This window comes from Oceanospirillum beijerinckii DSM 7166, from assembly GCF_000422425.1.
GTDB classification, from domain to species: domain Bacteria; phylum Pseudomonadota; class Gammaproteobacteria; order Pseudomonadales; family Halomonadaceae; genus Oceanospirillum; species Oceanospirillum beijerinckii.
This window is the reverse complement of sequence record NZ_AULT01000032.1, coordinates 1-57671: the sequence shown is the minus strand read 5'-3', so window position 1 is coordinate 57671 and position 57671 is coordinate 1. Positions and strand designations below refer to the sequence as shown.

Annotated in this window: 46 protein-coding genes and 1 pseudogene (1 of these 47 running past the window's edge); 26 read left to right on the top strand and 21 right to left on the bottom strand. The window is 45.5% G+C overall.

Going from position 1 to position 57671, the window contains the following annotated elements:
• Positions 1-382, bottom strand: partial view of a JHBP domain-containing protein gene (locus tag H579_RS0110740; protein WP_028300684.1) — the 5' end (the start) only. It extends 1046 nt beyond the left edge of the window; only the first 382 of its 1428 coding nucleotides appear in the window; the start codon lies at positions 380-382; its stop codon lies beyond the left edge, outside the window.
• Positions 383-629: 247 nt separating this feature from the next.
• Between H579_RS0110740 and H579_RS0110735 the strand changes: the two genes are divergently transcribed.
• A complete protein-coding gene (locus H579_RS0110735; RefSeq protein WP_028300683.1) occupies positions 630-974 on the top strand; it encodes an FKBP-type peptidyl-prolyl cis-trans isomerase in 345 nt (114 codons plus the stop codon).
• Between the two features lie 171 nt (positions 975-1145).
• Here the strand turns inward: H579_RS0110735 and H579_RS0110730 are convergent, their stop codons facing one another.
• Both H579_RS0110730 and H579_RS25255 read right to left on the bottom strand, forming a co-directional pair.
• Positions 1146-4223, bottom strand: a complete 3078-nt coding sequence (locus H579_RS0110730) for an efflux RND transporter permease subunit (RefSeq protein WP_028300682.1) — start codon at positions 4221-4223, stop codon at positions 1146-1148.
• Complete coding sequence (locus H579_RS25255) at positions 4220-5521, bottom strand: efflux RND transporter periplasmic adaptor subunit (protein ID WP_051227534.1); 1302 nt, start codon at positions 5519-5521, stop codon at positions 4220-4222. Before H579_RS25255 ends, H579_RS0110730 begins: the two co-directional genes overlap by 4 nt.
• 101 nt (positions 5522-5622) lie before the next feature.
• Here H579_RS25255 and H579_RS0110720 point away from each other — a divergent pair, with 101 nt between their 5' ends.
• Positions 5623-6231 carry a TetR/AcrR family transcriptional regulator gene (locus H579_RS0110720; protein ID WP_028300681.1) on the top strand — a complete coding sequence of 203 codons (609 nt, stop codon included), beginning with the start codon at positions 5623-5625 and terminating at the stop codon, positions 6229-6231.
• 110 nt (positions 6232-6341) lie between these two features.
• Positions 6342-6824 carry an MEKHLA domain-containing protein gene (locus H579_RS0110715; protein ID WP_028300680.1) on the top strand — a complete coding sequence of 161 codons (483 nt, stop codon included), beginning with the start codon at positions 6342-6344 and terminating at the stop codon, positions 6822-6824.
• A 110-nt stretch (positions 6825-6934) separates the two neighbouring features.
• Here H579_RS0110715 and H579_RS0110710 read toward each other — a convergent pair whose 3' ends face one another.
• Together H579_RS0110710 and H579_RS25250 are read right to left on the bottom strand one after the other, a co-directional pair.
• A complete protein-coding gene (locus H579_RS0110710) occupies positions 6935-8347 on the bottom strand; it encodes an aldehyde dehydrogenase family protein (RefSeq protein ID WP_028300679.1) in 1413 nt (470 codons plus the stop codon).
• Positions 8348-8916: 569 nt separating this feature from the next.
• On the bottom strand, positions 8917-10152 hold the full coding sequence (locus H579_RS25250; RefSeq protein WP_051227533.1) for an ATP-grasp domain-containing protein: 1236 nt from the start codon (positions 10150-10152) through the stop codon (positions 8917-8919).
• Between the two features lie 618 nt (positions 10153-10770).
• Between H579_RS25250 and H579_RS0110700 the strand changes: the two genes are divergently transcribed.
• The 10 genes from H579_RS0110700 (at position 10771) to H579_RS0110655 (ending at position 25183) form a co-directional block, all read left to right on the top strand.
• Entirely contained in the window at positions 10771-11250 is a 480-nt protein-coding gene (locus H579_RS0110700) for a hypothetical protein (protein WP_157834602.1), read from the top strand.
• Between the two features lie 444 nt (positions 11251-11694).
• Positions 11695-14796, top strand: a complete 3102-nt coding sequence (locus tag H579_RS0110695) for a helix-turn-helix domain-containing protein (protein WP_028300677.1) — start codon at positions 11695-11697, stop codon at positions 14794-14796.
• Positions 14797-15322: 526 nt separating this feature from the next.
• Positions 15323-16561, top strand: coding sequence for a DUF917 domain-containing protein (locus H579_RS0110690; RefSeq protein ID WP_028300676.1), 1239 nt, complete (start codon positions 15323-15325; stop codon positions 16559-16561).
• Positions 16561-17271: an aspartate/glutamate racemase family protein gene (locus tag H579_RS0110685; RefSeq protein ID WP_028300675.1), complete on the top strand. Its 711-nt coding sequence runs from the start codon at positions 16561-16563 to the stop codon at positions 17269-17271. The genes H579_RS0110690 and H579_RS0110685 overlap by 1 nt, the downstream gene beginning before the upstream one ends.
• A gap of 229 nt (positions 17272-17500) precedes the next feature.
• Positions 17501-18409, top strand: coding sequence for an arylamine N-acetyltransferase family protein (locus H579_RS0110680; RefSeq protein WP_084624070.1), 909 nt, complete (start codon positions 17501-17503; stop codon positions 18407-18409).
• A gap of 83 nt (positions 18410-18492) precedes the next feature.
• Positions 18493-19488 (top strand): DMT family transporter, encoded by a 996-nt coding sequence (locus H579_RS25245; RefSeq protein ID WP_084624073.1) that lies wholly within the window; start codon positions 18493-18495, stop codon positions 19486-19488.
• On the top strand, positions 19463-20098 hold the full coding sequence (locus H579_RS0110670; protein WP_028300673.1) for a Crp/Fnr family transcriptional regulator: 636 nt from the start codon (positions 19463-19465) through the stop codon (positions 20096-20098). The genes H579_RS25245 and H579_RS0110670 overlap by 26 nt, the downstream gene beginning before the upstream one ends.
• Positions 20099-20246: 148 nt before the next feature.
• Positions 20247-21182, top strand: coding sequence for a class I SAM-dependent methyltransferase (locus tag H579_RS0110665; RefSeq protein ID WP_028300672.1), 936 nt, complete (start codon positions 20247-20249; stop codon positions 21180-21182).
• Positions 21183-21482: 300 nt separating this feature from the next.
• Entirely contained in the window at positions 21483-23426 is a 1944-nt protein-coding gene (locus H579_RS0110660; protein WP_028300671.1) for an ATP-dependent nuclease, read from the top strand.
• Positions 23426-25183 (top strand): UvrD-helicase domain-containing protein, encoded by a 1758-nt coding sequence (locus H579_RS0110655; RefSeq protein ID WP_028300670.1) that lies wholly within the window; start codon positions 23426-23428, stop codon positions 25181-25183. Before H579_RS0110660 ends, H579_RS0110655 begins: the two co-directional genes overlap by 1 nt.
• 135 nt (positions 25184-25318) lie before the next feature.
• On the opposite strand, the gene H579_RS0110650 is transcribed toward H579_RS0110655, so the two are convergent.
• The 3 genes from H579_RS0110650 to H579_RS0110640 form a co-directional block, all read right to left on the bottom strand.
• Positions 25319-26761 carry an SLC13 family permease gene (locus H579_RS0110650; RefSeq protein ID WP_028300669.1) on the bottom strand — a complete coding sequence of 481 codons (1443 nt, stop codon included), beginning with the start codon at positions 26759-26761 and terminating at the stop codon, positions 25319-25321.
• 364 nt (positions 26762-27125) lie between these two features.
• Positions 27126-28586, bottom strand: a complete 1461-nt coding sequence (locus H579_RS0110645) for a sigma-54-dependent transcriptional regulator (RefSeq protein WP_281167046.1) — start codon at positions 28584-28586, stop codon at positions 27126-27128.
• Positions 28586-30322, bottom strand: coding sequence for an ATP-binding protein (locus H579_RS0110640; protein WP_028300667.1), 1737 nt, complete (start codon positions 30320-30322; stop codon positions 28586-28588). Before H579_RS0110640 ends, H579_RS0110645 begins: the two co-directional genes overlap by 1 nt.
• Positions 30323-30461: 139 nt before the next feature.
• Here H579_RS0110640 and H579_RS0110635 point away from each other — a divergent pair, with 139 nt between their 5' ends.
• Together H579_RS0110635 and H579_RS0110630 are read left to right on the top strand one after the other, a co-directional pair.
• Positions 30462-30887, top strand: a complete 426-nt coding sequence (locus H579_RS0110635; RefSeq protein ID WP_028300666.1) for an HIT family protein — start codon at positions 30462-30464, stop codon at positions 30885-30887.
• Positions 30888-31089: 202 nt separating this feature from the next.
• A complete protein-coding gene (locus tag H579_RS0110630) occupies positions 31090-31986 on the top strand; it encodes a Dyp-type peroxidase (protein WP_028300665.1) in 897 nt (298 codons plus the stop codon).
• Between the two features lie 143 nt (positions 31987-32129).
• Here the strand turns inward: H579_RS0110630 and H579_RS0110625 are convergent, their stop codons facing one another.
• Together H579_RS0110625 and H579_RS0110620 are read right to left on the bottom strand one after the other, a co-directional pair.
• Positions 32130-32588, bottom strand: coding sequence for a YccF domain-containing protein (locus H579_RS0110625; RefSeq protein ID WP_028300664.1), 459 nt, complete (start codon positions 32586-32588; stop codon positions 32130-32132).
• Between the two features lie 274 nt (positions 32589-32862).
• Positions 32863-34287 (bottom strand): aldehyde dehydrogenase family protein, encoded by a 1425-nt coding sequence (locus H579_RS0110620; protein WP_028300663.1) that lies wholly within the window; start codon positions 34285-34287, stop codon positions 32863-32865.
• An 829-nt stretch (positions 34288-35116) separates the two neighbouring features.
• Between H579_RS0110620 and H579_RS0110610 the strand changes: the two genes are divergently transcribed.
• Positions 35117-35593, top strand: a complete 477-nt coding sequence (locus H579_RS0110610; RefSeq protein ID WP_028300662.1) for a peroxiredoxin — start codon at positions 35117-35119, stop codon at positions 35591-35593.
• 300 nt (positions 35594-35893) lie between these two features.
• Here H579_RS0110610 and H579_RS0110605 read toward each other — a convergent pair whose 3' ends face one another.
• Together H579_RS0110605 and H579_RS0110600 are read right to left on the bottom strand one after the other, a co-directional pair.
• Complete coding sequence (locus H579_RS0110605) at positions 35894-36673, bottom strand: metallophosphoesterase (RefSeq protein WP_028300661.1); 780 nt, start codon at positions 36671-36673, stop codon at positions 35894-35896.
• Positions 36674-37156: 483 nt separating this feature from the next.
• Positions 37157-38059 (bottom strand): EamA family transporter, encoded by a 903-nt coding sequence (locus tag H579_RS0110600; protein WP_028300660.1) that lies wholly within the window; start codon positions 38057-38059, stop codon positions 37157-37159.
• Positions 38060-38248: 189 nt separating this feature from the next.
• Here H579_RS0110600 and H579_RS0110595 point away from each other — a divergent pair, with 189 nt between their 5' ends.
• Entirely contained in the window at positions 38249-39670 is a 1422-nt protein-coding gene (locus H579_RS0110595; protein ID WP_028300659.1) for an aminotransferase-like domain-containing protein, read from the top strand.
• 112 nt (positions 39671-39782) lie between these two features.
• Here the strand turns inward: H579_RS0110595 and H579_RS0110590 are convergent, their stop codons facing one another.
• Positions 39783-42287, bottom strand: a complete 2505-nt coding sequence (locus tag H579_RS0110590) for a DNA polymerase II (RefSeq protein ID WP_036566057.1) — start codon at positions 42285-42287, stop codon at positions 39783-39785.
• A 580-nt stretch (positions 42288-42867) separates the two neighbouring features.
• Between H579_RS0110590 and H579_RS0110585 the strand changes: the two genes are divergently transcribed.
• From H579_RS0110585 to H579_RS0110565, 5 genes are all read left to right on the top strand, one after another.
• The gene (locus H579_RS0110585; RefSeq protein WP_028300657.1) at positions 42868-45153 is read left to right on the top strand and encodes a dehydrogenase E1 component subunit alpha/beta; all 2286 of its coding nucleotides are present in this window, start codon (positions 42868-42870) and stop codon (positions 45151-45153) included.
• Positions 45154-45662: 509 nt separating this feature from the next.
• Positions 45663-46451: an energy-coupling factor ABC transporter ATP-binding protein gene (locus H579_RS0110580; RefSeq protein WP_245583251.1), complete on the top strand. Its 789-nt coding sequence runs from the start codon at positions 45663-45665 to the stop codon at positions 46449-46451.
• Positions 46426-47040: an energy-coupling factor transporter transmembrane component T family protein gene (locus H579_RS0110575; protein WP_028300655.1), complete on the top strand. Its 615-nt coding sequence runs from the start codon at positions 46426-46428 to the stop codon at positions 47038-47040. Before H579_RS0110580 ends, H579_RS0110575 begins: the two co-directional genes overlap by 26 nt.
• Positions 47040-47597, top strand: coding sequence for a biotin transporter BioY (locus tag H579_RS0110570; RefSeq protein WP_028300654.1), 558 nt, complete (start codon positions 47040-47042; stop codon positions 47595-47597). Before H579_RS0110575 ends, H579_RS0110570 begins: the two co-directional genes overlap by 1 nt.
• Before the next feature lie 79 nt (positions 47598-47676).
• Positions 47677-48150, top strand: coding sequence for a peptide-methionine (S)-S-oxide reductase (locus H579_RS0110565; protein ID WP_028300653.1), 474 nt, complete (start codon positions 47677-47679; stop codon positions 48148-48150).
• 47 nt (positions 48151-48197) lie between these two features.
• Here H579_RS0110565 and H579_RS25240 read toward each other — a convergent pair whose 3' ends face one another.
• From H579_RS25240 to H579_RS29435, 4 genes are all read right to left on the bottom strand, one after another.
• Entirely contained in the window at positions 48198-49250 is a 1053-nt protein-coding gene (locus tag H579_RS25240) for an alpha/beta hydrolase family protein (protein ID WP_157834601.1), read from the bottom strand.
• A 393-nt stretch (positions 49251-49643) separates the two neighbouring features.
• On the bottom strand, positions 49644-50051 hold the full coding sequence (locus H579_RS0110555) for a GFA family protein (protein WP_028300652.1): 408 nt from the start codon (positions 50049-50051) through the stop codon (positions 49644-49646).
• Between the two features lie 329 nt (positions 50052-50380).
• Positions 50381-50686 carry a GNAT family N-acetyltransferase gene (locus H579_RS30090; protein ID WP_425411342.1) on the bottom strand — a complete coding sequence of 102 codons (306 nt, stop codon included), beginning with the start codon at positions 50684-50686 and terminating at the stop codon, positions 50381-50383.
• Positions 50687-50706: 20 nt separating this feature from the next.
• Positions 50707-50925 (bottom strand): hypothetical protein, encoded by a 219-nt coding sequence (locus tag H579_RS29435; RefSeq protein ID WP_211224703.1) that lies wholly within the window; start codon positions 50923-50925, stop codon positions 50707-50709.
• Between the two features lie 186 nt (positions 50926-51111).
• On the opposite strand from H579_RS29435, the gene H579_RS0110545 reads away from it, so the two are divergent.
• Both H579_RS0110545 and H579_RS27855 read left to right on the top strand, forming a co-directional pair.
• Positions 51112-51768 carry a class I SAM-dependent methyltransferase gene (locus H579_RS0110545; RefSeq protein WP_028300651.1) on the top strand — a complete coding sequence of 219 codons (657 nt, stop codon included), beginning with the start codon at positions 51112-51114 and terminating at the stop codon, positions 51766-51768.
• Positions 51769-52240: 472 nt separating this feature from the next.
• Complete coding sequence (locus H579_RS27855; protein ID WP_051227530.1) at positions 52241-53083, top strand: c-type cytochrome; 843 nt, start codon at positions 52241-52243, stop codon at positions 53081-53083.
• Between the two features lie 357 nt (positions 53084-53440).
• Here the strand turns inward: H579_RS27855 and H579_RS0110535 are convergent, their stop codons facing one another.
• Positions 53441-53710 carry a Txe/YoeB family addiction module toxin gene (locus tag H579_RS0110535; protein ID WP_028300650.1) on the bottom strand — a complete coding sequence of 90 codons (270 nt, stop codon included), beginning with the start codon at positions 53708-53710 and terminating at the stop codon, positions 53441-53443.
• Positions 53703-53957 carry a type II toxin-antitoxin system Phd/YefM family antitoxin gene (locus H579_RS0110530; protein ID WP_028300649.1) on the bottom strand — a complete coding sequence of 85 codons (255 nt, stop codon included), beginning with the start codon at positions 53955-53957 and terminating at the stop codon, positions 53703-53705. Before H579_RS0110530 ends, H579_RS0110535 begins: the two co-directional genes overlap by 8 nt.
• A 795-nt stretch (positions 53958-54752) precedes the next feature.
• On the opposite strand from H579_RS0110530, the gene H579_RS0110525 reads away from it, so the two are divergent.
• The gene (locus tag H579_RS0110525) at positions 54753-55037 is read left to right on the top strand and encodes a maturase (RefSeq protein WP_028300648.1); all 285 of its coding nucleotides are present in this window, start codon (positions 54753-54755) and stop codon (positions 55035-55037) included.
• Between the two features lie 185 nt (positions 55038-55222).
• On the opposite strand, the gene istB is transcribed toward H579_RS0110525, so the two are convergent.
• Positions 55223-56026 carry an IS21-like element helper ATPase IstB gene (istB, locus tag H579_RS0110520; RefSeq protein WP_028300647.1) on the bottom strand — a complete coding sequence of 268 codons (804 nt, stop codon included), beginning with the start codon at positions 56024-56026 and terminating at the stop codon, positions 55223-55225.
• A complete protein-coding gene (gene istA / locus H579_RS0110515; protein ID WP_028300646.1) occupies positions 56023-57204 on the bottom strand; it encodes an IS21 family transposase in 1182 nt (393 codons plus the stop codon). Before istA ends, istB begins: the two co-directional genes overlap by 4 nt.
• Before the next feature lie 92 nt (positions 57205-57296).
• Between istA and H579_RS25225 the strand changes: the two are divergent.
• Positions 57297-57671 (top strand): annotated as a pseudogene (locus tag H579_RS25225) (IS5/IS1182 family transposase); the annotation flags it as partial.

Sequence of the window (57671 nt, the reverse complement as noted above, 5' to 3'; positions counted from 1 at the left end):
TAAATGAGCCATCCGAGTTTAAATTATGTCTTAGCAGCAGTAACTTGTAGTCGCCTTTCAGATGAAAGTCTTCGCTGGCTAACTGAATTTTAGAAAAGTGTAAGTCAATAACAACGCTGCGCTTAGCCAGATCCAGATGAACACTGGATTCTGGTTTTAGGGTCGCCAGTCCGAATAGCGTGGGCTGACCAATCTTGACTGACATATTCACTTTTTTCAGTGATACCTGCTCACTGATTTCAGTATCAGCAGTGTAAGGGTCCAGCGATGGAATACTGACTGCGCCCTTTTGGTAACCATGGCGGATTACATCCGATAAAATCTCAAGGTTTTCAGTGAAAAAATCATGTAGAGAGGTTGAAGAAGCTGATGTTAAAGTCATGCAGTCAATTCCTTTATAGCAAATAACCCTATTTCCAGCACAATGCAGATAAGGAGTACAAATAATTACCCAAATCATCAGCAAAAACTGAACGACTTACTATTACAGATAATTACACCACAAAATTTGAAGACTCGGCTTTCCCCGTTAACGAAGATCAATGGCAACCTTTTCTTTACGGCTTAACTACCGTAAGCTGCGACCTTTTCTACACAGATCCTTAAAGTTATCAAAGAGTAATACGGATATGTCAGACGCTGAAGTAGTTATTGAAGATATTGTGGTGGGTGAAGGCACGGAAGTAAAAAAAGGCGGTGCATTAATCACAGCGCATTACCGTGGCTTTCTGGAAGATGGTACTGAATTTGACTCTTCTTACAAAAAAGATAAGCCCTTTCAAACAGTATTAAGCCAACGCAAAGTGATTCAAGGTTGGGTGAAAGGCCTGCTGGGTATGAAAGTCGGCGGCAAACGCAAACTGCTTGTTCCTTCCGAACTGGGGTACGGCGAACGCCAGGTTGGAGAGATGATTCCCCCAAATTCCAACCTGATCTTTGAGATTGAGCTACTGGAAGTCATGAACCGCGAGTAAGTTATGAACCGCAAGCAGTTGCTTTAGCCAGGCTGAATACCACGCTAAGCATGGCCGATACTCTCCAGAACAATCACACCTTCAGGAGCAATCTGGCCTCCAGGAGCGATCAGGAAAGTATCGGCGCTTTATATAAAGCCTTTTGACATAGACCATTATCGTTTCAATCTGCTAAGCCGTCGCCATGGTTAACTCAAAAGCTCTTCGACGGCTCATCAAACGAAATGCTGCCGGGACAAAATAAAACGATAGGACTGTAGTCAAAACAGTGCCTCCCGCAATCGCCACAGCAAAGGGTGGCCAGAACCCACCGCCTGCCAAAATCAAAGGTAGGAAGCCGCCCACGGTAGTAATAGTCGTCGAACTGATATGACGACCACAGCTCATTACAGCATGAACAATCGCTTCCCGATCTCCCTCAATCGCTTTTGCGTCGGCTTTTAACTCTGCCAAAATTACAATTGCGGCATTAATGGCCAAGCCCATTAAGCCTAACAAGCCAATAATCACAGTGAAACCAAATGGGTAGCTAAAGGTGTAAACGCTTAATAAACCCAAACCCACGGACTGAAATGCTGCCAGAAAGATCAGAATACTCATGCGGAAGGAGTTAAACGACAGCACCACCACTGTAACCAGTAATGTTGCTATCACACCAATGCTGGCCATCAGGTTACCGACGGCATCATTGCGTTTAGCTGATTCTCCGCCAATCTCCATACGATAACCCGCAGGAATAGTAAAACCGGCCTGCTCCAGTCGGTGTTGATACTGAGCAAGTGCTGTAGCAGGTAGCACACCGGAGCGCAGATAGCCTTCAATAACGTTTACCCTCTCGCCATTACGGCGAGGAATCGCTCCCCGGCTGGGTCTCAACTCAGCATTAGCCAGTGCTGAGAGCGGGATATTACCCTCTACACCGGGAACTGTCAGGCTCAGGTTTGTCAGATCAGAGAGATCCTGGCGCTGCTCATTGCCCACGCGAACTCGCACTGGAATCGATTCTGTCGTCTGTAAAACAGAACCTTGAGTAACCCCCTGCAAGCTGTGTTGTAACTGAGTAGCGATCCCGGTCAGGCTTAAACCACTGATACGCCCCATATCTTCATTGATATCCAACCACACCTTGGGTGTGCCCGGCTGTAAGGTTGCTCGGGTATGAATCACATCCGGTGTACCAACCAGAACCTGTCTGGCCTGATCACCTAGTGTTTTCAAGGTGTCCAGATTTGGACCGTACAGGCGTAACTCAACAGGTGCATTAAACGGTGGCCCCTGCTCTAACGTTCTTACCAAAATCTGCGCCTCAGGGAAGGCATCATCCAACTGCTGTTGCAATTCAGGAATCATACGATTAGCAGCCTGGAAATCGGCAGCTGTCACCATCGCTTGAGCATAATTCTGTGCACCACGCTGATTCGGTACAAGATTGTAGTAGAAGGAAGGCGCATTACTACCTACAAACCAACGTACCTGCTTAATCCCCGTTTCATCTGCCAGTATCTGATCCAGACGCTGAGTCATACGATAAGTTTGACTGATGCTGGTTTGTGCAGGCATATAAAGCTCAATCTGAAACATATCCCGGTCGGACGGTGGAAAAAACTGCTCTGTCAGCTGTTTTGCGGCCATAAAACCAGATAATGGCAGCAAAAAGACGATCAGAATCGCGATCTTGGGGTATCTTAAAGTCAGATGCAGTGAGCGTTTAAATAATCGACTCAACCAGTTCAGCTTCACCCCTTGCTGATACCAATGCCCCTGATCAGCTGTATTGCGTAAAAAACGCCCGGATACGGCCGCAACCAAGGTATGAGAGATAATATAAGAGCCCATCAGAGAAAAGATAACACTTAACGCAATACCACCCACAAACTCACCCGCAGGTCCCGGCATCAGCACTATTGGCATAAAGGCCAGAATAGTCGTTAAGGTTGAACCTAAGAGCGGTAGCCACAAGTGATGTAAAGAATTCATCACCGCATCTAAGGCTTTCTCACCCAGTTGACGTCGCTGCTGAATCGAGTCTGCCATCACAATGGCGTTATCCACCATAATGCCCAATGCGACCACTAAACCCGTCACCGACATCTGGTGAATAGGTAAGCCATAATATTTCATACAACTTAGGGTAAATAGTACGGTTAAAGGCAGTGATACCGCCACAACCAGCGCTGAACGCCAACCCAGGGTAAAAAAGAGTACACAAGCGATCAGACCAAAACCCACCAGAACGTTATCCATCAATTCGCCTAAACGAGTCGAGGTGTAAGACTCCTGATCAAATAGGATTTCGGCACTGATATTGGTGGGTAGGCGGCTTTCAAACTGCGCCAGAGCTTGTTTAACATCTGCCGTCCAATGATCGATTCGGCGCTCAGGCAGCATGCGGGCTGCGACAACAACGGCACTTTGGCCATCAACGATAGCCATCTCCGAGGCGGGCCATTTCAGCTCCTGACGCACTTCAGCCAGATCCTCAATACGCAATAAGAAGCCATTGCTATCGCTTAGCAGCGGTATACGACGTATGCGATCTACGGAATCCAGCGCTCCGGTCAGCTCGACTTGCAGCTGATTCTGTTCATTCACCAACTGACCAGCACTGACTTTGGCATCAGCCTGACCAATACTACGAGCAATCATCGCCGGAGATAGCTGTAATCGCCCTGCCAGATCCGGGTCCAGCTGGACGAGAATCTCCTCTTCCGGCTCACCAAATAGCTCGACAAAATCGGTTCCTGACACAATGCGCAGCTGATTTTGCAGATCCGCACCATAACGCCCCAGCACTGCGGCATCCAGCGCCCCCGGTCCCTGCCACTTAAGTGCGATTAAAGTGGTAAAAGCATAACCGTGATCATCATCCAGCGAAGGTGACGAGGTGCCCGCAGGTAACTCGGGGGCGACATCATTAATGAGATCTCTTACCCGGGACCAGACTGGAGTAACCTCAGTAATGGAGTCCTTTAATTCCAGACGAACTACCGAAATACTAGGACGAGAGCTTGAGGTCAGCAGCTTAATCTCTGCCAGTTTACGCAGTTTATTCTCAATTTTTTCACTGACTAAAGCTTCAACCCGCTCAGCACTGGCACCGGGAAAATAAGTCACGACACTGGCGACCCGGTTAGTAATGCGAGGGTCTTCTGCTCTGGGTAAGGTGGTTAATGCCCCTAAGCCCGAAACCAGTAACACCACAATAACCAACGCCAACATACGACCATTAGCAACAAAACTGCGCATCATGATTTCACCTCAGCCATATGTTGTTCAGCAGAGATCATCTTCAAAGGTTTAGTAGGGTCTGTTTTGTCACTGGTAAGGGCCTGCGCCTGTAAACGCACCTTCTGCCCAGGCACTAAACGCTGTAAACCCGCCGTTAATACACGTTCCCCATCAGCCAAAGCACCAGAAACATAGGCCATCTCCTGTGTGGCATGTAGTACAGTGATATTACGACTTTGCAGGGTATAAAGTTTCAGCCCATCAACACTTGATTCGGTTTCCGGTTGCAGAGTATAGGGGTTCCACATCCCCCGAACCCCATCAGTCAGGGCAGTAAGAGGTAACCAAAAACCCTGTGCCTGATGATGTTCAGCAACGGTTAGATACGCCATCTGACCATTAACCAGACGGGTACTTTCAGGTAAAGAAAAACGTAACGCGACAGTGCGGGTAACAGGGTGGACCTCTGCACCGGCAGCTAAAAGAGTTGTCGGATATGTCAGACCATCAATTTCAAGCACTAATCCATCTTTTTTGCCTGTTTCCTTTCCAAGCTTCGGGCCTCCCGCCTGCTGCTGGAGAATGGTATCCAATAAACGTACCGGCACACCAATTTTGACTTCACTATTGCCAGACTGCAGTAACTGAAACACCGGTACTCCGGCATTGACTACCGACCCGGAATCCTGGAGGCGCTGGCTGATACGGGCAGAAAATGGCGCATATAAATTCGCTTTCTCAATACGGATCTGGTTAGCATCCAGTGCAGCCTTAACTCTTAAGCGACTGGCTAACAGCACTTTCTGGCGGGCCTCCAGCTCATCAATACTCTGGGTGGAAGTAAAGCCACTCTGCTTTAATTGGGTCAAACGCTTAAGGTTGTTACGGGTGAGGTTTAGCTCCGCTTCTATTTCACTAAACTGAGCCTTCAACTCTTCCCGCTCCATTTGCAACAGCTCCGTATCCTGAGCGGCCAGCAAATCACCCTGCTGCACCTGATCACCCTCATCAAAATAAAGGCTTGCAACTTTACCGGACTGTTCAAAGCCAATGGCCGCATTCTGTTTCACCTGGACGCTACCAGAGAAGCGGCGTTCAACATGATAACCTTGCTGTAAAATGACCGGCTCACTTTTTGCCAGGTGATAATAGCTTTGGTCATGATACTGAATCTGCCCTGTCATACCTTCAGTTTCACTACTCTCATCGGCATTACCTGGAGTACAGGCGGTCAAACCGAGCTGCAATAGTAAAACAACGGAGAACGCCAATGCAGTGTGGGACCTTGGCCACAGGCTGTTAACATTTAGGGTCTTCATGGTATGGTTCCTGAGAAACAGTGTTAAAGTGGACTAGCCGGTCTAGTCTAGAATTATAAAACTAGACTGTCCAGTTTGATTTAATCAAAATTGAGGTTGTGATGAGTAAAACCAGATCCAAAAGCGAAGAAAAACGTCTACAGATTCTAAGTGCCGCAAAAGATCTGTTTTGCGCACAAGGCTTCACGGCGATCTCTATGGATATGATTGCTAAGGAGGCAGGTGTCTCTAAGCAAACTGTATATAGTCACTTTGGTAATAAAGATGAGCTTTTCACAGCCGCTATTGAGCAGAAATGCGTCAGTTTAAAGTTTAGTGAGATCCAACTGCGTGAAGATATTTCGGCCCGTGAAGTGATTACTCTGATCTCACGCAGTTTTTCTCAGATGATTTTGTCAGAAGACGCGATGCAGGTGCATAGAGCCAGCGTCAGTGAAGCTTATACCAATCCAACAGTTGCCCGGTTATTTTATGCCACAGGGCCTATGCAAGTGATTGAACAAGTGGCCAAAATTTTGCGAAGTTTAGATGAAAGCGGAAAACTGAAGGTTGAAGAGCCTCGCATGGCATCAGTACAGCTACTGAAAATGTTACAGGGTGAAGCCCGCATGGAAGCAGAATACAATATAGAAGCACGTCAAAGTGAAGCAGAAATTAATGCCTACATTCAAAACTGTATCGATATGTTCTTAAGAGCTTATGCACCGTAGAATTAGACAGCAATAGCTACTCTGGGTATTTTTAAACCATAAACCTTTTTACCGCCTGCATGGCAAACGAATTGGGCTTAACCTCTGCCATAAGGAATCGGAGACCAAAAATGAGTCTGATACCAGAAGCATTAACAACCCCTTTTTATCAGAGACACGGTCAGCTACTTTGTTATAGCTTCCAGAAACTGCTGGGGCGCCCCTTGCTCAATGATCATGATCTTTCGGAAAGTGATCCGGAACTGATACAGAAGTTATATAATGCACCGTTTGCACTGCTTTCCCATGGACTGGAAGCTGATCCCATCTTTAATTTTGGCAATCAAAGGGCTCTTGAGCTGTTTGAGTTCAGCTGGCTGGGTTTTATTCAATTGCCCTCACGACATTCTGCGGAACCTATTAACCGAGAGGAACGAGCGGCGTTGCTGAAGAAAGTAACGGACCAGGGCTATATTGATGATTATTCCGGTATACGGATTTCGTCAACCGGCCAACGCTTTATAATTGAGCAGGCCATCGTGTGGAATATTATTGATGAACTGGGCCAGTTTCATGGCCAGGCCGCAATGTTTGAGCACATTAGGCCGCTATAAGAGGCCATTTCCCAAAATTTATTCTCTCCAGCAATAAAAAAACCACCTCATATGAGGTGGTTAAGCAGAGCGACATAACTTCAACTCTAAAGGCAAATAGACTCAAAAACCTACTTATTGATATTGATGGTTTGCGGTACGGTATACTCCATCAAGCCCGCCTGTCCAAACTCGACACCAAAACCAGACATTTTACAACCACCAAATGGGGCATGAGGGAGTACTTCCGCATGACCATTAATCCAGGCAGTACCGCACTCCAGACGTTGAGCAATCTGCTGCGCTTTTTCGATATCCGAAGACCACACAGAGCCACCCAGCCCGACGGAGCAATTATTGGCACGGGCTATGACATCATCAATATCGGTATAGCGGATCACTGGCAAAACCGGACCAAATTGCTCTTCATCCACCAAACGAGTACCATCAGTGATATTAGCCACAATAGTGGGTGGATAGAAATAACCTTTACCCTCCAAAGGAGCGCCACCACACAGAATATCAGCACCCTGTTCTTTGGCATCCTCAACCAAAGCATTCACCAGATCGAACTGCATACGATTCTGGATAGGGCCGAAGGTCACACCCTCTTCCAAGCCATTTCCAACGTTCTGTGCCTCAGCGATAGCTACCAACTTCTCACACATCTGATCGTAGAGACTATCATGCACATACAGACGTTTCAGCGCCGCACAGGTTTGCCCCATATTCAGGAATGCCGTTTGAAAGATACCTTCAGCAATCGCATCAACATCCGCATCCGGGAGAATAATACCGGCGTCATTACCACCCAGTTCCAGGGTCAGACGTTTCAGGTTTGATGACGCATTTTGCATAATTTTCTGCCCGGTCGGCGTTGAACCGGTAAAGATAATTTTGTTAATGCCCTGATGTTCACTCATGGCATTACCAATCTCACCATCACCGGTGACTGCGTTAACCACGCCCGCAGGCAGCACTTCATTCATCAGTTCAATCAGGCGCAGAGTGTTTAGTGGTGTCAAACCGGACGGTTTACAGACAACCGTATTGCCGGCTCTTAATGCCGGGGCAATATGCCAGATAGCGATCATCAGCGGCCAGTTCCAAGGGGTGATAGAACCCACAACCCCCAGAGGCTTATGCTGTACTTCAATACGCTTGTTTTCGCTGTCTTCGATCACGTCTACAGGAATATCCAGACTGGCGGTGTATCGGGTCCAGGCAACCGCACCACCCACCTCAGCCTGAGCCAGAAACATAGGCTTGCCCTGCTCTTTTACAACGATTTCAGCCAGCTCGGCTGCATTCTCTTCAATCTTATCGGCAATCTGAATCAGCAGTTTCTTACGCTCGTCATCTGTACTGTACTGCCAGGTTTTAAATGCTTTCCGGGCTGCACCGACCGCTTCATTCAACTGGCTGACCGAAGCATTGCGACAAGTTGCCACTACTCCCTCATTGGCCGGATTTAATACATTGAACTCTTCCTGAGTACCTTGAACCTTTTGACCGTTAATCAGCATTGAGAAGTCTGTATACATTGTTATTTTCCTTAGCCGGATCTCAGGGGTAAAGCCCCGCAAATATTCCCAAACAACAATCGTTCTTTGATGAAGCTTTAAGTCCGCCACCTGAAAATGAGGAAGTCTCTCGCCATAAAGCTTTTGCTTGGGAGTTTGAATACATTTTCGACCACCTACTTAGATAACCCAAGCCTGCAATTCACACTGATTAAAGAATAACAATCACATAAGCTTTGACAGGTAGTAAAACGTTAGTCGAATAAAACCAACTGGTAGTGGTACCAGATACTACAGAGCATAAAGGCAGGATGTAAATCAGATACTCATCATATGTAGGACATTGTGCTCAAAAGTAACGAGATGTAACCCACTCAATTGCTGAGTGTCTTTAGGCCTAAGGACAGATAAAATCGCGATAAATATGTTATTTCTTTATTCCAGGTTGCCGGCACCTCTTGTGCCTACGTCCATATCCAACCTGAATGAAGCTTAGATGAGGTACCGGCATCCGACCTCCTCACTCTATCTCCAGACTCAATTCTTTATTCACTTATACAATACTAAATATACTGACAGATCATATCTTATTACTCACACACCACCGCCTTATAGTGACTCAACCTATCGTAATCCCTATGTAGGGCAGCTATATCTTCATTATAGAAATGCAGAATACCAGCGGTATCAACAACACTATTGGCACTTACCTTATCACCTACCTTCACTTTCCAATCGATACTATATCGGCTTTCCAGATTAGGCTCTATCAGACTTGATATAGTTCCTGACTCAACGGGTAACATGGCATAGACATTGGTGCCTTTATTTTCTCCTTGCTTAAATTTAAAGTTTTTATTAATCAAAGACTCCACATGTACTTGCATGAAGTTCACACCAGTATTCGACATATGAATGGGAATAATCATACCCCCTGGAACCCGGCAGGCGATCTCCAGAAAAGTCACCTCCTGAGTTTCCGGATTGATAAACATCTCATGATGGCTACAACCATTTTTTAATCCCAGGGTCTTAATCACCTTACGGTTCATCTCTGTCATTCTGGCTTTCAACTTGGGATCTTCAACATAACGGGCGGCCAAAGGAGTCCCCTTGACAAACTGGAAGTTTGTGCAATTCAGCTCTAAGACACCTTCAAAAACGATCTCACCATCTACGACTATCGAATCAACCTGCCCCATAGGGTATGGAATAAATTCATCCGCTTCATATTCAAAGACACTATCCTGAACCTCCTGAGCCCATTGATAGAAGTCACTGACCTCGCGGATGATTTCAACACCAAAACTACCTGCAGAGTCCACCGGCTTCACAATAAAGGGAGAACCCAGATTATGCACCAGCTCATTAAAGTAGGTAACGCGACAGCGCGACAAGCGTTTTTTGTCTATGCTCTGATACTCAGGCATTTTTATTCCTGAAGGTTTTAGAGCTTGCTTCATTAAGAGTTTATTTCTGAAACGATTTACAATGTTAGGGCGGTCACCCTTCTGCAGATCCAGTACTTCACGCAGCTTAGCAGCCAGTAACAGATTAGATTCTTCCTGGCATACAATAGTAATATTACCACGTGATGCAATCGACTCCTCACTGCAGATAGCTAAAGCTTCAGAGAAATTCAAAATGGGCCTGACATCATGATTTGAAGAAGATAAGCGTTCAACCCGATCGAATTCACTGAGAAAATCTTTCGAAAGATCAATATCCTTATCTGTTAGCAATACTGCTCTTAGAGCATACTTTTCTCTTAGAGATTTAAAATCGATATGTTGACAGTAACTTGCGCTTAAAAAAATAATAGTCATAAATGCCTCCAAAAAAATTAAATACAAATAAATCAATAAAAAACAAACTCTCTTACATATCCCCCCATAAAGCAGATAAAATAAAACACTATAAAAACGCGCTTACCAGATCAGCCGGAATCAGTTTTATTTTTTGTATAGATCAGATAAAAGGAGGCTAGAAATCCGTTAGCCATACAAAAAAAATTGAATTAAAAGAAGAATCAGTTAAGGGTCTTTTTGATTTTTTTAAAATAAATAGTTGAAGATAAAGTGATTCAAATAGTGAAGTCAGTATCAGTCGCCAAGCCCTCTGCAGCTACACTAGGCCCTTGAAGAGCACTTTTGATATTGAAATCCGCAAATGATCCGTAACTGATACTGCATAAACGGATCAAAACCGATAAGGTGGCTTTTATGAGATTGTAAGTAGCCAAATATGGCAGATTTTTAGCGTGCAGCCGGGCAATATAGGATGCGTTCTCTGGCGTAAAAGAGAGTAAGTCTTCTGGTTTCGGCCACCTTATTTTATTAATTAGCCTGGATACTTAGCCTCATCAAAATAAGAAAGCATCCCTGGTCGTTCGGCCCACCTAAAAAGAGCGGCATTAATAACAGGGCACAATGGAGGAAGCACAGATGACCATTCAAGTAACAAACTTTGAAACCACCTGCTCAAGTTTTGTTTGCGAGGGTGAAATACTTATCAACTCTGGTGCCAGACACACATTACACAGAAGACAGTCTGTCACTTTTAACAATCTGCCACCGCACCCTATTGCTATCGTCGGCCACAATAATACGGGCTGTTCCACTCACGTCGTATTAAATGGTTATGATTTATCATCGCATGAAACTCAAAGTGTCAATCTTGCGGAAACCAAGACATTTAGTGTTGGCTGCGCATATATCATTAATCCGACTAAAATGCAGATCAATGAGATGACTTTATCTCTTCCTGAAAGCGCTCCTGAACATGCTTCAATTGATATTCAAATTGTCAGCCTCTGTATACCTGATAATAAAAACCATACGGGCACTGTTTTTCTGGATGGTAACCCAATTAGTTTCCACAGCTGCTCAAATGAGCCTATGTTTAGACAACTGTTCAGCTTTTAACCAGCCATACCTGTAACCAATCCTCTCACGAGCGACAGAAGATGTCACGTTATAGGAAATAGAGGTCTACTTCCCCTGTTAATCGCTGAATATTCCGCCCCTGTTTTTCCTAGATCAATAAGATTCTTCAGTCTGAAAACTACATCTCTTCCCCTCTAAACTAAAGGCGGAAAATCACTCCTGCCACAATTTTATTATGCAACAGTGACCTTCAGCACTGGATGTGTTAATTTCTGCCTTGAGAATTAAGGATTTTGCTATCGTTAACACATTTCAAAAGCAAGGTTCCTTCTTATTTGATTGTATGATTAGAAGTTTTCCGCGCGAAAAGTGCTATAAGTCAGTGCCAGGGCCTGGTTAATATAGCCTAGTAGCGGAGCGCCTAAAATCCTTTGTTTTTGGATAGTAAACCCCCCAGGTTTAAAGTGCATTTATGGAGTAGATATGGACTCTAAACTGCTGCTTGACGGTGAAAAACTCAAGCAATTACGGCAAATTCAAGGGCTTAGTCAAGAAGGTTTAGTATACGCCTGCGAGTTACGCCGCCTGACTGTATCTATTGCCACAGTAAAACGGGCAGAAGCAGGAAAAAGAGTTAGCCTTCGTACAGCAAGAAATCTGGCCGCCTTTTTTGATATTGATATCAGTGAAGTTACTCTGGTAGAAGACGACGAAAAAAATCAGTCACAAGATGACGCATTAAATTTGTATGGCACTTCTTTAGCTGCTCACTCTATATTACCTATTCTATGGCTACGTTTTGATTCTTGGGATATTACGGAAGAACTGACACAAGATGTTATAAAGCTATTACAACGTAGTGGTAGCTTATGGCGGGAAGCTCTTGGCAACACTATTTTAGCCACATTTGGCCATCAAACTATCAATAATAAAGGGCACTTACATGCCCAGCTGGTAGCCCTGGAAATCCAGCAGTTCTTACTTGACCGGGAACTCCCTGTTCATTTTTATGCAGCATTGCAACTAGGCCCCGTACAGCAAGGCTTGGAAGAAGCCATCATTGATCCACCTGTTTTACAATGGTTTGCCCAACACTCAACTTACATTCCCTGTGACTCTATTATTGTATCTACTGATCTCTATAAAATCAGTGATACACATTTTAATTATCGCACCAGCCATGAATCGGAACACCACCTCTGGTTATTGCATAGTGAAAAGCACTTACAACAAACTCTGCCTCTTATTGGAAGAAGTACAGAACTGCTCCAGCTCAGCGGCCTACTGGATGGCGTTAAGCGTCGTAATTGCCCTGCGATTACTCATATACATGGTCAGGCAGGTATTGGCAAAAGCAGGCTTATCAATGCTATTCATGAACAAGCGTATCTCCAGGAAATTCTTGTTGCGGATATTGATCTGGAGGCCGGATGGAATGATCCCTTACACCAATTAACAGCAGGCTTATGCCAAAACCTTTTTGCGCAGGCAAAAAAGCGCTGGCCTGAGAAAAAAATACTCGGTCTGCTGTTTAATCAGGAAGTACCCGCCAACCAACAAGTGTTTTTTGTCCAGCTGCTGGACCTCAGTACTCAGGTTATTAATAGCAAAGAGCATTGGCAAAATGCCCAACCAGTCAACGAAGATGAAGTGCTGGCCGCAATGGCAAAGATGTTTACTATATTCCTGAGCTGGCAGGTGCATAGCCTATTGATCACTGTAGATAATCTGCATTTAGCGAATTACAAAGGTTGTCAGCTATTAGGCAAATTGCTGACATTCTGTAAACATCTGCCAATAAGCTGTATTATTACCAGCCGGACTGAATATCAGAATCAGATAACATTAGAACCCTTTATTAACGACTACTGTCATTTCTCAACAGTGCCATTAGGCCCTCTATCAGAGGCAGAAGTCGAGCGCTTGTGTAATGAGTTCAATCATCTTCCAAAAGATTATATACGACGCTGCATTCAATGGTCTGGTGGTATCCCATTATATTTGATTCAACTGTTGACTTCTCAGCCTGAGAATAGTGAAGAAATACCCTCTTCCCTACAGCTATTGGTTGAACAAAAGTTATTACAGCTGAATGAGAAAGATCGCCGTGTTCTTGAGCTACTCTGTATTTGTGAAGCCCCACTCCCTTTAAGTGTTGTAAAGGACCTCTTAAAGCAGAAAAGCTACTCGCCAGAAGGCCTGGTCTCAGCCCAACTGGTAAAAATTGATATTCACTTAAGTATCAGCCTATGCCATAAGCTTGTTCAACATATTGTAAGGGAGCGACTCTCTAACGAAGTTAAACGTAAATATCACCAAGCTGTTGCCGATTATTTGGAAAAAAGACTGGATAAGATGCCTCAGCTCGATGTCTATAGCCTGGCTCACCACTTTGAACAAGCAGGGCATCTATTAAAAGGCGCCAAGTATCATTCCCAGGCTGCCACCAATCTGTTACAAAAAGGCCTTTATCATGAGTCTGAACGCATACTAAATAAAGCTCTTCAATTGGCCAGATCCTGTTCTGAGAAAGATATCAGCGATATAGAAATCGATATCCAACTGGCATTATCCAGTATCTACAAAGTAAAATATGGTTGGGTTTCACCTCTTCTAAAAAGCTCTTATTTGCGTATAGAAGAGCTATGCAAACAGAAAGAAGCAGACAAACGTTTGGCAATGGCGCTGTTTGGTTTATGGACCATAGAAATATCCACGCTAAACATGGTTGCAGCAGAAGAGTTAGCCAACCGCTGCTTAGACGTATCCATGATGCTAAATGATGACCAGGGTTGTATCCACGCCTACACTGCCTTGGCTAATACACTGTTTTGGCGTGGAAAACATAAGCAAGCGGAGTCCGCTGCAAACCATGCGCTGCGTCTTTATAAACCTGAGTACACCAAAGTATCTATTCAATTAATGGGGCAAGATCCCAGGGCATTAGCAGGCTGCTTTGCAATCTGGTCGGCCTCTATTTTGGGACATAAAGAAGAAGCAGAGCAATACCGTAACGACCTTATGCGTGAGATGCGCAATCTTAAGCATGATTTCAGCTTATCTATCGCTTTGCAAGGCAGCGCCTGGTTAGATTACCACCATAATAAACCAGCTCAGTCATTGGCAGCGGCACAGGAATTGGAAGCTCTATCCATAAGTATGAATTTCCCATTTTACAGAGGTGTTGCGGCACTATTTTCGGGTTGGGCAAAACACAAACTCAATAAAAACCCTCAAGCAGCCAGTATTGTTGACCGGGGATATCGACAATGGCTTGCAAGCAGTGGGGATAAAATTGCTTACTCGCTATATAGTACTATTCTTGCCGAAATTTACTTGGAAACAAACAAGATTAAGGAAGCTATAGAGGTGCTGCATAAGGGCATTACCTTCGGCATTGAACATGGTGAAGAGTGTTATGTTCCGGAGATGTTCCGCCTATTAGCTCTCTGTTCCGAATCCACAGAAGCCCACCAATACCTTCAGGAAGGTCTTTTATATTGCCAGGAAAGCCCACTGTTTGCAGCGCGTATTCGCAAAGCAATGGGAGAAGAAGAAAGTTTTAATCAGTTTTTTATGGAGTAAAGCGCATTTTTACTTACACAAAAATTATTTCCACACTACGTTCCTACCGTCTATCCAGAAAGATAGGGGTATTCGTGTTGAAGTATTTATGAATCTGAAATATGTTGTTCAGCAATATACATAAGCTTAAGCAAGAATATTTCAACGCTATGCTATCTGTAATAGATAGCAGAAAACCAAAAGCTTTCCTGAAAAAAGAACGTAGTTATTACAAGAAGCCTTTATTTAGCACTTAAGAGCTTGTTTTATGTATCACTGGAGTCCTATCTCTGTGAAAAGCACATCGTGCTAACCAGATCTCTAATGCCTCCCCATATATTCACAGTTACTGATCATCAAGACATTCTCCTAATTTCACTTACGAGTGTATAAATCACCCTCCGGATCAAAAAGGGATCACAGTGAAATAATCTTATTACAGAGAAAAGTATCAAAAATTTTATACACTAAGTGATCCGTTAATGATGCTAATTTCTTTTTTTTAATTTCATATACTAGCGGCAGAAGTTAGAAAGGAGAAAACCTGATGGACTCAAATCAATCACATACATTTACCTTCCAGGATTTAGACGATATTGCAGTCGGAGCACACTTTTATGCGTGCGGCGGCGGCGGTGCTTTAGTGAACGGTCAACGCTTAGTGGCTGATACAAAGAAGGTTCTTGAGAAAAGAGGCCTTGATCATATTCAATATCTGGAACCAGACCAGATTCCTGACCACGGCTGGTTCCCTGTTATGGGTGCCATGGGCGCGCCACAAAAGTTTTTACAATATGGCTATGGAGAATCACCTGTAAGTGCCTTCCTTAGCCACGAACGCTTAATTAAGGTGCGCTTGGGTAATCCCGGTTTCACCTTCTGCTCTTTAATGGCTGCAGAAACGGGGACCATTGCTCACGGCATGGCTTTGCTTGTCGCGGCAAACCTGGAACTTCCCGTTATTAACGGTGATGGAGCAGGCCGCGCAGTACCTTGCATCCCTATGCTGAGCTTTGCCAATCAAGAGGCTGAGTTTAATCTGCAAATATCCCCTTGCGTATTAGCCTCAGAGACTTCAATTGACGCTGGGGGAGCAAAAATGAATCTCGACTGCAACGATACTTCTGCAGTCGATGCCCTTGCCCGAAGTATCATCTCTGCAAATGCAGGATTCCACGGACGAGCTTCTCTTTCCTGTTACGCTATGAAAGGGTTACAAGCCAAACAGGAAGGTGTATTTATTCATCACACCATGACCAGAGCCCGTGACCTGGGACGCTCACTGCGCCTTTCTGATAACCCTCTGTCTGTTATTGATGCCTTACCAACAGCTAAATTGTTGTGTCAGGGTTATATCAGTCGTGTCAGTTCAACAACACGCGGGGGCTTCGACTGGCTGGAAGTCTATATTGAAAATGATGACCAGGAAGAGTTTGTTGTTGTTGTTAAAAACGAGAATATGCTGGTTTGGTCCAATAAATCCGATAGCCCTATCGCGATGGCACCTGATTTGATCAGTTATATCCAACCCGATGGTACGGTGCTGTCCAACACTGAGATTCAGAACCACTTTATGAACAGTTCAGAGCGTCTGCCTATCTGCCTTTATTCACTCCTGGCTGACCGGGCGATGTACCACCCGTGGTTCCATAAGCAGTATGCCAGCGTTTTTAAACATTACGGTTATTACGGTAGCTATCGCCCCCCCGTGAGTGCTGAAGAGCGCAATTTGGAAAAGCAAAGTTGTGATACACCTAAATTATCTATTGCTGGAATCGATGCATAATGAAATTAAAAATTATTCTCCCTGTTAATACAACTGAATATAACCGCCTGATTGAGAACTCAGTACAGCCTGTTCTGACTTCAGAAATCAGTATTGATATTGAAGCTATAAGCCAAGGATCCCCATTTATTCAATCCCGGCTTGATCTGACGATGAATGCGCCACATGTCGTTGAGCTAGCCAGAAAAGCGGAGAAAGAGGGCTTTGATGGTATTTTTGTCACTGATATGGATATGTGTGGCGTAGAAGCAGCCCGTCAGGCAGTTAGCATTCCAGTAATTGGAGGCTTCAGAGCCAGTGCCTTTACCGCCATGATGTTGGCCAAGCGCTTTTCGATTTTGACAGTTGCTAATGTTGAGGAGATGCAAAGTGAGCACACTCGTAACTTTGGCATCAGTGAAAACTTAGCTTCTGTGCGCCCACTTAATATTATTGTACCTAACCTCGCGGAAGATGATGCCCGCCAGCTTATTCTGGAACATCTGTATCAGGAAGCTCTAAAAGCAATTGAACTGGATGGTGCTAATGCCCTGATCTTCGGCTGCACAGGCTTCGTCCGCTTTGCCCAACCTCTTGCAGCTATGCTGGAAGATAAACTCGGTAAAAAAATTCCTGTTTTGGATCCGAATTGCTGCGCAATCAGCTACCTGGCTCTTCTTGTCAAAAACAACCTGAGTCAAAGCCAGTTGACTTACCCAAAAGTAGCTTAATCTGAACAGGATATCCCATAGCAAGACAGCTGATTGTTACGGTTAGCAAAGTCCCATCGCTATTAGTCGCCTGTTAAAAGTTAGTCGCCTGTTAAAAACGCGTTATGGGCTGGAGCTCTCCACAATAGAGTTTCAGCCTATGAAGAAAACCTGTGCCACTAAACCCAGGTTAATTATCTTCTACCGCAATGACGTTAAACTAGGCGAAACTCAATAACAGGCAGCTACCATGACTAAGCACAACACAACTTCTCTTAAAAATAATGGCTTAGCTCAGAGCTATGGATTCTTACCAGAAGAAACACTAATACCTTCAGAGCTGCATCGCTATCTTCATGACTTGGATTTATCTTTTACTACAACAGATATAGAGTTTGTCAACCAGCTACAAAGTCGTCATATCGCCCGTTACAGCTTTAATAGTCTGGCAGTGGTTCTCGGGCAGGAGATGCCTTTAGACTTACCTCATCTGAGCAGAAAAATTGTCGACCAGGGTTTAGGCGGGTATTGCTTTGAACATAATAAGCTGAGCTTTGAACTTTTGCAGGCTCTTGGTTTTAAGGTACGACTATTACTGGCAAGAGTAATCTATAACCAGGAAAAAGATGTACCTCGCACCCACCGTATTACCCTGCTGGAATTGAACGATAATATCTATATTGTCGATACCGGTTTTGGCTCACTGGGCCCTCGTCACGCTGTTGAGCTAACCCCTGACAAAGTCCAGACTATAGGTGATGAGACCTTCCGAATTAAAGCAAGGGAGCACGGGGAATATGATCTGCAAATTATCAAAGAGGGGGAGTTTTTCTCTCTCTACCGTTTTGATCTTAACCGCTACACGGACGCAGACTGCCTGACGGGGCATTTCTTCTCTCATCGCTACCCAAAAGCAGGGTTTGTTAACAACCTGGTCGTCAGTCTTAAGCTGGCAGAAAAGGTATTGTCCCTGCGCAACCATCAGCTGTTTGTTATACAGCAGGGAGAAACCCAGATCACCCCCGTCACCAGTGCAGAACATTTATATCAGCTGCTGCTGCAAACCTTTAGCTTACCCATTGACCGGGCGGTAGCCGATCATCTTTTTGAACGCTTTGTGCAGCCTCAACTACAAAACACTACCAACAACAGCCATTAATCCATTATCGCTAATCAGGTACGATTAACTGAATCATTACTCTGCGTTAGCAAATGAGAAACAATTTATCAGAGAAACTGGCAATGAAACAGCTAACACTGCTGACCCTATGGGCATGGCTTATGACTTCTTCTTTTGTGGTCTCAGGAAAAATAGTGCCATACTCACCACCTATGGCAACAACAGGGTTACGTTTTGCCCTGGCGCTATTGATTATTTTACCCGTTTTATGGCTACTAAAAGCCAGACAGATCAGCCAGGAGCAGCAAAGTCCCGCCAAACACCGGCAAGTGCTATTACAACTCCGCACTGACCTGATGCAACAACAGGTTATACTGCCCTATCTGTTTATCAGTGCCAGCTTAGTGATCTTTTTTATCGGTATGTTTAAGGCCCTGGAGAACACTACCGCACTGAACACTTCGGTGATCTATACCCTGTTACCCTTGCTAGGTTTATTGATCAGCGTGTTTTGGCTCAAGGATAAAATTTCGCTTCAAAAATTATCCGGTTTTGTGCTGGGCAGTTCCGCTGCTTTAATCTTATTGTTCTCCAGTCAGGATACTCAGGCGTTGAGCTGGCAAAGCGGCGACCTGATTTTTTTTATAGCCTTGATCTTTCTTGCCCTGCATGTAGTGGCAGTTCAAAAGTGGGGCTCCCGGGTACAAGTGCTTGAAGGTGCTTTTTTGATTGTCTTAATCGGTAGCTTACTATTGCTGCCTGTGATTTTACTCACTGGCGATCTCAATCAGGTCCAATGGCAGGACAGCAGCTTCTGGTTTTACTACCTGCATTTGACTCTTTTTACAACAGTGATGACCTTCATTCTGCAACAGTGGTTGGTTAAAAATGGCGGTGCCAATCAAGTATTGGCATTCTCCTATACCATTCCACTGTGGGTAGCACTCTATAATGCAGCTGTTTATAATGCCCTGAACCAAACAGGACAAAACCTGTCCGATCAGTTTACTATAGGGTTCTACTTGGGACTGACTCTCTTACTGCTCGCCCTGTCACTCATTATGGGCATCAAGATTTCTCTAAAGGGCGGCGATGGACAAAAAACAGCTACAAAATAGTTTTCAGTGCTATCTGGACCGGTACTCCGTTCCCCATGCCTCTGTCAAAGACAATTTTGGCGCCAATGCCCAAAGCCAGGGAATAGACTGGAGCAAGCTCACCCTTGAGCCCCAAATCAAGCATCTGGCCAAGGGGGAATACCTGTTTCAACAGGGTGAAAGTGCAGCCAATCTGTACTTTCTCTGTTACGGTTTGGTACGCTATGTCAGCTTGTCTGAAGAAGGCAAAGAATTTACCCAGTCTTTTGCTGTTGCCCCCAGAATAGCAGGTTCAACTCGGGCGATGGTGCACCAATCTTCTGCTCTATTTAGCATTGAGGCATTAGAGGATGTACTGGTACTGGAATACCCCTGGGCCGAGTTTTATCAACAGATGAGCCAATGCCCTAACTTTCTGCGTACCTATATCCATTTACTGGAACACCTGTTTATTAGCAAGGAAGAGCGGGAAAACGCTCTGGTAAAACACAGTGCAGAGCGGCGCTACCTGGACTTTATCAGCCAGTTTTCCGACCTGGAGAAACGTATCCCACTGCAATATATCGCCTCCTATATCGGTATTACTCCAGTTGCCCTGAGCCGTATCCGCAACCGCCTGAAACAGCAGTAATTGCATTTGTTGCACCTATATTAATTAAAACGGTTTAACCCAGGCCATTGTATGCCTTATAAAAGTCTAAAATAAACCTTCACCAGACTTGGCAGCTTGTCAGCAATCGGTAGAATAGCCCGCTTGCTGACACAGGCCTGAAGGTATTATGGAATTAGAAGCACTGCCCGTTTTAACACAACATCTGGAATCTGCTCTGGAAAACCCACCGACAGAAGTCCGTCGTCTGTTTCATGGCCGTGGCCGCAGCTGGCCAGGTTTAGAACAGATCACCGTGGATTGGCTACAAGGCCAGGTGCTGGTTTCACTGTTTAAAGAACCTTCAGAAGCGTTTCTGGCTGCCCTGAAAAATGATCTAACGGCACTCACCCAGCAGGATTACTGGACTGATACCGGTGTAACATCCCTGCTGCTGCAACACAGAGCCCTCCCAGGTTCACCAACAGAAGTCATCTGGGGTGAACTGAGTGAATCCCAGCAGGTGATTGAAAGCGGTCTCAAATACCAGCTGGATCTGGGCCGTAATCAAAACAATGGCCTGTTTCTGGATATGCGTTTTGGCCGTGACTGGGTACGGGAACAGGCGCAGGGCAAACGCGTCCTGAATCTGTTTGCTTATACCTGTGGTTTTTCTATCGCCGCCATTGCCGGTGGGGCTGATCATGTGGTGAATCTGGATATGGCTAAAGCGATGCTAAATCGTGGCCGTGAAAACCACCGATTAAACGAGCATGATCTGAAGAAAGTAACCTTTATGGGTCATGACCTGTTCAAGTCATGGGGCAAAGTGCGTAAATACGGCCCTTATGATCTGGTTATTATCGACCCACCCAGCTTTCAGAAAGGCAGTTTCGCACTGACCAAAGACTACCAGAAAATTCTGCGCCGTCTGCCTGAACTGCTGACTGAATCAGGTAGTGTATTGGCCTGTGTTAACGACCCAGCAGTAACCTCGCAGTTTCTGATTGATGGTATGGCTGCTGAAGCACCTGAACTGAAGTTTGAACGCCGTCTGGATAATCCACCGGAGTTTCCTGATATAGATCCAGAAGGTGATCTGAAGGCCCTGATCTTTCAACGCTAAACAATGAAAGTAAAGCCAGAGCAATCTGGCTTTACTCTATATCATTCAGATATTAATTATATTTTTATATAGCACCCAAACAATAAAAGCAATAGATCATTTAATCCGACCTTTAATATTTTATTGACCTACCACCATTGATCAGCTCAAAAGAAAGGATGCCCATCAGGTCTATACTTGATTCAAAACAAATTTATTACACATCCGATAAAAACCCTGCCCTAATAATTTCATTGACCTCTTAATTACAGTATCATCAACACTTATAGCAATAGCACTCAAATAACCAATAGGGAAATTATGTATTTAAGTACACTAAATATTGAAGGGTTTCGCTGTTTCAAAAATGAATTTGAGATTCAACTTACAGATAGTTTGAATGTAATTGTAGGTGAAAATGGAGCGGGTAAAACTGCAATAATCAGCGCTATTCGACAACTTTTCCACGACTCTGAATCTGGTAGATACAGTATCACAAGCGATGACTTTTTCACTCCATTTACTAACGAACAATCAGCAACATCCCTTTCAATATCGGCTGAGTTTGATGGATTAAATGTAGAAAAAAAGGTGGCTTTTCTTCCTTGGATTGGAACCTCTGACACTGCACTACTAAACCTACAAGCGGAAAATAAGGAAATACGAGGACGGTTCAAAAAAATTATTTGGGGCGGGAGATCTAAAAGCTCCCAATTTGATCCAGAACTGCTAGATCTGATCCAGTGCATCTATTTACCACCGCTGAGAGATGCTGAGTCCAAATTATCAAACGGCCGACAATCTAGGCTATCAAAGCTCCTTAAGGCTCTAAATCGCAAACAATTGAAGCAGTGTAGAACAGAGGATAAACTACATCCTCTTGAAGCAAAGCTAAAAGATTTCAACAGTTCCTTAGCTGAAGATGATGCCTTAAGCATTAGCGATGCTAATAAACTCATAACTACCAACTTAACTAAAGCTATTGGACATCACTTTGGACAACAAACCAGCATTCAGTTTGCGGAAAGTGATTTTACAAAAATTGCCGAAAGACTAACTCTGCTTTTCTTTCCTGATATGTCTTCTCAGGATAGAGAGTTATTCCGCGAGCTTAACCAAAATAGCTTGGGTTATAATAACCTCCTCTACATAGCTTCGATTTTGGCAGAGCTTACGTTTGATGATAAAGATGAAGAGCAACCCCTTTTTAAATTGCTGCTTATTGAAGAACCAGAAGCCCATCTACATCCTCAGCTACAAGTTAGACTGCTAAACCACCTAAAGTCAGTAGCTGAAGAGAACAAAAATGTTCAGGTTATCGTAACAACTCATTCAACGGTATTAGCCTCTTCGGTTGAACTTGAGTCAATCATTCATCTATCTAAATCACCAAATCCGATAGCTACACCTCTTAAAGCTTGTGGCTTGCCAACAACTAGTAGCCAATTTATCAATCGTTGGTTAGATGTCACAAAATCAAACCTGCTATTTGCCGGTGGTGTAATCCTGGTCGAAGGGATTGCAGAACAAATGATCATTCCAACTTTGGCTAAAATAGTTCTAAAGGATCAGGAGATAGGTCGTAAGAGCCTTGAGGACCTTGGTGTCTCAACAATCAACCTCAATGGCATCTACTTCAGACACTTCATGCAATTATATTGTAACATTGAGAACCCCGATAATCCTGAGGAAAGGAATATTGGCGAAAATATTCCGGTAAAGTGTGCAGGTATAACAGATCTCGACCCACCTAAAAAAATCCCTAAAGAAGTGCCTGACCCAGAAAAAGAAGGTGAAACAAAAACAATACATGAAGACTTCATTCCATTCGATGGCAATATAAAAAGTGGCACTAACCATGCCCTTAAACTTGTTAACTCTATTAACAAATCAACCAATGCACGTCTATTCGTGAGCAAATACAAAACATTGGAATATGACCTTGCCATGGAGGGTAACAATGCTGCATTAATGTCCTATATAATTACATCTCTCTGGCCTGAACCTAAAACAGGCCAAAGCACTATAATCGAAGAATTCAAAAAAATGTCCACTATAGATTGGACAACAAAAACACGAAAAGAAGTGGCCGAAGCAGCTCATCAAATCCTGAAACGAATCGATGATGATAATATTGGAAAAGGGATGTTCGCCCAAGTCATGACTGACAAAATACAACGCGAACATGTTGATTTTGCCGTTCCTGAATATATTAAAAAAGCCATTCTTTGGGCTTCTTCATCAAATAATACTGAGAAAGAATAATGTCAGTAGAGTTTACGAAAGAACAGCTTGATTATGTCGGCTCGAGTATCGAAGAACACATTTTCTTAGAAGCATGCCCTGGAAGCGGAAAAACAGAGGTAGTTGCAGCAAAGGTTGCTAAGGAGATTAATTCCTGGAAGAAAAATCCAGGGGGGTTAGCAGCACTTTCTTTTTCCAATAGCGCAACTGAAGAGTTAACAATAAGAGTATCGAAGTACCTGCCCCATGGCCGTAGTATGTTTCCTCATTTTTTAGGTACATTTGATAGCTTCATTTACAAAAATATTGTTTCCCCACTATCGATAGAACTAACGAGGTACGTTGGAGAGAGCAAAGATGCATCAATCCGTATCATTGAACCAAGTGCACTCCTAGGCTATAAAACTCAATACCATTATGCACAACGAGGGCAAATATGTGCTCATCACTACTCTTTGAATCTAATAAATGAGAATATAATTTTTGAAACCGGGGATTCTAAACTAGATCGAGCCTTGAACGCTATTCAGCTAGAAGATTGGCAAGTTAGAGATCTAAAAGCTACCAAAATCAAAATGTTAGGAAACGGCTTTGCGACTTACCGTGACATTGAGTGCTTAGCTCTAGAGGTCCTTTCAGGAGAAAAGTACGAGAATTTCGTTGATTTATTTGTAAGGCGTTATCCATTAATCATTATTGATGAATGTCAAGATCTCTCTGAAGAACAGTTAATCATCCTTCAGGTGCTGTCAGGCAAAGGCACACAATTGCATTTTATTGGGGACCTTCATCAGGCTATTTACAGTTTTAGAGGCGTTGACCCAGCCAAGGTATCTCAGTTCATTCGCAACAATTGCTTTACCAGTTTGAAACTAACAAGAAATTTTAGAAGCTGCCAAAATATCATCAATATTTGTACAAAATTAACCAAGCGAGAAGAAATTATTGGAAATGTATCTTGGCTAGACCCGCGGTGTTTAGTAGTTCAATACAATAACTGCCCTACTGAGTTAGTAGAAATTTTTGAGGAAAAATGCAATGGTTATAACAACAATGTTGTAGTCGCAAGAGGTCACTCTACCCTTAGTAAGTTTCAGGCTTCAACAACCAATCTGAAGAACATTCAAAAACTAGCCCTTGCGATTAAACTTTATGACCCTAAAGATATGGAAGCAATGAACCTCTCTTTGTGGCACTTCTCTGAGTTTATTCGTTATCATCTAAAAGAAAGTTACAAACCAAATAGTTTCAACTGCCCCCAATCTGTAGATTCATCCCTTATGTGGCGTAGATTTCTTTATGAATCTTTAAGCCATTTGATTAACAACAGCTTACAGAAGATTGATATCGATTGGTCAAACTGGGTAAAGAAAGCAAAAATGCTAATTCAAACACTCCCAAAGCAAAGTTTTTGTCATGAAGACATTGCTAGAGTATTGACCCCACTAGAAAAAGTAAACTTAAGAGCACCATCCGGCGAGGCCAAGTCAAAGGTTAGCAAATCATTAGGAGCTACAGCAAAACCATCCCTGCTATACAGAAAGTCAACGATTCATGGTGCCAAAGGGGAAACTCACGATATCACTATAGTGATATCCTCAGATCGAGCTGGAAATGATTCTCACTGGAAAAGTTGGCTTAAGAATCCAAATAGTGAAGCCGCTAGGTTTTCTTATGTAGCATCATCACGGCCCAAAGAGTATCTAATTTGGGCCGTCAAAACGCTAAAGCCTGAGGAAAAAGAGCAACTGAAAGGACTTGGATTTACTATAGTTTAACAGCTCACTTTTTTTCTTTTTCTTCGTTTCTACCGTTTATGCGTATAAAACTAGCTTATGCATAGGCTTTGTGTTTTTGTGGATCAAAAAGAGCTGCTATTGATCATATAGCAGCTCTTATCTAGAAAGCCTACATTAAAATGCAAAGATCGTAGGCACAAGGGTAACCGTTACCAGCGTGATCAGGGCAATTGCAACCAGGTTCAGCATAAAACCTGCCCGTATCATATCGCGCATTTTGATCATACCTGAGCCAAATACAATCGCGTTGGGTGGCGTCGCAACCGGCATCATAAAGGCACAACTAGCAGCCATCGCTGCAGGTACTACCCATACAAGAGGTGTTCCGGCAATGGATTCCGCCACAGGGCCTAACAGTGGCAGGAAGCCCGCAGCGGTCGCCGTATTACTGGTAATCTCGGTCAGGAAGGTGATCAGCGCTGTTACCAACAATACACCTGCGATCAGTGGAATAGCACTCGCACCTTGAATCTGCAGTGCGATAAATTCTGCCAGACCAGAACTCTTGATCTGTGCGGCCAGTGTCAAACCACCACCAAACAGAATCAGAATGCCCCAAGGCACTTTTTTCGCACTTTCCCAGTCCAGTACACGTTCATTGTTGCCTGATTTCACCGGCAGAGTAAATAACAGAATCGCTGCAGCAATGGCGATACCGGTATCGGACAGAGATAGTCCGGTCAGCTTGCCGATATAAGGACGGAATACCCAACATAGAGCAGCAAACAGGAAGATATACAGCACCTTTTTCTCACCAGCGCTCATAGTACCCAGCTCACTCAGCTGCTGTTTGAATACTGACTTGGCACTCACTTCACCCGTTTCATCCACTTTGTAGCTGACCTTAGTCAACCAGAACCAGCAGATCGCCAACATAGCGATAGATACAGGTAAACCGACCATCATCCACTCAGCGAAACCGATCTCAATCTGGTAACTATCTGACAGATAAGCCGCCATCAGGGCATTAGGCGGTGTGCCGATCAAGGTCGCAATACCGCCGATGCTGGCACCATAAGCAATGGATAGCAGCAACGCCTTGGCAAAGCTCTCATTATCTGGATTTTTATCTTTGACGATCTGAATTACCGACAGAGCAATCGGCATCATCATAACCGCCGTAGCGGTATTAGACATCCACATCGATAGAAATGCCGTCACCAGCATCATACCCAAAATCTGGATACTGGGCAGACTACCTGCCGCCAACATGGTGGTCAGTGCAATACGCTTATGCAGATGCCACTTTTCCATGGCGATAGAGATTAAAAAACCCCCAAGGAAAAGAAAGATCAAGGGGTGGGCATAGGGGGCAGAAACAGTCTTAATACCTGCGATACCGGCCAATGGCACCACAACCAGAGGCAGTAAAGAAGCTGCTGGAATAGGCACCGCTTCGGTGATCCACCAGCTTGCCATCCAGAAGGCTAAACCCGTTGTTCTCCAGGCTTCGGTTGATAAACCATCAAACGGTGAATCCATCACCAGGGTCATTAACATTACGGCTGGTCCCAGTAGCAGGCTTAGCCAGGGTGTCTTTTTATTGTTGTCACTCATTGTCAGCAATCCTCAAAACTTCAAGCACGCCATCCCTGCGTGTATTGGTCAGATAAGTGTGTTGATCTCTTCGAGCACGGTCCCAGTACCCTGCTCTCGATATATCAACACGCAAATTGATTGCCAGACCTTAAAACTCTATTTTTATCCTTTATATTCAATAATTTATAATAAAATTGATATTTTTCACCAGAAAAAAGTATGGATTTCCACACAAATATTCCAGCTCAAAAATCACTTTTTCCACACAAGCATTTAGTCATGGGAGGCTCAGCTATCTCATTTGTCTTAAGAGCAAACGATTAAGCCTGGCCTCTACGAAGAGAGGCTTAGTTTTCTCATCTTGTTCAGGGGCTTTGTTCGGTTAATCCTGAATATAGTTGCTACGTTCCAAGCCATATTTAGCCATCTTGTCGTAAAAAGTTTTTCTCGGCAGTTTCAGCAGTTCCAGTGTCTTTTTAACAGAACCTGAGTTTTGACGTAACGCATCCTCAATTACCGACTGCTCATAGAAAGCCACCTTTTCTGCCAAACTCAGATCGCTATCAATAGAAGGGATTTCAGTGGTGGTATTCAGCTTGATGCCGGTTCCCAGCAGCACGTGGCGCTCTGCCACATTGCGCAGCTCTCGTACATTACCCGGCCAATCGTAGCTTAATAACTGCTGTTGGCTATCGCCATCCAGCGCACACAAGGGCTTATGAAAACGGTTGGCCGCGATTGAGGTGAAGTGTTTAAACAGCAGGGGGATATCCGCTTTACGGCTTCTTAACGGAGGAATCTCGACCATAACCAGGTTTAAACGGTAGTAAAGATCGGCACGAAACTCGCCTTTATCGGCCAGAGCCAAAAGATCGATTTTGGTTGCAGCGACAATGCGAATATCCAGCTCTATAATTTCATTGCTGCCCACGGGCGTAACCTTTCGCTCCTCCAGCACCCGTAGCAGTTTGGCCTGCATCGCCAACGGCATCGCCTCAATTTCATCCAGAAACACCGTACCACCATTGGCAAACTCAAATTTACCTACTCTATCTTCTGTCGCTCCGGTAAAAGCACCTTTTTTCGCGCCAAATAGCTCACTCTCGATCAGGTTTTCAGGAATCGCCGCACAGTTTAAGGCCAGAAAGTTAGCATCTCGGCGCTGGCTATGATCATGTAAAAAACGCGCAACCAGCTCTTTGCCTGTCCCCGTTTCCCCATGAATCAGCACGTCAGCCGGAGTATCGACTACAGCGTTTAACAGTTGCAGCATCTCATGCATTGCCGGGGTATCACCTAAGATTCTGACACCGGGACCACGGTTTTGAGCCAGACTTTGTTCGACCTGATCTTTTAGTTGACGATTTTCCAGCACTAAGCGACGTTTCTCTAATGCCCTGGCGACACAATCCAGCAGGTCTTCATTGATCGGTTTCTCAAGAAAATCATAAGCGCCCTTATGCATCGCGCTTACCGCCATCGCAACATCGGCGTAACCGGTCAGTAAAACCACAGGCAGTTCGCTATCAAAATTTTGCACCTGCTGTAACAGAGCAAGACCATCCATATGAGGCATATTGATATCGCTGATGACGATACCTGCAAACTCACGCCCTAAACGATCCAGAGCCGTGGTAGCGCTGGTGTAGCAGCTCACCCGATAACCTTCCAGTTCCAGCAGTTGCTTGAGAGAATCCCGAATAATCGCCTCATCATCAATGACCACGATATGATTCACCATCAGCGCCTGGCCATCTTTAGGAAGGCGTTCTGGCTTAATAGGCTCTTGCGAATGACCGGCACTATTATTGGTCAGGGCATCATCGGCAGGGGAAATAGGCATCAGTTTTGGTCTCGCTTAAGTCGAACAGTAAAAATAGCACCGCCAGTGTCTTGATTAGCAGCAGACAGCTCACCATCAAAAGAGAGCATAATATTACGAGCGATAGATAGACCCAAGCCTAACCCATGCTCCGATTTGGTAGTAAAAAACGGCTCAAAAATCGTATCGATCTGCAGCAGATCCAGCCCGGGGCCGGTATCACTGATTGTGACCACTACATCCTGATCAGAGATCTGTGCGACCAGAGTTAAGCGTTTATGCCCAACAGTTTCCATCGCATCAATCGCATTGGATAGTAAATTGACCAATACCTGCTCAAACTTCAGAGCCTCAACCCGCACCTCGGTATCCACGAGATCCATCTGCAGTTCGACATGGCGCTTTTTTATCTCGGGTCCGACAATCACTAAAGCATTATCGATACATTGCTGCAGAGGTACCGGTTTCAGGCTCTGTTCCTGCTGCTCCAGCCGACTGAATTGCTTGAGTTGAGCAACAATCTTATGCACCCGATGTACCAGCGACTCCAGGGTATACAGATTCTCTTTCGCCTGATCATACATACCCTTATCAATCATCCGACGGCTACTGACCAGATAGGTACTCATGGCGCTGAGGGGCTGATTGATCTCATGGTTTATACTGGCGGAGAGCTGTCCAATCGTCGCCAGCTTAGCCGCGCGAATCAAGGCATCCTGCGCCTTTGCCAGCTCTTTGGAACGGGTTGAAACTTCTTTTTCCAGGCTATTACGGGTGTAGAGCAACTGGTTATAACCCGCCTGATGACGATATAAATGGATTACCAGTGCCAACAAGACCGAATAAGCCAGTGCCGCTAAAATCAGATAACTGACGGGATAGTCCAAGCCAGGCTTATCGGGCAGCAGTAATACCAGCGTCAGATCCATCAAAGGAATATTAGCCTGAGCATAGAAGTAGTTCTGACGGATATTTTGGGGTAAAGGCAACTGCCAGATCTCACTGTCGTACCAAGGCGCCTGAAAACGTTGATTAACTAAAATATCCTGCTCAAGGTCCAGATAGCGTTGGGATTGAGCAATCTGCTGCCAACTGTAACGCTCACTCTCACGCCATTGTTTTAAGCGCCAACTGGCTTTGTTGGACATAAAGATCACACGATCCAGACCGTACAGAATAAAACTCTCCCCCTGACTGCCGGATAGCAGCTCGGTGTCCTGCTCAAACAAACTCACGGCAACCTTGACCGTAATCACTCCCTGGATCTGTCCATCCAATACTACCGGTGCAGAAAAGAAAAAGCCCCACTCCTGAGAGCGTTGGCCCAATGCATAATAGGCATTCTCCCGCCCCTGTACCGCTTGTTGGAAATAGGGTCTGAAGGCAAAGTTACTGCCGATAAAACTTTGCGGTTGCTGATAATTACTGGCTGCCAGCACAGTACCTTCCGGGTCCATCAGATAGACATCATCAGCCCCGGCGCTTTGGCCTATCTCTAACAGCAGATGGTTTAAACCTTCCTGGTCGGCATTACCGCCTACTCCCTGCCGAATCATGTAATTACTGGCTAATAAACCGGGGATATTCTGAAAACGGGCTAACCTGCTATTGATATACTGACTCAGGCTTTCCACTTCTACCTGCGCCTGCTGTTGGCTATTTTGATGAAAGCTCAGCGTTAGCTGATAATGCAGCACAAACAGCACCAGACTCAGGCCTATCAGGTAAAGCAGTATAAAAACAGATACACGTTTCATTAGCCGGTATTCATTCCATTATTGTGGTGTTGCGGGAATATTTGCAGATACGATGATAAATTAACTGACTTGAGCGGCCCCATCTGCTTATGTCAGGATTATCTCAACAATTCAATCAGTTAGGTATAAGGGTAGCAAAATGGCTTACGACACGGATAATATTTTTGCCAAGATTCTACGCGGGGAAGCCCCTTGCATTAAGGTTTACGAAGATGAACACACTTTGGCTTTTATGGATATTATGCCCCAGATGGACGGGCATACTCTGGTGATTCCCAAGCAGGAAGCCGAGACACTGTATGATTTGTCAGAGACTTCCGCTTTAGCTTGTATGAAAACAGTGCAGCATGTCGGAAAAGCCGTCGCCAAAGCGATGAACTTTGAAGGTACAACCATTTTCCAGCATAACGGCAAAGCGGCAGGTCAAACGGTCCCTCACTTCCACTTCCATATTTTACCAGGACCCATTTTTGGGGCCAAAGCGCTGAAGGGCCACGCCGTTGAGTTTGCCGATACCGATGAATTGCAAGCCATTGCCGATAAAATCATTGCTTGCCTGGACTAACTGTAAAGATGCTTTGATCTCCGGGGGTGCTAACAAGATGCCTGAAAGCAAGAATTAGTGTCCTCAGATCATCCATGTAGAGTAATCGTGCTGTCTTTTGGTACATTAGAGGTTAATAACAGGATAAAAACATTCTGCATCAGATAGTTATCTATCTCAAAATCAATTAGCTCGCCAGAAACTCACCTTCCCAGGAGATCTTATGCTAAAACCACAATCGGCTATTTTTCAGGAAAACAGCAACCAATTTTATCACCTGGAATACCAACTTGATCCATCTTACTCTGCCGAAAAAATTATCCCCGCACTGCAACACGCCCTAACCAAACAGTCCGACCAAATCAATCTGGTAGTTGCTTTTGGTAAACGACTCTGGCAACAACTGAACCCGACCTGGACGCCGGTCGAGCTGGAAGAATTCACTACGCTGACCAGTCCTCAAGGCCATACAGCACCTGCGACACAAAGGGATCTGCTGATCTGGATTCATAGCCTGAGCCATGACAATAACTTTGATCAGGTTTTGCATATCCAAAACGCACTGTCTGGAATTGCAGAGCTGAAATTGGATCTACCAGGCTTTACCTACCACGATTCCCGAGACCTGATCGGTTTTGTGGATGGCACAGCGAATCCCAAAGAGGATCAACGTCAACTGGCTGCCGTGATTCCAGAAGGGCAAGTGGGTGCAGGTGGCTGCTATGTACTGAGCCAAAAGTGGGTACACAAGCTGAATGACTTCAATCAACTTCCGGTAGAGAAACAGGAAAAAGTGGTAGGCCGCACGAAAGAAGATGATATTGAGCTGGAAGGTGATGCTATGCCTGTAGACTCTCATGTCAGTCGCACCGATGTCAAAGTGGACGGAAAGGCGATGAAGATCTATCGCAGAAGCGCACCTTACGGCTCAGCGACAGAAAGTGGTCTTTACTTCTTATCATTTGCGTGTGAACTGGAACGTTTCAGTATTCAACTGAAGCGTATGTACGGCCTGACGGAAGATGGGATAACAGACAAACTGATTGATTTCTCTGATGCGGTAAGCAGCTCCTACTGGTTTGCACCATCTGAGCAGGATCTGGCCAGAATACTGAACTAGATTAGCCTGAGCCAGTGTAGGTTAGCCGAAGAGTGCCTGGAACCTGTTTAGTACAAGATCAAAAGGCCTGTCATGCTGACAATACCGGGAGGACAAAGTCCATTTGTGGATAAAGCAAATGGACCTTTCCCCTTAATGTGATACTACTTTCTTCTTAAATTTGATACATCGCGACCAGCATTAGCCATACGGGCAGCTTGCGCTACCTCTTTATCAACCACGGTTTTACCAATCGGTGCCAGGGAGATACCCGCCAGCTTAAGATGCTGAATGGCAAATGGAATACCGATAATAGTAATCGCACAAGCCACTGCCGACATAATATGACCAATAGCCAACCAGATCCCTGCGACCAATAACCAAATAATATTACCAATCAACCCCAAAGCCCCAGTGCCAATATCCTCATGCTGAGTCAACTCATCCCGGGCAATGGCTTCTTTACCAAAAGGCCAGAATGAGAAACTGCCCATAACAAAACAGGCTTTTCCCCAGGGAATACCAATGATCGACAGAAACGCCAGTACACCAAAAAACCACCAGGCGATACCCATCACCAGCCCACCCAACACAAACCAGATAATATTACCGATTGTTCTCATGATACCTTCCTGATGATTTCACTGAGTTACAAAAAACAGCCCCGAACAAAACCGGAAACTAACAATAGTTTAACGCTAAAACCAATCACTTATTACTTGAAGCCAAAGTTTGCTTTGTTCTTGTCAAACAAACAAAGCCCACCAAACAAAACAAGGCTTGCCATCACAACGTTATGCATTGCTTAATGCACTTGTTTGGGACAACAAACCTTATAAAAAGTGCCGTTTCTTCAAAGAGTCAGCTGCACAGGTTAGCCTTATGGGTTCAGTGATCTTACGGGTTATGTCCCATAATTGCCTTCACTTCCAGGAATTCTTTCAGCCCCTCTGCGCCCCATTCACGGCCATTGCCGGATTGTTTATAACCGCCAAATGGTGCAAAGACATCAGTCGGAGCACCATTCAGATGAACCATCCCCGTGCGCAGCTGGCGGGCCACCGACTTGGCACGCTCCAGGTCCGATGAAGAAACGTAACCCGACAAGCCGTAAACCGTATCATTGGCGATCTCAATGGCGTCTGTTTCATCCTTATAAGGGATAATGCTCAACACCGGGCCAAAGATCTCTTCACGGGCAATGGTCATCTGATTATTGGCATTGGCAAAGATTGTTGGTTTCACAAAGTAGCCGGTTTCATTCCCTTCAGGCTTACCTGTACCGCCACATACCAGAGTTGCACCCTCATCAATACCGGCCTGAATCAACATCTGAATGCGCTCATACTGGCGCTTGCTGACCACCGGCCCCATAGTAGTTTCTTCAGATTGTGGATCACCCGTTTTGACTTTCTGAGCGGCTTGCTCTGCGATAGCGATCACTCGCTCCATCTCCGTTTCAGGCACCAGCATACGGGTTGGCGCATTACAGGATTGACCGGTATTTGAGAAACAGCTCAGTACACCCTGCTTCACACTGCGCTCAAAATCCGCATCATCAAGCAAGATATTAGCGGACTTACCACCTAGCTCCAGGCAAACTTTCTTGATCGTATCTGCAGCCGCCTTCATCACAGCTGTGCCCGCACGAGTTGAGCCTGTAAAAGACACCAGGTCCACATCGGGATGGGATGATAACGGTGCACCAACCCCTTCACCCGTACCATGCACCATATTAAATACGCCAGCAGGCACACCTGCCGCTTCTAGCACCTCAGCTACTAAAATAGCTGATAGAGGCGCTTCTTCACTGGGTTTCAGCACCATAGTACAACCGGCAGCCAGTGCTGGGGCCACCTTGCACATAATCTGATTAACCGGCCAGTTCCAAGGTGTAATCAATGCACACACACCGACAGGCTCATAATACACTTCCGTCTTTTTCAGAGAATGACTTTCATCCAGATTTTTTAATGCCTTGATGGCTGCGACCAGATGGCCAGCCCCGGAAGCGGCCTGAGCGTTATGGGACAGTTTGGTTGGCGCTCCCATTTCCGAAGTAATCGCTTGAGCGATATCGCTCAAGCGCTTGTTATACTCTTCCAGCACCCTCTCCAGCAACTCCAAGCGCTGCTCTTTACTCCATCGTGAGAATGACTTAAAAGCTTCCTTCGCAGCAGCTACTGCGGCATTAACATCCTGCTCACCGCCACAGGGCAGGACCATTACAGACGTTTCATTGGCCGGGTTAATCACTTCGATGTAATCCTGAGTCGAACTCTCAACCCACTGTCCATTAATGAAAAACTTATCGTTGTACATGATGTATCACCTTCAAATCCTTAACTGCTTGGGAATAGCGATCTGCTTGCTCATTAGAGCCCCATGATATGCCATCTAAAAGAGAGTCAAAAGCTTTACTTTAACAAAGGCTAAAAACAAAGAATAAAGTATCGCTTATTTATTCAACTAAAGAAATAGCCGCCTAGAGATTAAATATCATTAAGCATTAATAATAAACACCACCAACTCATTACCACAAACCATCAATTAAAATTTAACTAACAATTATACTTATAAGATAAAAATCCGGACTATATTATCAGTTCAGAAAGAATTTTATTTCTATGCCCCGAATCTTGTCTTTGCAAAATAGATACATAACCATCACCACAGGGTATTTTTCGAAATTCATGCCCTATTCTTTCAGCCTGATAAAATAAGAATAAAAACACCTATATTGGCACGCTTACTGCCAATAAAAATAATATTTTTCATATAGGTATAGAATAACAAGACCTTCCACTAACAATTATTATAATTTTTAGCAGTTATTTCAGGCTGTAATAATTACAATTTTGAGTTCATCGCCGATTAGAGCAACGCCATCATCAAACTGAAAGATAGAGGGTTAGGGAGGAACAGGAGCATCGTGCCTGGTTGGCCTCATGCGTTCTGCGTCCTTGCTTGATCATTAAGTTCAAGCGGGCAAGCTTTTGATTATTATCGGCTAATGCTAAAACGACCAATACCTGCTAAGCTTCCCCTATCAACCCAGCAAAACAGTCAACTACTAACTTTTTTGTCTGAAATTCACTCTACAGTACGGTATAAAACGTACTGCATGGACTAATGTACCCTGAGGTAAAACATGAGTATTCAAATTGGCGATAAACTTCCGAACACTGAACTTAAAGTCATGGGCGAAGCAGGTCCAGAGTCCATCACTATAGAACAGCTATGTGCCGGTAAAAAAGTAGTCCTTTTCGCAGTGCCTGGAGCCTTTACTCCTGGCTGCTCCATGACTCACTTACCAGGCTTTGTCGTATTGGCAGATCAGATCAAGGCCAAAGGCGTTGATAGCATCATCTGCCTGTCTGTTAATGATGCCTTTGTCATGGATGCTTGGGGTAAGGCTCAAAATGCAGAAGAGATTATTATGCTGGCCGATGGTATCGCTGAATTCACTCAGGCAATTGGTCTGGAAAAAGATCTGACAGGTGTTCAGTTTGGCATCCGTTCTCAACGTTACGCTATGATTGTTGAGGATGGTGTGGTTCAGACACTGAACATTGATGAGAAAGGTGTAGATAAGAGCAGCGCAGAAACTATTCTGGCATCACTGTAATTCTCATCTATAGACAAAGTTGCCTTTTATACAAAGTGGTTGAAATTCAATCACTTTGTAGGCGAACACCTACACATAAGCTTTCCTATATTTATATCTTTCTTCTCTCCAACCAGGGGCCGGAGAGAATGGAGATATTTATACTGGTATGCTGAATCCGCCTTTTATAATAAAGGCACGCATAGAAATCGAAGGTCACCCTATTAAACGGCTGCCTGGCAGAACGCTCCTGCTTGGTGTATGCACTACAGTTATTTGATCTATAACACTTTTGACTTATAAGACTTTTGATCTATAAGACTATAGCTCAAGCACTATTTCAGGATCGAAATCTGGATTTACACTTCGGGGGAAATACCCACGAGGGTTACACAATACACGTGTCTTACCAATGCAGTAGTCACTGGTATTATGAAGGTGACCATGTATCCACGCATCAGGCTGATGCAATTCAATAAAATGCTCTAAATTACTGGCATAACCCGCACGAATGGGTTCATCTCGATAAGATACTGGTAGAGACTCTATGGAGGGCGCATGATGGCTGACCACAACCGTAGGTCCTGAAAATGGTTTACTTAACTCCTGATTAAAAAAGTCCATCGACTCAAGATGCATATTCCGGGCATCTTCAGGAGTGAACATTCTTTTCAGTCCCTTGTGTTCAAATTCAACCAGACGAAAATCATTCATTCTCATGCGTGCCAGATCCTGAGCAATGGAAGGGTCTTCATTAAACAGCTGGAAATCACTCCATAAAGTCGAGCCGATAAAGCGAACACCACAAAGTTCGACCACTTCATTTTCCAGCACATGAACATTGCTTCCCGCCATAGCTTCTTTCCATTCCTGCTGCGCCAGCTGCAGACAACTACGGTAGGGCTCATGGTTCCCGAGGATAAAAACCGTTGGGATGCCACGGGTCTGCTCAAGCACCCAGTCAAAATGCAGACGACTGGCAATACCTATATCTCCTGCCAAGACAATTACATCAGCGTTGACATCAGGCAAGGTGTGACTGATAAAGCCGTGTTCGAACTCAAGGTGCAAATCACTTTGATATTGGATAACAACCGACATTGAACAAGTCCATGTAGAATCATTTAAAGCTTAGTATAAAGCAAATACATAAAAAAAAAATCAATAATTTATCTACACATTTGTAACAAAGATTTCACTCGCTATGTAGTGTAACTACTCTTCCAGAAATGTATTGCTACTTCCAATATCAACAAGGTGAAACAAACAGCATTATCATATATATTAAAAATGCAATTACATCATATTACATATAGGGTGCAGCGCCTGCTTCAAATAACATAGCCTTTGCCAATCTTCTTATTCTTAGCCCAAGAGGAAGGCCACTTACCTGAATAAATATTCATGGTGATCGCCATAATCACTGTACAGGCTATTAAATAATGCCGTGAGCTATTACCCCCATATAAAGCAAGGTATTTTCAACTTTCGCTTGCATTGCTCGAAGGAGAACATCTGAAATAAAATAATCGAGTCAAAAGTCAGGTAAGTACCCAAATATAAATATTCCGATATTTTTCCAACTTAACCAGCCTCCCGACTAGCCGTAGGTTTACGCTGAATAAAACTAAACCAGCTACTCTGCCACTGACTGATCAGCAAACCTAATAGAATTAAAGCACATGCAACCAACTTGACTCCCTCTACATTCTCACCATAGAAGATCATACTACCAATTAAACCAAATACAGGCACCAGCATTGTCAAAGGAGCAACCGTTGATAAGGGGTATTTCACAATCAATCGATTCCATAACCAGTAACCTAATAACGTGGTTGGGTAGGCTTGAAACAGAATAGAAAACCATACTGTGCTATTTAGCTGCCCCGGTAACTGAACAAAAATCTCACTGCCATGGCTTAGCCAAGCTAAAAGCACTAAAGGAACAGGTGCGAACAACATCCCCCATACGCTAAACGAGAACACCTGATTCGTATTGGCCAGTTTGACAATCAGGCTAATCAGGCTCCAGCTAAACGCACCTATCAGAACAAACACCAAACCTGACAGAGGCACTGAACCATCTTGAAGCGTCAGGCTGGCACCAAGCCCCGAAAGCGCCAGAGTCGCTCCGATCCACTTTTGACGCGTAATCGTTTCTTTTAACAACAGCCAGCCTAATAACAAACTGGATACCAGGCTCAGCTGCATCAATAGACCCGCCATACCCGCAGAAACTCCCAGAGTGATTGACCAAGTCATCATTCCCCAGACGCCTACCCCAAAAATAACGCCATAAGCGATTAGATATCGTAGTTTTACGTTTGGTCTGGCGATAAAAAAGATCGCTGGAATCACAGCTGCAGTAAAGCGTAGTGCTGTCAGAAGTACGGGATTGATCTGGTCTGCGCCAAGTTTGATTACTGAAAAGTTAAATCCCCATAAACACATCACTGCTAAAGCCAGCAGTAGGTCATTCAGTCTCATCATTGCCTCCTTATATCTTTTTCAAACGTTCTATTTTTGTATGAAGCCGATTCCTACCAATCAGCCTGAATCGTTGAAGTCAGTATGAAAGCCCGACGAAAAAGATTACAGATTCAATTTCCTAAAATAAAAAGTATACAGTTAATCATTGTCAGACTATGCTTGAATTCGAATAGAGAGGGGACTGCGATGCGTTATAAAGCGATAGCCGAACAGATCATAGAAGATATCCGTATGGGGAAACTGGCTCACGGCAGCCGTATGCCATCGCTGCGCAAAATGTCTGATTTGCAGGGGGTCAGTCTAACCACGACTCTGAATTGCTATCATATGCTTGAGGAACTGGGCTGGATCCTTGCCAAACCTCAGTCTGGCTTTTACGTTTCCAAACCGCTGGCTGAGCTGGCCACACCGGAACTACCACAGTTTAAAAGCCAGCTACGCGAGATCTCTCCTCAGGAATCAGCCATCACTTACCGACCCGGTGCTTATGATCCAGGCCCTCTGGGTATCTCACAGATAGCCCCAGAATTGATGCCAACAGAAACTCTGCAAAGAAGCCTGAAACGGGGCCTGAAGCGGCTTAACCTGACTATTCATGCCTACCCTGATCGCCAGGGTTTGCATAGTCTGCGCTATGCCCTTGAACAGCACTTTTCAGGTTATGGCTTTCCATTTCAGGCTAAGGAGTTAGTGATCACCAATGGCTGCATTGATGCGGTACGTATTGGCTTAGAAGCGATCTCTCAACCCGGTGATGGCATCGCTATCAGCTCACCCTGTTTTAGCGGCTTACTGGAGCTGTTAGCCGGTTTAGGACGCAAGGTCGTAGAAATTCCTTGTACCGAGGAAGGTATTGATCTGGAACAGTTTGAGGCCCACCTGAAACAGGGCTCGATCAAGGCGGGCCTGTTTAGCACCTCTCATATGAACCCTCAGGGAATCAGTATGTCGCCGCGACAGAAACAGGCACTGGCAGAGCTGGCCAATCAATATCAGGTGCCCGTTATTGAAGATGATATCTATATGGAACTGGGCCACGGCAAGGTGATGCCTTTACCAGCTAAATACTGGGATAAAGGTGGTTATGTGCTCTGGTGTGCCTCGGTTTCTAAAACCTTAACTGCAGGCTTCCGGTTGGGCTGGTGTCTACCGGGACGTTTTCTACCCGCTTATTTGAGATTGCATGGGATTAGTCATTTTGGTGTCAGCACGCCGGTCCAGTCCGCCATCGCCGACTTTATCAGTACAGGACAATATCATAGCCATTTGAATAAAGTTCGCAGCCAATTACGGCAAAATATCCGCGACTACACACAACAACTGGTCAAGCTTCTACCATCTAATAGCCGTATCAGCCAGCCGGAAGGCGGCATGGTGATCTGGCTCCAGATTCCCGGCCTAGACAGCAAAGCCCTATGGCAAAAGGCATGTGAAAGGGGTTTGGATTTAAGAGCTGGGCCTGCTTTCACTACCCTGTCTTTGTATCAGGATTGTCTGCGCATTAATACTGGCTGGCCGCTGGATGACAGTGTCCGACAGCTATTGGAAAAGTTAGCAGAACTGATTGAGCTATATACACCTTCCATAGAACAGCAACGAGTGAGCTAAGCTGTGCTATGCCATCTCCTGAACTCTGTATCTCCTGAGCTCTGCATTGGTAGCCCGTACATACACATCATTCAACAGGTACCAGATTTAACTATTAAGCCCAGATGGCCGATCAAAACAACTGCATCTGGTCATCAACAATGGCACTAAAACTTAAACCGACAAACGGCAAAATAGCATCAGCGATGGGCTGTACCTGCTTGTCGATATAGTGCTGATAATCGATAGGGCTTTGCTGATACTCCACAGGCTCAGGACCATTGCTTGTCATTACATAGGCGATACGCCCCTTACGCTGATATTTAAGCGGTTTACCCTGCTGACGATTGATCTCATCCGCCAAGCGTGCGGCACGGACATGGGGCGGTACGTTTTTCACATAATCATCTAATGAGCGACGCAAACGCTTGCTATAAACCAGCTGATGATCCCGTTGGCCCGCTTTCAATTCCGCCACCAGAGCACTGATCAGGTCACAGGGGTTCTGATCATGAAAGACCCGATTATAGATCTCATTTTGCAGCTCTTTCGCCAGTTCGGTCCAATCCGTACGAACTGCCTCCAGACCTTTAAATACTAACTTTTCCTGACCGTTTTTATTGATCAGTCCGGCATAACGCTTTTTACTGCCGGTATCCTGGCCCCGAATGGTCGGCATCAAAAAACGGGTAAAATGAGTCTCATATTCCAGCTCCAGAAAACACTCCAAACCATAAACGTCTGCCAGATGATCCCGCCACCGTTGGTTAATCTCCTGCATTAACTCATTGCCCAGCTGATCCGCCTGCTTTGAGCTTACGGTCTGCTGCGAGCATAATGACTGTGCCCGGCTAATCGTCTGCTGGCCACCACTTTGCTGCAGATCATTCCCCATCAGAACAAACAGCGAATCCGTATCGCCGTAAATCACTTTAAGGCCCTTCTGCTCAATCCATTCCGTCGTTTGCTTCAGAATATCGTGACCCCGCATGGTGATAGAGCTGGCCAGTCGGGTATCGTAAAAGCGACAACCACCGGAGCCCAGCACGCCATAGAAGGAGTTCATCAAGATTTTAAGTGCCTGAGAGCGCACGGGATCCTGGGCTTTTTTCGCCTCATCACGTTGTTGCCACAGCGAGGTGATAATATCTGGCAGAAAGTGCTGATCCCTTGAGAAACAAGCACCGCGATAACCGGGAATCGCCTGCTCGGGATGCAGACCACCCTCGATCAAGCCCAACGGGTCGATCTTAAAGGTGCGAATAATAGAGGGGTATAGGCTTTTAAAATCTAAAACCAAAACGTTATTGTACAGCCCCGGCAGGGAGTCCATCACATAACCACCGGGACTGGCCAAACCACCACCGCCCGGCAGATTGGGAGCGACATAACCCGCCCGATGCAATTTGGGCAGATACAGATTGGTAAAAGCCGCGACCGAACCACCGCTGCGATCCAATTCTAAACCTGTCAGTTGAGAACGCAGAATCAAAAAATCCAGAATACGGGTATGCTGAAAGATATCCCACACCAAACGGCAATCTTCCAGATTATAAGCAGCCAGTTTTAGCTTATTGTGCTGAAAATCGTGCATGATGGTTGCTAAGCGATCATCCACATCTTCGGTGAGTTTACCCCGGTTTAACAGCTCCTGAGCCACCGACTCCAGGCTAAAACTGGCAAAGTTATAGGTTGCCGTTTTTAACGCCGCGATACCATCAATCACTACCCGTCCAGGAATAGTGATAAAACCGCTATTACTGTCATCCCTGGACTCACGCCAACTAGCATAACTGCCGCCACGGCCCAGCTTAAGCCGCATACCGTATCTCTGTGCACGGGTATTGAGCAGTCGAAAATCAAAGCCAACCACATTCCAACCGATAATCACATCGGGGTCTAACTCGGCAATGGTCGCTTCCAGGGCTTGCAACAGTGCCTTTTCGTTTTCAACCCAGCGTACCTGCCCTTTCTCTTCTTTTTCTTCTGCTGCTTTATATTCCCCATCTTCTTCAAGCCGGATCTGCGGACCATCATCTCCCGGCCCTATCATCAGCACCAGAGAAATAGCGTCGCTATAAAGTCCAACCGAATAGAGATCGCCCTTGGCGGAACACTCAAGATCCAGCGAAACGACCTTTAATTGGGGGATATAATCACCGCCCTTTAAACGGGCCTGATCGACTCGGGTAAAGCGGGAACCGTGTAAGCCTTTTCTTTGACTGTTCTTGCCCTGAAATACCACGCCCCCGCGAATCCAGCGTTCCATCAGATAGCGATCGTGCAGCCGGAAATCATTTTCCAGCATCTGAATGCCCTGCTGTCGCAGACGCTCAACGGCTTGATGAAACATTTTGATCGTTGGCAGATAAAGGCCACAAACCGGCTGTTGCTGGAAAGATTTCAAGGTCAGTGGGCGAACCTCATAACCTTGCCCTACACTCTGGCCTTGTCCAAAATCTATCCCCGAAAGGGCTTGTTCAACCCTGGCTACATCATCCTGATAGATAAAACATACCGGCTTCTCACCCTTAACTTTTAATTGTGTTGGGCCATCCGGCGTTGAGAGCCAGAAAATAATCTCGGTCTCGCCATCCTTGTCGTGACTATGTCGGGTCAGTAAAAAGCCTTGCTGCATATCGCTATCAAATATCAGATCGATGAATAGACAAGCATCAGTGACAATCCAGTGAATATGAGCACAATCCGGATAAAATCAGATAGTTACTGTTTAGATAGCTACTGCTTAAATAGTTACTATGCTTTGATTTAAGCATAACCCTATTATCCTTCTCTGCCCAGATAAAACTGTATCTTTATACACCTCACTTTCCCCTACCTTATACCAAACCAGATAAGTTATTGTGGGTCGGAAAAGCCGCAAGGCGCCTTCCGACAATCATCAGATACCGAAGCCAATGTCGGATGGCGCTTCGCTTATCCAACCTCAGGTATCAAGAAACTTATCAGGAATAGTATTAGCTTGTCGCTTCTCCATACCCAGCGCTATCCATGCATCGCTCCGATAAAGATCTCACGGCAACAGAAACCGCAGAATACGCATTTCTCAGCCATACTCATTAAGACAACAGCATTTTTAAGCACAACCCAAGAAAATACACAGTCCCTATTCAGTCCTAAGTCAGAACCATCGCAGCAGATAAACACAACGGAGCATAAGCAATCATCCCCCATTATAAGAGCAAGAGGTATTCAGGATGAAAAGTCGAGCAGAGATTATCGAACAGAGTTTTGCCCGTAAGGTGCTTGCAGGAGAGCTACCAGATAGCCCAATCCAGCTTAAACCGGAAGAGGTCGGACTCAGCCCGGAAAAATTGGTGCAGATGTTTGAAAGCCAACTGCTCAGCCGCCACCTGGATCTCTGCTCTCGTAAACTGCAAGCCCGAGGCGAATCCTTTTACACCATCGGCAGTGCCGGTCATGAAGGGAATGCCGCTATTGCCGCGGCCTTTCGTCATAACGATATCGCGTTTCTACACTACCGGGATGCCGCATTTCTACTGCAACGCGCCCGGCAGCGCCAACCCCTTGAGGATAAAAAGCCCCCCCTTGAGGATAAAGAGCAACCCGGTTTAGATACAGACCAACAAGCTATTTGGGATATGCTGCTCTCTTTTACCACCTCCAGCGAAGACCCGATTTCTGGTGGACGCCACAAAGTGCTGGGCAGCAAAGAACTGTTTATCCCACCACAAACCAGCACTGTCGCATCCCATCTACCCAAAGCACTGGGCGCAGCCTATAGCATCCCATTAGCCAAACGCATGGGGCATCGGGGCGAGCTGCCTAATGACAGTGTGGTGTTATGCTCCTTTGGTGACGCCTCCGCTAATCACAGCACCGCTCAAGGTGCTATTAACAGCGCTTGCTGGGCCAGTCATCAGAAAGCCCCACTGCCACTGATTTTTATCTGTGAAGATAACGGTATTGGTATCTCAACTCCGACACCGATGGACTGGATACAGGCCAGTTTCAGTCGCAGGCCCGGACTGCATTATATCCAATGTGATGGCCTTAACCTGATCGATACCTACTGCGCGGCCCACAAAGCGGAGCGTCTTGCCCGTCAGCATCATCAAGTGGTCTTCCTGCATATGCGTTGTGTGCGCCTGATGGGCCATGCGGGTTCCGATGCCGAAGTGGCTTACCATAGCCAGGAGGAGATCGAAGCCACCGAAGCCCAAGATCCACTTCTGCACAGTGCCCGCATCTTGATTGAAAATCATATTTTAACGGCACAACAAATTGTCGAGCTGAATCAAACAATCAGTGATCAAGTTGCTAATATCGCAGAAGAAGTGATTCAACGCCCCAAACTGACCTCAGCCAAAGCCGTAATGGAATCTCTGATTCCACCCAAAAGAGATATCCCCCCAGCCCCACCATTAAAACCGGAACAGAGGAACGCGCTATTTAAACGAGAAGTAAGAAGTATGGAGCAACGAGAAATAAACAGCATGGATCAGCCACAGCATATGGCCCGGCTGCTCAACTGGACACTGGCAGATCTGATGGCCCAGCATCCCGAAATGATTATGATGGGTGAAGATATCGGTCCGAAAGGCGGGGTATACAATGTCACCAGCAAACTGAGCGAGAAGTTTGGTAACCATCGAGTAATCAATACCCTACTGGATGAACAAAGCATTCTGGGCTTAGCTATAGGCGCTGCTCATAACGGCCTGCTACCGATTCCAGAGATTCAATTCCTCGCCTACGTCCATAATGCTGAAGACCAGATCAGAGGCGAAGCCGCGACACTGAGTTTCTTCTCAAAAGGCCAATATACTAACCCTATGGTGATCCGTATCGCAGGCCTGGGTTACCAGAAAGGTTTTGGTGGTCACTTCCATAACGACAATAGCTGGAATGTGTTTAGAGATATCCCCGGTTTGATCGTCGCTTGCCCCAGCAACGGCCAGGATGCGGTCGGCATGTTAAGAGAGTGTGTGCGTCTTGCCAGAGAAGAACAAAGAGTCGTTGTGTTTATCGAACCTATCGCCCTCTATATGACCCGTGATCTGCACGAAAAAGGTGATGGTTTATGGAGCTTTAGCTATCCAGAGCCACAAACGGCTCTCCCCTTCGGTCAAATCAACCAAGATGGTACAGGCACTCAACTCGCCATCATGACCTATGGCAACGGCTACTACCTCAGCCGACAAGCGGCCAAAATCCTACAGGAACAACACCATATTCAGTTAAGAGTGGTCGATCTGCGCTGGCTGGCACCACTGAATGAGACAGCCATTCTGGCAGCCGTAAGAGCCTGCGAAAATATCCTGATCGTCGACGAATGCCGCCGAACCGCTTCATTAGGCGAGCAACTGGTAACACTACTGACCGAACAACTGGATTCGCCCGTCAATATCAAACGCATCAGCGCAGAAGATAGCTTTATTGCCCTGGGCAAAGCCGCAACCGCCACATTACCCAGCAAAGATGGCATTATTGAGGTCGCTCTGACGATGACCCGGCAATAGCATTCTGATAGGTTTCTTAATACCCACTACTCAACTAATACTCGCGACTCAACTGCAGCAAGACCTGTAGGACTTATACCATTTCCGAGAAGTTTCTTGATATCAGAGTCGGTTGGATAAGCGAAGCGCCATCCGACACTGACTCCGATACCGGATGCTTGTCGGAAGGCGCCTTGCGGCTTTTCCGGCCTACAACAACTTATCTGACTGGGTATTACTTTGGAAGCCTACCAAGCAACCGGGCAGCGCCAACCTGTAAACCAAAAATAAAAAACATGGTTTACCAAAAGGTATATTATTGCTAATCTTCGACGCCCGGACCGCATCAAAGACTGGCACTGAGGAAAGTTGATCCAACCCACGGCTCTCAACGATGTTCAACGATGCACCAGGCCCACTGATGTGTCACGGCATCGTGATATCCAGTTTTAACCCGTATAAGCCAGTACGTAATAGATATGAATAAAACGCTAACAAAACCTATTACACAAGAAATAGAGCCCACAATTTTGACCAGAACCTCGACCAACGTTGCTACTGTTACAAACACCTCGACTGTTACAAACGCCCCTACTTTAGGCTGCAGCCTTCGTCTGGATGACGTTTGTCTGGAGATCGAAGGCAAGCAGGTCATCAATAAACTGTCTTTATCGACCGATATCAAGCGCCTGGGCGTAATTGGTCGTAATGGTTCGGGTAAATCCACCTTAAGCCGCTTACTTTCAGGCTTAATTGAAACCAGCTCAGGGCGTATTGAAGTAGCCGGTATTGATCCCTTTAAAGATCGAAAGGGAGCTTTGCGCGAAATAGGCCTGCTGTTTCAGAACCCTGAGCACCAGATTATTTTCCCGACGGTGTTAGAAGAGATCACCTTTGGCCTACGTCAGCTCGGACAGAAGAAAAAAGCGGCTGAGCACAATGCACTGCAGGTGTTAAACAACTTTGGTAAAGCACACTGGGAGAACGTCCACACCTCCACTCTGTCCCAGGGCCAGAAGCACCTTGTCTGCCTGATGGCTATCGTGGCGATGAAACCCAACCTGATTATTCTGGATGAGCCTTTTGCCGGTCTGGATATACCGACCAAAAAACAGCTGCGACGTTATCTGGATAAGTTTTCTGGCAGTCTGATTCATATCAGTCATGACCCGGAAGACCTGCACGGCTACGAGCAACTGCTCTGGCTGGAAGGCGGTGAAGTGGCTGCACTGGGCAGTTATGACGAGGTGCTGCCCCGTTACCTAAGCGAAATGGATACCCTGGGAGACAGCGATGATATCTCTGACCTCGCCGGTTGAAACCCGCGCCCACCGTTGGCCTGCGGGTTTAAAACTTAGCCTGCTGTGCTTCCTGACCGGCATGCTGTTTTTTATCGACCATTTGGTTTTTCACAGCCTGTTTTTGCTGGCTATTGTCGTGCTTTATGCACTGCCAGGCCGTGAATTTTTTAGCAGCGGCTGGCGGCACCTGAAGATTCTCTGGCCCTTTATTCTTATCGTGGCCCTTTGGCATCTGTGGACCGGTGAGGTTGAGCAGGGGGCCGTGATTGTTTTACGTATGATGTCTGCCGTAGCCCTGGCTAATCTGGTCACCATGACCACGCGACTCTCTGACATGATTGATGTGGTGCACTTTCTGGCTCAGCCATTATATCGCTTAGGCTTAAACGGCCGGGCACTGGAGCTGGCAATTGCGCTGGTGATCCGAATGACCCCCGTACTGATCTCAAAAGGCCAGAAACTGACCTGGGCCTGGCGCGCCCGTTCCAATCGGCGTTCCGGCTGGAGAATTATTTTACCCTTTACTGTCCTCGCACTTGATGACGCAGACCATGTTGCCGAAGCCCTGCGGGCTCGCGGTGGATTAACCCATCTGGAGAATGAATAATGGAAAAGAATATCGCCTACACCGCCCTGTTTGCGGCCTTGATTGCGGCACTGGGTCTGGTGCCTAAAATCACCCTGGCATTTGGCGTGCCGATTACCGCTCAGAGCCTGGGCATTATGCTATGCGGCGCGATTTTAGGCAGTAAGCGCGGCAGCTTAGCCGTATTACTGTTCTTGTTACTGGTTGCGATTGGCCTGCCATTACTCTCCGGTGGCCGTGGCGGTCTGGGCTTGTTCTTTTCAACCACTGGCGGCTTCCTAATTGGCTGGCCGGTGGCTGCGTTTGTGACCGGCTTAATTGTTGAGAAATGGCGTTCGGCGTCGATTGCCCTGGTCGCCACTATTGCCTCTATCATTGGCGGCATTATTGTGCTGTATGCCTTCGGCATCGTGGGTATGTCCATTGTGCTGGATAAAACCCTGACTGAAGCCGCCGCACTAATGCTGGTCTTTATCCCTGGTGACATTATCAAAGCAGTGATTGCAGGCTTGTTGACTGCGGCGATTGCCAAATCCCGACCTGCCAGCTTACTGTCGCGCTCTGCAAAAAGCGCTTAAGTTTTCACAGGTTTGGCGTGGCGCGACCAATCGCGCCATTGCATCCCTTATTTTCTTATAGCAAACCAGGAGTCGCATAATGCAGGAAATCTACTTTGCCGGTGGCTGCCTCTGGGGCGTTCAGGAATATCTGCGCCATCTACCGGGGGTCACCTCAACCGAAGCCGGTCGTGCCAATGGCACGGCTAAAACAACACAAGGCGAATACGACGGCTATGCAGAATGCGTACGCACCCGCTTCGACCCTGAGGTTGTCTCATTACCGCAACTGTTCGATTATTTTTTTGAAGTGATCGACCCCTACAGCATTAACCAACAAGGGGAAGATATTGGCGAAAAATACCGCACGGGAATTTACAGTACAGAACCAAGCCACTTAGAGCTGGCTCAGCAATATATCAACAACCGAGCGGATGCAGATCGAATCGCTGTTGAAATCCTGCCGCTATCCAACTATGTCAAAAGCGATGATGAACATCAGGACAGGCTCACTCGCTGCCCCGATGACTATTGCCATATCCCCAAAGAGATACTGCACAAATATAAGCAGTAAATTGATCCATTATCTAAGCCCTGCATCCATTCTCTATCCTGTATTGATTACAGCTTTAACTGCCGATCCAAAACGCTGAGAATCTCATTAACAATGCGCTGATGGGTCTCGGCCCGCGCCGGATTTTCAGGACCGTCATCACAAAGGCTCGCGTCGGCGCCCTCGTCTTTCAGAATAAAAACCCTTTTTGGTTTGCACTCTGCAAAACTACTGTACTTTCCTGCAGGCTCAATCGTCGCATAATACGATGTCGAAAGTGTATCTGCTAATGCTGAAGCATTCAGTGGAGATTCAGCGCTAGCCCAGGGGCCAGTATTGAAGAGATCTACAGGCAGCTCGACTGCGGCAAGGCTCACCGGTGAAAAAATGTGTGTCCACTCAGGATCAATGACAACTGCCGTCGTCAGGCGTGGCTCAAGATAGGATTGGCCTAGCTGTTCAGAATCAAACTGATGTAAATCAACGCCGCCTTTTTCAAACCAGGCACAGTCAAAGCGCTGTTGTTCGCCCTTGCAGGCATCTATAAAACCAGCGTTATCAACACGAGCACCCGCTAATGCCAGGGTGGTATACCCACCCAGAAAAAAGCCAACAGCACCAATCCGATCAGCTGCAATATTGTGACTCCAGGGCATCTGTTCCGTAAGCGCTGTTATTGCTGTTGAGAGATCAGCAGGCCGTAGCCAGAATTCATCGACAACGGCTTGAGTCGCCTGACCGGCAGGCAGTGCAGGTGGATTGATAATAGCCGCAACATAGCCACTTCTGGCCAGAGCTGCGGCCAACCAATTGACGCTATAAGGCGATGACCGGAAGCCACCATGGGCAATGATAACAAGGGGAAAACGACCACCCGCAATAGGTGCGTCTTGGTATGCGGGCACACCATGAAACACGGCATTATCACCAATCAGTGTCTGAGCCTGCTTCTCACCAACAACTGCCGGATACCACACCAACGCGCTTATATTTGTTGCTCGTTCCGGGCTAACAAACGTGATACTGCGCATGCCGACTGTTTCAGAACTGGCATGGCAGGCCAGGCTAAGTGCCATTGCAGCCCATAAAAATACCGCTCTATACAACCTACTGCTCAACAAAATACTTCTCCTAAGCACTTATTCCCTCATTAATAAACACTGCTCACCATCGACTAAGAACATCTCATACGAACACACGACACCCTGTTGAGGTGAGCCATTCAATACCACTGTTTCCGAAAGCTATCTTAAACGTCAAATACAATGCCTGATAAACACTCACTATCGAGACTGCAGTGATTCTTGTTATTCATTTCAGCAATATAATCACTCGCCCTTTATACTTACCGAAAGAAACAAAAGCGGGGTAACACTTAGCCTTTTCATTTGGCTTTTTATATCCCTTTTATCAATTTAAAATACCAACAGCACCAAAATAAAAACATCATTCCCTAATGCCCCTTGTTTTATGCCCCTCTATCATATAAATCGCATCATTATATACTTATCAGATTATTCTGGAAGCTCTTTGTAACCTGGCACATCGGATAAGTTCATAGACCAGACAGCACAGCTATCAACAAAGATTTTAGCAGTCGGTGTAATGGATACAGGGCTATCGAGACTGCCAGCAGGCACCACTACACTGTTAATACTATCGGCAAACGTAGGGAGTGCTGAACCACAATTTTGACAAAAGCTTTTTGCATGCAAAGAGTTTTCGTGCTTATAAACTCTAATATCATTTTCACCTTGCAACCAAGTCAAAGAACCCTCTTTAGCAAATAAATTGGCAGCATGAGCAGAGCCTGTATCCTTCTGACAGCGAGTGCAATAACATAAGAAGAAAGACTGAAAATCACCTGAAAATTCATATTTCACACGACCACAAAGACAAGAACCTTGATGTGTATTTATCACAACAATCTCCTTAATTTCGATTACATGTATTATCCTAAGATATCACTACTAAGCCATTGACCAATAAGGTAGTTTATTTTCATAATATATATAGATAAATTACATCATCACTTTAAATAAAGGTTTTGTGTTTATCCAATGAATATAGAATAACAAACATCCTTGTATCAGAAGCCCTTTTCATCTCGACAAAAAGCTCGCCTCATCAGCAATAGATTTCTTTAATCTCTAACGCCATTTTTCCCATACGTTAAACAGCCAACCTAGACCGACACTCTCTGCCAAAATAAACTAACGTATAGTAAACCAAGTCCCTCTTGAACGCCGTGTTATACGTGATTTTTGGTGCATTTTGTCATCGTAAGCTCCGATACCGATTCACCGTCAATACGATAGCAATCGCGTATTTCACCAAGAACCTCGAAACCGCATTTCAAGTATAAATTCTTCGCAGGAAGGTTTATTGAAAGGAGATTTAAATCAAGCCAGTCGATGCTGTCAGTTTCACGACAGAATGTAGTAACTAACTCGATTAGCTTTACACCTATGCCTTGTTTCCTAACGCTGGCATCGACACCCATGCCCAATAACACTCGGTGAAAAGTATATTCTCTACTGTGATGGCGGAGATCGATATGACCATAAATGCTTCCGGTTAAGTCTTTAACCAGCCACAGCTTGCGCCAGCCAACCTCACCAACACAGTATTGAAATCCGTCTCTAAACTTGGTTTGAGCCCTTCCGAAACTATGCAGTGCTCTTTAGCAATCGGTTGAAAAAGCGGTGTTTCATCTGCAGCATTATCTAAAAGCTGCACGCCTAAATACTCAAAAAAACAGTCTAAATCTGATAGTTGTGCTTCTACAATTTTCACGCATCCTCCTGATTACGTATATCGCCGCGCTTAGTCACAGACAAAACAAGAGACAGTTTTATCTGTCGGTTACAGCGCCTGATTAAATGCATTGCATTCTCCTTGAATCACTGTAACCTGCTACGCTCTTCGTTTTGTCATTTATCCTTGATACTTGGCTGAGCGCTCACTTTTTGAGGCGGCTAAATGACAGACCTACGTGTATGCTACCAAACTATTGAGTTTGGAAATATAGATATTCACCTTTGTACGCTACGTAATAAGCAGGAGTTCCACGACCCTGATGGAACTGCTGAAAAACTGGGTATTTCTTCTGCAACATGGCCTATTTTTGGAATTATTTGGCCATCAAGTTTAGTGCTCGCGCACCACATGAGTAACTATGATATTGGTGCCAAACGAGTTCTTGAGATTGGATGCGGAACCGCTCTGAGCAGTTTATTACTCAATAAAAAGAATATAGATATCACAGCAACTGATTACCATCCTGAAACAAAAAACTTTTTAAACAGAAACACAAAGCTTAATGGAGACAACGCAATACCTTTTGAAAGAACTGGCTGGGCAGATAGCGATGATACTTTAGGGCGCTTTGACATAATAATAGGCAGCGACCTACTGTATGAAGATGAACATGTTCAGTTACTCACAAATTTCATTCAGGAACACTCAAACCCAAGGTGCGAGGTCATAATCGTCGATCCAGGCCGGGGTAGAAAAAACAAATTGGCGAAAAAGCTACTTGAGATTGGTTATGCATCAACGTTTTCTAAACCAGAACATACCGATTATTTAGATAGCGTTTTTAAAGGAGACATTCTAATATTTTCGCGCACTGATTAAGCATTTAACCTCTGTAAGGGATAATTCTCAGCAACAGTCTGAAGCGGCATAGCCCCCGGGCCTCCTGTAATAGATATGGGCAACCTGATCAAAATTGAAATCTTTTGTTGAGAGTCAGTCTGAACACTGGACCCCACCGTACGGGTAATCCGTGGCAGGTTGGTGCTACCGGCCTGAATCATTCCGAAGATAAAGCACCAATAAGTAGATATAAGTTTGTTGCCAACCTCCCAGATTTTTTTGTCCCCTACAAAGGGGACATATTTAAAAATATGCCTCCGCAATCGCCAATGTATAAAATATTAAAGGGGTTTATGAGATATTCAGAACGTATTACACCAAACTGAAACTCACTTACAATAAGCAAACGCCCCTTTGGCTTATGCTTTTCTCTTAATATTTGATATTTAATACTTTCTCATGCATTATCCGTTTTGCAACTCAAGGAACAGGAATATAAGGATAATTTTTCATGAAACGGATCTTACTTAGCAGTATTTTAACAGCCGGTGTATCCATGTCGGCAATGGCTTATGACGCATCCCAGACGTTCAAGATTCAATCTGAACAGGGTGACGCAGTGATGACCTTATCTGAAATGATGGGTACATTAAAAGTACAAGCGTTCACCGTCTATGATGAAGCTTATCATCAGGATAAAACCTATGAAGGTATCTCACTGAAGGCTCTGCTTGAACATAACAATTATTCACTGGATAGTATCACTGAAATCACTGTAGTTTGTGCTGATGGCTATAAAGCCGTATTAGATGGAGATATTCTGAGAAAATACCCCGACGCGATGATCAGTTATCGTCAACTGGATCAAAATGGTAAAGGCATCGAAGGTGATTTTGAGCCTATCCGGGAAGGTAAAAAGATCGCCGATCCCTCCCCCTTCTACATGGTATGGCCGCAAAAAGAAACTTATGGCATCTTCCCATGGCCTCATCAGGTTGTAGCGTTACAAGTTTCTGCAAACGATAGCTACGAAATGCTGAAACCATCATCCTCGGCATCAATCTCTGTTCATGACGGCTACAAACTTTTTAAGGGTGCTTGCCTGGCTTGTCACTCGATCAACCTCGTCGGTGGTGTGATCGGACCGGAGCTGAATATCCCACAGAACATTACGGAATACCGCTCGAAGGAGTATATGAGGCAGTTTATTCGCAACCCAGACAGCTTCAGGGCAAGAAGCCGAATGACAGGCCTGCCTGACCTGTCAGATCAGGATATCGACAATGCCATTGCCTATCTGGAATATATGAAGAACCATAAAGATATAGGCAAACTTTCAACGGCTGAAAGATAAAACCTGTCAGGCTATTGATTTTTCATACTCTCTGACTTGAATAGCGTCTTGGTCAAAAGCCAACGTTCAGGTGAAAGTGTACTGAACAGTATCGGTCTTGGTGTTCATATTAAAGCCGCAGTTGCGTGTGGCATCACCAGCAAAGGGCCGTGGCGTAGCACTAAAACCCCGGGGATTAATCAGGCCCTCCCGTGGACTACCTGAAACCTGAGGGGCTTTACTCGCTACGAGATGGTTCGATTAAGCTTCACTACCCTGAGTGAAACGCCCTGTGCGGACCCGCATGCAGGGTGTTGTGGGGGCTGAGGGCTAGATACCCTCGGCTACCCGATTAGTTGTCAGATCGCTGAACCTAATTTAGTAGTGATAACGACATGAGATTATCGTTATGGCCTGATCATCGACTGCGTAAACAAGCCTATTAGTATCATCAATACGACGGGACCAAAAACCAGATAAGTTCTCTTTCAATCGCTCAGGTTTACCGATGCCCTCAAATGGAGAACGCTTAACATCATTGATGAGTTTATTGATACGCTTGAGTGTTTTTTTGTCTTGAGTTTGCCAATACAGGTAGTCGTCCCAAGCGTCATCAGTCCACGCCAGTAAACGCTGACTACTACTCATCAATTAACTCTCGTGCTGTTGTTTTACCAGCACGGTACTGTGCTATAGAACGGTTTAAGTGTTCAGCGTTTTGAGGAGAGCGTAGTAAGTGCACTGTCTCCATAAGGCTATTGTAGTAATCTAAAGACATAACCACAGCATCTTCAGAATCACGACGTGTAATAACTGTTGTATCGGCGTCATTAACAACAGCATCCAAAACGCTCTTCAAGCTATTTCTAGCTTCGGTAAAAGATACAATTCTCATAAAACCACCACATGTACGTTTAATGAGACAAGTATAGTCCTCACCACTCCACCTGTACATTAAATTGAACATGAGATATTGATAAGGCAACTAACGCAAAGCCTAACCGTCGAGCGCAGCGAAGATCGGTTATGGCGAATTGTGTACGCCCAGCATAGGCATGAACTAATGAGGTGAAAGTCCTCTGTAGGAAGGTCACCATCCATAGCGGTTTATTACCGTTATTAGATGTTAACTACTCGCGAATGGCAAGGGCCTAACCGTGAGGGAAGGTCTGGAGGAAGCCGCTAGCAAAACTGCGAGCTGATGAACAAGAACATCATATGAGGCGTAGGCTGAAGGCGAGTTGGCACAAGACAACGAAGCCACGTGACTTAACGGCCACCGTAAATGATGCAGTTGTGCAGGGAAAGTTCATGTCCCCCCTTTCTATTTATAAAGAGGGGGGGAGATCTGCTTAACAGGCGATCGGTTTGTAACCAGTGAGGCTCTGGTATAGAAGTGCCTTGGCTCCTTTGACTCCATCGACAAAGGAGAGCGAACAAGATGGATACCGATAGCGCCAATAGAGGTAACTCTACGGGCGATTAAGCAGAAGTCAGCAGACGGCATAGTAGCCTAACACCCATCGTAATGGATGGGACACGCTGCCAACAGTAGGCGCTTTAGGCGAAGGCCTGAACACTCAGTTGAATAAAGGAGGAGCCTTGTCAGACTTGAACGCACGAACACCGCCCGGTGGAGACATGACTCAGCGTATTGTCATGAAGCCAGCCTCGCCTAAGGCGCCTACTTTTGGTTCGCACAGATCTACTCGAACAGGCACTACGGCCTGATAACCTTCAGGTTGCATGGAAACAAGTTCGAGCCAATAAAGGGGCTGCTGGCATTGATGGAATGACCATTGATGAATTCCCCGATTGGGTTAAATCAGGCAACTGGAAACGGGTGGTTCAAGAACTGGAAACAGATCAATATTACCCTTACCCGGTCAGACGTGTTGAAATCGATAAACCTGATGTCGGTAAACGCCAGCTGGGCCTATTTGGAGATAAAACTCAACAGTTACTGATCGCGTAATCCAACAAGCCATAGCCCAAGTTCTAACGCCCATCTTCGATCCAGATTTCTCGAGCAATAGTTTCGGATTTCGCCCCCATCGTAATGAGCAGCAAGCGGTTAAACAGGTCCAAAGCATTATCAAAACGGTGTCAACAACACTCTATTTTGACCGCTTTTTGCCAACTTAAAATGTCCGGTTTTCGTTACTCTTGCTTATCCATTTTGTCCGGTTTATCTACATCTGCAACCTCTCTGGATAAGTCACTGCGAGGGATTAACCCTGCTTTTCGTTTGCCCTTCAGCCTGTAACTTTCTCCTTTAATATTCAGCGTCGTTGAGTGATGCAGTAAATGATCAAGGATCGCGGTAGCCATCACCTGATCTCCGAATACTTCTCCCCAGTCCGTAAAGCTCTTATTCGAGGTCAGGATAGTGCTAGCTCTTTCATAGCGACGATTGATGAGTCTGAAGAACAGGCCGGCTTCTTCCCGTGTCATCGGTAAGTAGCCGATCTCATCCAGTATCAGCACTTTCGGATAACTCAGTTGCTGCAGCTGCCGATCTAACCGATTCTCTTGCCGTGCTTTTACCAACGTACTGACCAGACGATCTAGACTCATGAACAGAAGACGATGCCCGGCTTCTGCCGCTTTCACTCCCAGAGCTACCGCTAAGTGCGTTTTGCCAACCCCAGGAGGACCGAGTAAAACCACATTCTCATTGCGCTCTACGAAGCCCAGACCGGATAGCTCCCTGATTAACTTATGATCTATGCTCGGTTGGAAGCTGAAGTCGAACTGCTCCAGCGATTTTATCCAGGGAAGGCGAGCCTGTTTTAATCTTGTTTCTAAGCCTTTCTGATGTCGGCCACCCCACTCCTGTGCCAATGCCTGTTCCAAAAACTCCCGGTAGGTCAGGTCCTCTTTACTCGCATGCTCACATAAGCTATCCAGTGTCGCGTGAAGGTGCTCCATCTTCAGACGCTCAAGCAGTTCATCAAGGTTCATCTGACCACCTCCTCGTACACGCTCAGGTCACGCTGTTGTACCGGTTGTACATGCTGCCAAAGAGACTGATGATGTTCTGGCACGGTCTGCCAGTGTGGCTGCTGCGTTTGCAAACGATGCTGAGCGATGAGGTTGCTCTGTACGTCATAGATGCTTAACTCGTCGTATAAGCTGATACGGATACTGACTTGTTGTCCGCAGTACTCTGCTGGCATGCTATAACGGTTACCACGCACATCAATATAAGCATCCCAACCCACCAGGCGTATATCATGATAGCGAGTATCGAAGTCCTGATTTGGCAGAGGTAGAAGTACCTTTTGCTCCTTACAAAAACGTTCCGCCGGGGATTGGAACTGGCGCTGGATACGCTGATGGACGTAAGTACTTAACCACTGTTCTAATAACTGATTGAGATGAGCATAACTCTCAAAGCTGCGATAGCGTTGAAAGAAGTGATGCTTAACATAGCCCACCATACGCTCAGTTTTCCCTTTAGTTTGAGGCCTTTGTGGACGGCAGGCCTTGGCTGTGAAGCCGTAATGGTTAGCTAATTCAAGGAAACCTGCATTAAACACCACTTTTCCGTTTCTGGGATGCTGAAGAACCGCTGCTTTCTGGTTATCGACAAGCACCTGTTTGGGGACGCCCTCGAAGTAATGAAACGCTCTCACAAGCGATTCATAGGTATGCTCGGCATTCTGGCTGGGGGCAGCCCAGACATGGAAATAACGAGAGAAGCCCAGCACATTGACGGCAATATTTGCTTTGCAGCTCTGTCCTGCGATCTCGGTCTGAACTTGCCCCCAGTCGTGCTGTAGCTGATAACCGGGCTCAGTTTCATAACGGACTGTTTGCTTACTGCTCCTAAGGGGGCGTTTGGGTTGAATATATTTTCGAACCAGGCTTCGACAGCCGGTATAGCCTCGTTCAAGTAACATCTGGAAGATGACTTCCGCATTCCAGATATTGTCACTGAGCTGTTTATCAATGAAGTCTTTATATGGATCAAGCTTACAGGGGCGCTGAGCTCTTTTTGGGTGAGGCTGTGGTGCGGGTAAAGCCAGTTGACGTCTGACAGTGCGTTCAGAACAGCCTATTTGATTGGCAATATCGATTAGGTACATCCCCTGATCACGAAGTTGCTTTATCATGTTGTGGTCCTCTCGGCTTAGCATGATGTTTTCCTATTTGGTTTGGTCACCTTAAGGAAAGATCATGCAGGTCGGGTGGACAATTTAAGTTGGCGTTTTAAGGACTTTTAGCACTGTTGCTGACAAAACGACGGGGCAAAGCTAAAAAAACACTTAAACGCTTACGGACGATTGCCGGTATTTTGTTGCGAGAGTTACAGCGCAAGCTACCAGAAGACATTTTGAAACAGGAAGAAGAGCGTTTTCAGCTGTATCAGCGGGTATTGGCTCAACAGCCGAAGGATAAGAATAAAATCTATAGCCTGCATGAGCCGGACGTTTACTGTGTCGGGAAAGGCAAAGACCATAAGCCTTATGAATATGGCCAAAAAGCTTCAGTTGTCACCACGTTAGACAGTCAGGTGATCGTAGGTGTTGTTAGCCATGAGCGCAATGAGCACGATTCCAAAACACTCAAATCCGCTCTGGATCATGCCGAACAATGTCGACAG

What these genes read in the sequence shown, in the direction of transcription:
- H579_RS0110735 (WP_028300683.1), top strand. Translation starts at nt 630, where the DNA reads ATGTCAGACGCTGAAGTAGTTATTGAAGATATTGTGGTGGGTGAAGGC.
- H579_RS0110730 (WP_028300682.1), bottom strand. Translation starts at nt 4,223, where the DNA reads ATGATGCGCAGTTTTGTTGCTAATGGTCGTATGTTGGCGTTGGTTATT.
- H579_RS25255 (WP_051227534.1), bottom strand. Translation starts at nt 5,521, where the DNA reads ATGAAGACCCTAAATGTTAACAGCCTGTGGCCAAGGTCCCACACTGCA.
- H579_RS0110720 (WP_028300681.1), top strand. Translation starts at nt 5,623, where the DNA reads ATGAGTAAAACCAGATCCAAAAGCGAAGAAAAACGTCTACAGATTCTA.
- H579_RS0110715 (WP_028300680.1), top strand. Translation starts at nt 6,342, where the DNA reads ATGAGTCTGATACCAGAAGCATTAACAACCCCTTTTTATCAGAGACAC.
- H579_RS0110710 (WP_028300679.1), bottom strand. Translation starts at nt 8,347, where the DNA reads ATGTATACAGACTTCTCAATGCTGATTAACGGTCAAAAGGTTCAAGGT.
- H579_RS25250 (WP_051227533.1), bottom strand. Translation starts at nt 10,152, where the DNA reads ATGACTATTATTTTTTTAAGCGCAAGTTACTGTCAACATATCGATTTT.
- H579_RS0110700 (WP_157834602.1), top strand. Translation starts at nt 10,771, where the DNA reads ATGACCATTCAAGTAACAAACTTTGAAACCACCTGCTCAAGTTTTGTT.
- H579_RS0110695 (WP_028300677.1), top strand. Translation starts at nt 11,695, where the DNA reads ATGGACTCTAAACTGCTGCTTGACGGTGAAAAACTCAAGCAATTACGG.
- H579_RS0110690 (WP_028300676.1), top strand. Translation starts at nt 15,323, where the DNA reads ATGGACTCAAATCAATCACATACATTTACCTTCCAGGATTTAGACGAT.
- H579_RS0110685 (WP_028300675.1), top strand. Translation starts at nt 16,561, where the DNA reads ATGAAATTAAAAATTATTCTCCCTGTTAATACAACTGAATATAACCGC.
- H579_RS0110680 (WP_084624070.1), top strand. Translation starts at nt 17,501, where the DNA reads ATGACTAAGCACAACACAACTTCTCTTAAAAATAATGGCTTAGCTCAG.
- H579_RS25245 (WP_084624073.1), top strand. Translation starts at nt 18,493, where the DNA reads ATGAAACAGCTAACACTGCTGACCCTATGGGCATGGCTTATGACTTCT.
- H579_RS0110670 (WP_028300673.1), top strand. Translation starts at nt 19,463, where the DNA reads ATGGACAAAAAACAGCTACAAAATAGTTTTCAGTGCTATCTGGACCGG.
- H579_RS0110665 (WP_028300672.1), top strand. Translation starts at nt 20,247, where the DNA reads ATGGAATTAGAAGCACTGCCCGTTTTAACACAACATCTGGAATCTGCT.
- H579_RS0110660 (WP_028300671.1), top strand. Translation starts at nt 21,483, where the DNA reads ATGTATTTAAGTACACTAAATATTGAAGGGTTTCGCTGTTTCAAAAAT.
- H579_RS0110655 (WP_028300670.1), top strand. Translation starts at nt 23,426, where the DNA reads ATGTCAGTAGAGTTTACGAAAGAACAGCTTGATTATGTCGGCTCGAGT.
- H579_RS0110650 (WP_028300669.1), bottom strand. Translation starts at nt 26,761, where the DNA reads ATGAGTGACAACAATAAAAAGACACCCTGGCTAAGCCTGCTACTGGGA.
- H579_RS0110645 (WP_281167046.1), bottom strand. Translation starts at nt 28,586, where the DNA reads ATGCCTATTTCCCCTGCCGATGATGCCCTGACCAATAATAGTGCCGGT.
- H579_RS0110640 (WP_028300667.1), bottom strand. Translation starts at nt 30,322, where the DNA reads ATGAAACGTGTATCTGTTTTTATACTGCTTTACCTGATAGGCCTGAGT.
- H579_RS0110635 (WP_028300666.1), top strand. Translation starts at nt 30,462, where the DNA reads ATGGCTTACGACACGGATAATATTTTTGCCAAGATTCTACGCGGGGAA.
- H579_RS0110630 (WP_028300665.1), top strand. Translation starts at nt 31,090, where the DNA reads ATGCTAAAACCACAATCGGCTATTTTTCAGGAAAACAGCAACCAATTT.
- H579_RS0110625 (WP_028300664.1), bottom strand. Translation starts at nt 32,588, where the DNA reads ATGAGAACAATCGGTAATATTATCTGGTTTGTGTTGGGTGGGCTGGTG.
- H579_RS0110620 (WP_028300663.1), bottom strand. Translation starts at nt 34,287, where the DNA reads ATGTACAACGATAAGTTTTTCATTAATGGACAGTGGGTTGAGAGTTCG.
- H579_RS0110610 (WP_028300662.1), top strand. Translation starts at nt 35,117, where the DNA reads ATGAGTATTCAAATTGGCGATAAACTTCCGAACACTGAACTTAAAGTC.
- H579_RS0110605 (WP_028300661.1), bottom strand. Translation starts at nt 36,673, where the DNA reads ATGTCGGTTGTTATCCAATATCAAAGTGATTTGCACCTTGAGTTCGAA.
- H579_RS0110600 (WP_028300660.1), bottom strand. Translation starts at nt 38,059, where the DNA reads ATGAGACTGAATGACCTACTGCTGGCTTTAGCAGTGATGTGTTTATGG.
- H579_RS0110595 (WP_028300659.1), top strand. Translation starts at nt 38,249, where the DNA reads ATGCGTTATAAAGCGATAGCCGAACAGATCATAGAAGATATCCGTATG.
- H579_RS0110590 (WP_036566057.1), bottom strand. Translation starts at nt 42,287, where the DNA reads ATGCAGCAAGGCTTTTTACTGACCCGACATAGTCACGACAAGGATGGC.
- H579_RS0110585 (WP_028300657.1), top strand. Translation starts at nt 42,868, where the DNA reads ATGAAAAGTCGAGCAGAGATTATCGAACAGAGTTTTGCCCGTAAGGTG.
- H579_RS0110575 (WP_028300655.1), top strand. Translation starts at nt 46,426, where the DNA reads ATGATATCTCTGACCTCGCCGGTTGAAACCCGCGCCCACCGTTGGCCT.
- H579_RS0110570 (WP_028300654.1), top strand. Translation starts at nt 47,040, where the DNA reads ATGGAAAAGAATATCGCCTACACCGCCCTGTTTGCGGCCTTGATTGCG.
- H579_RS0110565 (WP_028300653.1), top strand. Translation starts at nt 47,677, where the DNA reads ATGCAGGAAATCTACTTTGCCGGTGGCTGCCTCTGGGGCGTTCAGGAA.
- H579_RS0110545 (WP_028300651.1), top strand. Translation starts at nt 51,112, where the DNA reads ATGACAGACCTACGTGTATGCTACCAAACTATTGAGTTTGGAAATATA.
- H579_RS27855 (WP_051227530.1), top strand. Translation starts at nt 52,241, where the DNA reads ATGAAACGGATCTTACTTAGCAGTATTTTAACAGCCGGTGTATCCATG.
- H579_RS0110535 (WP_028300650.1), bottom strand. Translation starts at nt 53,710, where the DNA reads ATGAGTAGTAGTCAGCGTTTACTGGCGTGGACTGATGACGCTTGGGAC.
- H579_RS0110530 (WP_028300649.1), bottom strand. Translation starts at nt 53,957, where the DNA reads ATGAGAATTGTATCTTTTACCGAAGCTAGAAATAGCTTGAAGAGCGTT.
- istB (WP_028300647.1), bottom strand. Translation starts at nt 56,026, where the DNA reads ATGAACCTTGATGAACTGCTTGAGCGTCTGAAGATGGAGCACCTTCAC.
- istA (WP_028300646.1), bottom strand. Translation starts at nt 57,204, where the DNA reads ATGCTAAGCCGAGAGGACCACAACATGATAAAGCAACTTCGTGATCAG.